Annotated in this window: 54 protein-coding genes (1 of these 54 running past the window's edge); 35 read left to right on the forward strand and 19 right to left on the reverse strand. The window is 68.6% G+C overall.

The window, feature by feature from the left end:
• Both KF907_RS03655 and KF907_RS03660 read left to right on the forward strand, forming a co-directional pair.
• Positions 1-480: the final stretch of a 3-oxoacid CoA-transferase gene (locus KF907_RS03655; protein WP_291218297.1), read on the forward strand. It extends 879 nt beyond the left edge of the window; the window shows 480 of its 1,359 coding nt (coding positions 880-1,359); its start codon lies beyond the left edge, outside the window; it ends in the stop codon at positions 478-480.
• 194 nt (positions 481-674) lie between these two features.
• Positions 675-1,196 (forward strand): GNAT family N-acetyltransferase, encoded by a 522-nt coding sequence (locus KF907_RS03660; RefSeq protein ID WP_291218300.1) that lies wholly within the window; start codon positions 675-677, stop codon positions 1,194-1,196.
• Positions 1,197-1,206: 10 nt separating this feature from the next.
• On the opposite strand, the gene KF907_RS03665 is transcribed toward KF907_RS03660, so the two are convergent.
• The 3 genes from KF907_RS03665 to KF907_RS03675 form a co-directional block, all read right to left on the reverse strand.
• Positions 1,207-1,974: a DUF2884 family protein gene (locus tag KF907_RS03665; RefSeq protein ID WP_291218301.1), complete on the reverse strand. Its 768-nt coding sequence runs from the start codon at positions 1,972-1,974 to the stop codon at positions 1,207-1,209.
• Positions 1,975-2,259: 285 nt separating this feature from the next.
• Positions 2,260-3,732 (reverse strand): anthranilate synthase component I, encoded by a 1,473-nt coding sequence (trpE, locus tag KF907_RS03670; RefSeq protein ID WP_291218303.1) that lies wholly within the window; start codon positions 3,730-3,732, stop codon positions 2,260-2,262.
• Between the two features lie 135 nt (positions 3,733-3,867).
• On the reverse strand, positions 3,868-6,345 hold the full coding sequence (locus tag KF907_RS03675) for an EAL domain-containing protein (protein ID WP_291218305.1): 2,478 nt from the start codon (positions 6,343-6,345) through the stop codon (positions 3,868-3,870).
• A 271-nt stretch (positions 6,346-6,616) separates the two neighbouring features.
• On the opposite strand from KF907_RS03675, the gene dinB reads away from it, so the two are divergent.
• A complete protein-coding gene (gene dinB, locus KF907_RS03680) occupies positions 6,617-7,702 on the forward strand; it encodes a DNA polymerase IV (protein ID WP_291218307.1) in 1,086 nt (361 codons plus the stop codon).
• 8 nt (positions 7,703-7,710) lie between these two features.
• On the opposite strand, the gene KF907_RS03685 is transcribed toward dinB, so the two are convergent.
• Complete coding sequence (locus tag KF907_RS03685; protein ID WP_291218309.1) at positions 7,711-8,040, reverse strand: PGPGW domain-containing protein; 330 nt, start codon at positions 8,038-8,040, stop codon at positions 7,711-7,713.
• Positions 8,041-8,252: 212 nt separating this feature from the next.
• On the opposite strand from KF907_RS03685, the gene ggt reads away from it, so the two are divergent.
• A complete protein-coding gene (gene ggt / locus KF907_RS03690; protein ID WP_472843852.1) occupies positions 8,253-9,983 on the forward strand; it encodes a gamma-glutamyltransferase in 1,731 nt (576 codons plus the stop codon).
• Between the two features lie 130 nt (positions 9,984-10,113).
• On the opposite strand, the gene KF907_RS03695 is transcribed toward ggt, so the two are convergent.
• Positions 10,114-10,494, reverse strand: a complete 381-nt coding sequence (locus tag KF907_RS03695) for a VOC family protein (RefSeq protein WP_291218313.1) — start codon at positions 10,492-10,494, stop codon at positions 10,114-10,116.
• Positions 10,491-11,849: an NAD(P)/FAD-dependent oxidoreductase gene (locus KF907_RS03700; protein WP_291218315.1), complete on the reverse strand. Its 1,359-nt coding sequence runs from the start codon at positions 11,847-11,849 to the stop codon at positions 10,491-10,493. The genes KF907_RS03695 and KF907_RS03700 overlap by 4 nt, the downstream gene beginning before the upstream one ends.
• 170 nt (positions 11,850-12,019) lie before the next feature.
• On the opposite strand from KF907_RS03700, the gene KF907_RS03705 reads away from it, so the two are divergent.
• From KF907_RS03705 to fabG, 7 genes are all read left to right on the forward strand, one after another.
• Complete coding sequence (locus tag KF907_RS03705) at positions 12,020-12,727, forward strand: COG4648 family protein (RefSeq protein WP_291218317.1); 708 nt, start codon at positions 12,020-12,022, stop codon at positions 12,725-12,727.
• 3 nt (positions 12,728-12,730) lie between these two features.
• Positions 12,731-13,030 carry an ApeI family dehydratase gene (locus KF907_RS03710; protein ID WP_291218319.1) on the forward strand — a complete coding sequence of 100 codons (300 nt, stop codon included), beginning with the start codon at positions 12,731-12,733 and terminating at the stop codon, positions 13,028-13,030.
• Positions 13,027-13,983, forward strand: coding sequence for an LpxL/LpxP family acyltransferase (locus KF907_RS03715; protein WP_291218321.1), 957 nt, complete (start codon positions 13,027-13,029; stop codon positions 13,981-13,983). Before KF907_RS03710 ends, KF907_RS03715 begins: the two co-directional genes overlap by 4 nt.
• Positions 13,922-14,557, forward strand: a complete 636-nt coding sequence (locus tag KF907_RS03720; protein ID WP_291218324.1) for a LolA-related protein — start codon at positions 13,922-13,924, stop codon at positions 14,555-14,557. The genes KF907_RS03715 and KF907_RS03720 overlap by 62 nt, the downstream gene beginning before the upstream one ends.
• On the forward strand, positions 14,554-16,887 hold the full coding sequence (locus KF907_RS03725; RefSeq protein WP_291218326.1) for an MMPL family transporter: 2,334 nt from the start codon (positions 14,554-14,556) through the stop codon (positions 16,885-16,887). Before KF907_RS03720 ends, KF907_RS03725 begins: the two co-directional genes overlap by 4 nt.
• Before the next feature lie 45 nt (positions 16,888-16,932).
• Positions 16,933-17,385, forward strand: coding sequence for a hotdog family protein (locus KF907_RS03730; RefSeq protein WP_291218328.1), 453 nt, complete (start codon positions 16,933-16,935; stop codon positions 17,383-17,385).
• Between the two features lie 133 nt (positions 17,386-17,518).
• Positions 17,519-18,250, forward strand: a complete 732-nt coding sequence (gene fabG / locus KF907_RS03735) for a 3-oxoacyl-ACP reductase FabG (protein ID WP_291218330.1) — start codon at positions 17,519-17,521, stop codon at positions 18,248-18,250.
• 110 nt (positions 18,251-18,360) lie between these two features.
• Here the strand turns inward: fabG and KF907_RS03740 are convergent, their stop codons facing one another.
• From KF907_RS03740 to glnK, 5 genes are all read right to left on the reverse strand, one after another.
• On the reverse strand, positions 18,361-19,947 hold the full coding sequence (locus KF907_RS03740; RefSeq protein ID WP_291218332.1) for an NAD(P)/FAD-dependent oxidoreductase: 1,587 nt from the start codon (positions 19,945-19,947) through the stop codon (positions 18,361-18,363).
• A gap of 31 nt (positions 19,948-19,978) precedes the next feature.
• Positions 19,979-20,740, reverse strand: a complete 762-nt coding sequence (locus KF907_RS03745) for a glycosyltransferase family 2 protein (RefSeq protein ID WP_291218334.1) — start codon at positions 20,738-20,740, stop codon at positions 19,979-19,981.
• A 58-nt stretch (positions 20,741-20,798) separates the two neighbouring features.
• Entirely contained in the window at positions 20,799-21,599 is an 801-nt protein-coding gene (locus tag KF907_RS03750) for a beta-ketoacyl synthase chain length factor (protein ID WP_291218335.1), read from the reverse strand.
• Positions 21,596-22,792, reverse strand: coding sequence for a beta-ketoacyl-ACP synthase (locus KF907_RS03755; protein WP_291218337.1), 1,197 nt, complete (start codon positions 22,790-22,792; stop codon positions 21,596-21,598). Before KF907_RS03755 ends, KF907_RS03750 begins: the two co-directional genes overlap by 4 nt.
• A 112-nt stretch (positions 22,793-22,904) precedes the next feature.
• Positions 22,905-23,243 carry a P-II family nitrogen regulator gene (gene glnK / locus KF907_RS03760; protein ID WP_291218338.1) on the reverse strand — a complete coding sequence of 113 codons (339 nt, stop codon included), beginning with the start codon at positions 23,241-23,243 and terminating at the stop codon, positions 22,905-22,907.
• A 312-nt stretch (positions 23,244-23,555) separates the two neighbouring features.
• Between glnK and ubiK the strand changes: the two genes are divergently transcribed.
• On the forward strand, positions 23,556-23,807 hold the full coding sequence (gene ubiK / locus KF907_RS03765; RefSeq protein ID WP_291218339.1) for a ubiquinone biosynthesis accessory factor UbiK: 252 nt from the start codon (positions 23,556-23,558) through the stop codon (positions 23,805-23,807).
• Positions 23,808-23,961: 154 nt separating this feature from the next.
• On the forward strand, positions 23,962-25,458 hold the full coding sequence (locus tag KF907_RS03770) for a YifB family Mg chelatase-like AAA ATPase (RefSeq protein ID WP_291218340.1): 1,497 nt from the start codon (positions 23,962-23,964) through the stop codon (positions 25,456-25,458).
• Positions 25,459-25,660: 202 nt separating this feature from the next.
• Here the strand turns inward: KF907_RS03770 and KF907_RS03775 are convergent, their stop codons facing one another.
• A complete protein-coding gene (locus KF907_RS03775) occupies positions 25,661-26,308 on the reverse strand; it encodes a DUF4097 family beta strand repeat-containing protein (RefSeq protein WP_291218341.1) in 648 nt (215 codons plus the stop codon).
• A 397-nt stretch (positions 26,309-26,705) separates the two neighbouring features.
• Here KF907_RS03775 and gpmI point away from each other — a divergent pair, with 397 nt between their 5' ends.
• From gpmI to KF907_RS03835, 12 genes are all read left to right on the forward strand, one after another.
• Positions 26,706-28,235 (forward strand): 2,3-bisphosphoglycerate-independent phosphoglycerate mutase, encoded by a 1,530-nt coding sequence (gpmI, locus tag KF907_RS03780; RefSeq protein ID WP_291218343.1) that lies wholly within the window; start codon positions 26,706-26,708, stop codon positions 28,233-28,235.
• The gene (locus tag KF907_RS03785; protein WP_291218345.1) at positions 28,232-29,392 is read left to right on the forward strand and encodes a murein hydrolase activator EnvC family protein; all 1,161 of its coding nucleotides are present in this window, start codon (positions 28,232-28,234) and stop codon (positions 29,390-29,392) included. The genes gpmI and KF907_RS03785 overlap by 4 nt, the downstream gene beginning before the upstream one ends.
• A gap of 62 nt (positions 29,393-29,454) precedes the next feature.
• Positions 29,455-30,852, forward strand: a complete 1,398-nt coding sequence (locus KF907_RS03790; RefSeq protein WP_291218347.1) for a S41 family peptidase — start codon at positions 29,455-29,457, stop codon at positions 30,850-30,852.
• Between the two features lie 94 nt (positions 30,853-30,946).
• Positions 30,947-31,297 (forward strand): YqfO family protein, encoded by a 351-nt coding sequence (locus KF907_RS03795; RefSeq protein WP_291218348.1) that lies wholly within the window; start codon positions 30,947-30,949, stop codon positions 31,295-31,297.
• Positions 31,294-31,821, forward strand: a complete 528-nt coding sequence (locus tag KF907_RS03800; RefSeq protein ID WP_291218349.1) for a GNAT family N-acetyltransferase — start codon at positions 31,294-31,296, stop codon at positions 31,819-31,821. Before KF907_RS03795 ends, KF907_RS03800 begins: the two co-directional genes overlap by 4 nt.
• A gap of 53 nt (positions 31,822-31,874) precedes the next feature.
• Positions 31,875-32,621, forward strand: coding sequence for a tetratricopeptide repeat protein (locus KF907_RS03805; RefSeq protein WP_291218350.1), 747 nt, complete (start codon positions 31,875-31,877; stop codon positions 32,619-32,621).
• A gap of 43 nt (positions 32,622-32,664) precedes the next feature.
• Entirely contained in the window at positions 32,665-34,269 is a 1,605-nt protein-coding gene (locus KF907_RS03810) for an ExeA family protein (protein WP_291218351.1), read from the forward strand.
• Positions 34,270-34,272: 3 nt separating this feature from the next.
• Positions 34,273-35,160, forward strand: a complete 888-nt coding sequence (locus KF907_RS03815) for a general secretion pathway protein GspB (RefSeq protein ID WP_291218355.1) — start codon at positions 34,273-34,275, stop codon at positions 35,158-35,160.
• A gap of 22 nt (positions 35,161-35,182) precedes the next feature.
• Positions 35,183-35,866, forward strand: coding sequence for a rhomboid family intramembrane serine protease (locus KF907_RS03820; RefSeq protein ID WP_291218356.1), 684 nt, complete (start codon positions 35,183-35,185; stop codon positions 35,864-35,866).
• Positions 35,867-36,091: 225 nt separating this feature from the next.
• The gene (locus tag KF907_RS03825; RefSeq protein ID WP_291220241.1) at positions 36,092-36,979 is read left to right on the forward strand and encodes a ribose-phosphate pyrophosphokinase; all 888 of its coding nucleotides are present in this window, start codon (positions 36,092-36,094) and stop codon (positions 36,977-36,979) included.
• Positions 36,980-37,010: 31 nt separating this feature from the next.
• The gene (locus KF907_RS03830) at positions 37,011-38,369 is read left to right on the forward strand and encodes an MBL fold metallo-hydrolase RNA specificity domain-containing protein (RefSeq protein WP_291218357.1); all 1,359 of its coding nucleotides are present in this window, start codon (positions 37,011-37,013) and stop codon (positions 38,367-38,369) included.
• Positions 38,370-38,371: 2 nt separating this feature from the next.
• The gene (locus KF907_RS03835) at positions 38,372-39,892 is read left to right on the forward strand and encodes a thymidine phosphorylase family protein (RefSeq protein ID WP_291218359.1); all 1,521 of its coding nucleotides are present in this window, start codon (positions 38,372-38,374) and stop codon (positions 39,890-39,892) included.
• Here KF907_RS03835 and KF907_RS03840 read toward each other — a convergent pair.
• Together KF907_RS03840 and KF907_RS03845 are read right to left on the reverse strand one after the other, a co-directional pair.
• Entirely contained in the window at positions 39,841-40,611 is a 771-nt protein-coding gene (locus KF907_RS03840; protein ID WP_291218360.1) for a hypothetical protein, read from the reverse strand. The two genes, KF907_RS03835 and KF907_RS03840, sit on opposite strands and share 52 nt — an antisense overlap.
• 27 nt (positions 40,612-40,638) lie before the next feature.
• Entirely contained in the window at positions 40,639-41,007 is a 369-nt protein-coding gene (locus KF907_RS03845; RefSeq protein ID WP_291218362.1) for a hypothetical protein, read from the reverse strand.
• On the opposite strand from KF907_RS03845, the gene ubiA reads away from it, so the two are divergent.
• The 4 genes from ubiA to KF907_RS03865 all read left to right on the forward strand — a co-directional run bounded on the left by ubiA (position 40,985) and on the right by KF907_RS03865 (position 43,631).
• The gene (ubiA, locus tag KF907_RS03850; protein WP_347252701.1) at positions 40,985-41,887 is read left to right on the forward strand and encodes a 4-hydroxybenzoate octaprenyltransferase; all 903 of its coding nucleotides are present in this window, start codon (positions 40,985-40,987) and stop codon (positions 41,885-41,887) included. The genes KF907_RS03845 and ubiA overlap by 23 nt on opposite strands.
• A gap of 83 nt (positions 41,888-41,970) precedes the next feature.
• Entirely contained in the window at positions 41,971-42,357 is a 387-nt protein-coding gene (locus tag KF907_RS03855; protein ID WP_291218366.1) for a hypothetical protein, read from the forward strand.
• Positions 42,358-42,531: 174 nt separating this feature from the next.
• Positions 42,532-42,936, forward strand: coding sequence for an MbcA/ParS/Xre antitoxin family protein (locus KF907_RS03860; RefSeq protein ID WP_291218367.1), 405 nt, complete (start codon positions 42,532-42,534; stop codon positions 42,934-42,936).
• 8 nt (positions 42,937-42,944) lie between these two features.
• Positions 42,945-43,631, forward strand: a complete 687-nt coding sequence (locus KF907_RS03865) for an RES family NAD+ phosphorylase (RefSeq protein ID WP_291218369.1) — start codon at positions 42,945-42,947, stop codon at positions 43,629-43,631.
• A 150-nt stretch (positions 43,632-43,781) separates the two neighbouring features.
• Here the strand turns inward: KF907_RS03865 and phhA are convergent, their stop codons facing one another.
• A complete protein-coding gene (gene phhA / locus KF907_RS03870; RefSeq protein WP_291218371.1) occupies positions 43,782-44,672 on the reverse strand; it encodes a phenylalanine 4-monooxygenase in 891 nt (296 codons plus the stop codon).
• 243 nt (positions 44,673-44,915) lie between these two features.
• A complete protein-coding gene (locus tag KF907_RS03875; RefSeq protein WP_291218373.1) occupies positions 44,916-45,767 on the reverse strand; it encodes a rhomboid family intramembrane serine protease in 852 nt (283 codons plus the stop codon).
• Positions 45,768-46,165: 398 nt separating this feature from the next.
• Here KF907_RS03875 and KF907_RS03880 point away from each other — a divergent pair, with 398 nt between their 5' ends.
• The gene (locus KF907_RS03880) at positions 46,166-47,335 is read left to right on the forward strand and encodes a GGDEF domain-containing protein (protein WP_291218375.1); all 1,170 of its coding nucleotides are present in this window, start codon (positions 46,166-46,168) and stop codon (positions 47,333-47,335) included.
• Between the two features lie 85 nt (positions 47,336-47,420).
• Here the strand turns inward: KF907_RS03880 and KF907_RS03885 are convergent, their stop codons facing one another.
• On the reverse strand, positions 47,421-48,368 hold the full coding sequence (locus KF907_RS03885; RefSeq protein WP_291218377.1) for a TerC family protein: 948 nt from the start codon (positions 48,366-48,368) through the stop codon (positions 47,421-47,423).
• Positions 48,369-48,743: 375 nt separating this feature from the next.
• Between KF907_RS03885 and KF907_RS03890 the strand changes: the two genes are divergently transcribed.
• A complete protein-coding gene (locus tag KF907_RS03890; protein WP_291218379.1) occupies positions 48,744-49,916 on the forward strand; it encodes a class I SAM-dependent rRNA methyltransferase in 1,173 nt (390 codons plus the stop codon).
• A 36-nt stretch (positions 49,917-49,952) separates the two neighbouring features.
• On the opposite strand, the gene KF907_RS03895 is transcribed toward KF907_RS03890, so the two are convergent.
• Positions 49,953-51,830, reverse strand: coding sequence for an aspartyl protease family protein (locus tag KF907_RS03895; protein WP_291218380.1), 1,878 nt, complete (start codon positions 51,828-51,830; stop codon positions 49,953-49,955).
• Between the two features lie 101 nt (positions 51,831-51,931).
• Between KF907_RS03895 and KF907_RS03900 the strand changes: the two genes are divergently transcribed.
• From KF907_RS03900 to KF907_RS03915, 4 genes are all read left to right on the forward strand, one after another.
• Positions 51,932-52,480 carry a winged helix-turn-helix domain-containing protein gene (locus KF907_RS03900; RefSeq protein WP_291218383.1) on the forward strand — a complete coding sequence of 183 codons (549 nt, stop codon included), beginning with the start codon at positions 51,932-51,934 and terminating at the stop codon, positions 52,478-52,480.
• 96 nt (positions 52,481-52,576) lie between these two features.
• On the forward strand, positions 52,577-53,173 hold the full coding sequence (folE, locus tag KF907_RS03905) for a GTP cyclohydrolase I FolE (RefSeq protein WP_291218385.1): 597 nt from the start codon (positions 52,577-52,579) through the stop codon (positions 53,171-53,173).
• Positions 53,174-53,303: 130 nt separating this feature from the next.
• Positions 53,304-54,593 carry a TCR/Tet family MFS transporter gene (locus KF907_RS03910; RefSeq protein WP_291218386.1) on the forward strand — a complete coding sequence of 430 codons (1,290 nt, stop codon included), beginning with the start codon at positions 53,304-53,306 and terminating at the stop codon, positions 54,591-54,593.
• Complete coding sequence (locus tag KF907_RS03915) at positions 54,590-55,186, forward strand: DUF938 domain-containing protein (protein WP_291218394.1); 597 nt, start codon at positions 54,590-54,592, stop codon at positions 55,184-55,186. Before KF907_RS03910 ends, KF907_RS03915 begins: the two co-directional genes overlap by 4 nt.
• 12 nt (positions 55,187-55,198) lie before the next feature.
• Here KF907_RS03915 and KF907_RS03920 read toward each other — a convergent pair whose 3' ends face one another.
• A complete protein-coding gene (locus KF907_RS03920; RefSeq protein WP_291218398.1) occupies positions 55,199-56,608 on the reverse strand; it encodes a coniferyl aldehyde dehydrogenase in 1,410 nt (469 codons plus the stop codon).

Genomic DNA, 56,608 nt, shown 5'->3' on the forward strand with positions numbered 1-56,608 from the left:
CCGACCGAAGCCACGGTCGATCCCGACCTCATCAACGCCGGCAAGCAGACCATCACCACGATTCCCGGTTCGAGCTTCTTCTCGAGTGCCGATTCGTTCGCGATGATCCGCGGCGGCCACATCGACCTGTCCATCCTCGGTGGCCTGGAAGTTTCCCGGAACGGCGATCTGGCCAACTGGATGGTGCCCGGCAAGATGGTCAAAGGCCCCGGCGGCGCCATGGATCTCGTCGCCGGCGTGAAGCGCGTGGTCGTATTGATGGAGCACACCGCGAAGGACGGTTCGCCGAAGATCCTCGACGAATGCGCCCTGCCGATCACCGGCAAGGCCTGCGTCGACATGATCATCACCGACCTGTGCGTGTTCGACGTCAAGCCAGGCGGCGGGCTCGTCCTCAAGGAACTCAACCCAGGCGTCAGCGTCGATGACGTGCGCGCGAAGACCGGGTGTGCGTTCGAGGTGACGGAAAGCCTGCGCTGACCCCTTCGCCACGCGGAAACCCGTGCACGCGCGACACACGACATGCCGGTCAACGCCCATGCCAGCGTCCGTGGATTCCGGCAGCCGATGGCGCGTACGGGTGCCGCTTCGCTGCTGCACGGTCCGGCGCAGGGGCTCGTGCCGGCCCCGGCGAAAGACGCAGGCCGGCTCGGGCGCATCCGATGACGACGGCCATGAGCCTGGTGATTCGCCGTGGCCTGCCCGCCGATGCCGCGGCGCTGGCGGCATTCGCCGAACGCACCTTCGTCGAAACCTTCGCCGCGTACAACACCGCCGAGAACATGCGCGTTTATTTGGCGCAGGCGTTCGGTGAGGATCACCAGGCACGCGATCTCGCCGATGCGGACACGACGATCCTGCTGGCCACGCGGGGCGAAACCCTCGTCGCCTATGCGCAGATGCAGCGCAGTGCGGTTCCGGATGGTGTCGATACGCGCTCGGCCATCGAGCTGAAACGCTTCTACGTCGACCGCAGCGCACACGGCCGTGGCGTGGCCGCGGAGCTGATGGCCGCCGTGTTTGCCACGGCGCGTTCGCATGACGCCGAACATGTCTGGCTCGGCGTCTGGGAGCACAACCCGCGCGCGATCGCGTTCTACCGCAGGACCGGGTTCATCGACGTCGGCACCAAATGTTTCCCGCTCGGTGACGACCTGCAGATCGACCGCATCATGTGCATGGCCGTGCCGCGATAGCCCGATGGAATCAGCGGGCTGGGCGCACGAGATCGAGGGGCGAGCCGTCCGGCAAGCGCGCGGTGATGGCCGATTCGACGCCATCGAGAGCGTCCAGTCGTGAGCATAGCTCTGCGGCACGGCGTTCGATCTCGGCACTGCGTTGCTCGACGGCGGCCTCGACTGTCTTCTCGATCGCATCGGCGCGCGCCTCGAGTTCGGCAATCGCTGCTTCGTCGCCACTGAAGGCAAGCTTGAGCGCCATCGTCGTGACGTTGCCGACCATTTCGCCGACGAGGCTACCGACCGCCTGCTCGACCGCACGTTCCAGTTCGGCGTCGGTGGTGGCATCCCAACTCTGCTTCGTCTCGATGCTGTGCTGCAACTCCGCGGCGACACGCGCAACGCGATCGGCGCTCCTGCGCGCCTCGGCCGGGCTCGACGCGAATGCGCTCGCGGCATGACCGACCGCCTCGAAGGCAATGCCGATGGCGTCGATCGCAACGCCCTTCACTTCCGGCACGAGTTCGCGCAAGCCACGTTCGAGCGCGTCGGCGCGTGCACGATCGGCCGGATCGAGCGCGAGGTTCCGGCCATCCACCTGGATGTCGCCACCGGGCAGCAGCACGATCTCACGCTGGCTGCCGGCCTCGATGAAGACGAGGCGTGCCGGATCGATGCGGAACGAATGGCGGCTGCCCAGATCGCAATCGGAGCCGAGGCGGGCTTTCGCGTGTGCAGGAATCGCGGTGCAGGTCAGCGCCGCAAGCGCGAGGCAAAGCACGGTACGGTGGTTCATGGATGTCTCCCAGTGGGTTCGCCTCGCTTCGATGCACGAACCCGCCCCCGCGTTTAAGGATGCTCTGATCAATCCCGCAATGGCGTCATGACATGCGCAAGGTTCGCGCCGGAGTGGGCGCGACGAAGTGCAGGCTGGCGGCCTGGATGGGCCGCGCAGGCCGCGCCGCGGGCTTTGGCGGTGTCATCAAGCCTGGTGTTTGCCGCGGCTGCATCCATCAGCCCGGCGACACGGTTGAGTACTCGCCGAGCGATGCCGGCCCAGTCCCTTCCCGCCCGGAGGTGCTCACAAGCCGGCGGCTGCGCGCGCCACCGCGCGGAACAGCGCGCGACCCTTGTTCATCGTTTCCTCCCACTCTTTAGCCGGGTCGGAATCGAAGACGATGCCGGCGCCGGCCTGGACATGCAGGCGGCCGTCCTGGATGACCGCGGTGCGGATCGCGATGGCGGTGTCGGCGTCACCGTTCCAGCCGATGTAGCCGATCGCGCCGGCGTAGATGTTGCGCTTGACCGGCTCGAGCTCGCGGATGATTTCGAGCGCGCGGATCTTCGGCGCGCCACTGACCGTGCCGGCCGGGAATGCCGCGCGCAACACGTCGGTGTAGGCGAGGCCGGGTTTCAGTTCGCCTTCGACCTGGCTGACGATGTGCATGACATGCGAATAGCGCTCGACGACGAAGCGCTCGCTGAGCTTCACGCTGCCGGTGGTGGCAACACGACCGACGTCGTTGCGGCCGAGATCGATCAACATGAGGTGCTCGGCGCGTTCCTTCGGGTCGGCGAGCAGCTCGGCTTCAAGCGCGGCATCCTCTTCCGGCGTGGCGCCACGCGGACGCGTGCCGGCGATCGGGCGCAGGACGACGCGGCCCTGCTGCTGGCGTACCAGGATCTCCGGCGAGGAGCCGACGATCTGCGTGCGGCCGAGGTCGAGAAAATACATGTAGGGCGACGGATTCAGTGCCCGCAGGGCACGGTAGACATCGACCGGTCGGGCGCGGAACGGCACGCTCAGGCGTTGCGAAAGCACGACCTGGAAAATGTCGCCGGCACGGATGTATTCCTGCGCACGGCGCACCGCATCCTCGAAACCTTCGCGGGTGAAGCCGGAAACGAAGTCGGCCTCGTCGAGTGGCTTCGGATCGAGCGTCTCCGGATAGCTCGAGCCGGCGTGGCGCAGGCGGAAGGCGAGTTCGTCGAGGCGCCGCTGCGCGCGCGCGTACGCCTGCGGCTGCGCCGGATCGGCATGCACGATCAGATACAGGCGGCCCTTGAGGTTGTCGAACACGGCGACTTCCTCGCTCAGCATCAGCACCGCGTCGGGCGTGCCGAGCTGGTCGGGCTTGTCGTCCATGGCGAAGCGCGGTTCGATCCAGCCGATCGTCTCGAAACCGAAGTAGCCGACCAGTCCACCCGAGAACGCCGGCATGCCCGGCAGCAACGGCACGCGGTATTGCGCGCGCAGCGTCTCGATGGCGGCCAGCGGATCGTCGAGTTCGCGTGTCTCGACGACTTCCCCGTGCTCCTCGACGCTCAGGGTATGTCCGCGCAGCGTGTACACGCGCCGACACGGCAGGCCGATGATCGAGTGCCGTCCCCAGCGCTCGCCGCCCTCGACCGATTCGAACAGGTAGGCATACGGTCCGTCGGCGAGCTTGAGATACACCGACAGCGGCGTATCGAGATCGGACAGCACTTCGCGCACTACCGGGATGCGGTTGCAGCCTTGGGCGGCGAGGGCGTGGAATTGTTCGGGTGTCATGGGTGACAAAGGGGCTGGTTGCTTGCGGTAATGGGAGCCCGTTCACGGGCGATCGATGTTGGAATGGAGGGTGAAAGCAGAAAGTATCGCCCCCGAAGGGGCTCCTGCAGGAATGTCTTCCCGCGGCGCGTCGAATCAGGCGTCGACGACCAGCGCTGCAAAATCCACGCGCTTCAACAACCGCGCTTCGCCGAGATAGTCGCCCTGGACGAAATCGACGCCGGCCTCGGTGAGGGCTTCGAGGGTGGCCGCGTCGTCGACGGCGCCGGCGATCACGCGCATGTCGAGCGATTGCGCCAGATCGGTGATCGAGGCGACGCGACGGCGTTCGCGCGGATCGCTCGTGATGCGCTGCACGAGGCTGCGTTCGAGGCGCACGAAGTCGCCAGGCAGACGTTGCGCGCTGAGGAAGGGCAGCGAACCGTGGCCGGAACTCGAACCACGCAGCACGAAGCGGCAACCGATCGCCTGCAGGCGCGCGATGAAGCGGCGTGCGGCGGGCAGGTTGGCGAGTTCGCCGCTGTCGACCATTTCGAACACGAGCTGGCTGGCTGGCACCGCCGCCTCGACGATGGCCTGCTCGATCGCGGCCAGCGTGTCGGGGTCGGCGACGGTGCCCGGCGACAGCCGCGTCATCAGGCCGACCGGCGTGACCCGACCCCGTTCGCTGGCCAGGGCGGCGAGCAGGCCACGCACGACCCACAGATCGATGCGCTGGATCATGCCGACGCGTTCGGCCAGCGGCACGAAGGCGCGCGGCAGGATCAGCTGGCCGTCCTTGCCGACCATGCGCAGGCGCACCGAATACAGCCGCGGCTCGGACGAGGCGAGTGGATGCCAGCCCGCCTGCGCTCCGGGCTCGCCGGCCAGCGGCACGACCGGCTGGGCGAGGATGACGAAGCGTGCCTGCTCGAGGGCGATGCGCAAGCGCTCGCTGGACGGCGAGGCCGATGCCGGCTCGGGCGCCGCCGCGGTTTCGCTGGGCCGTGCCAGTGCGGCCTGGGCCTGCTCGAGCGCCTCGTCGGCACTGACCGTGCGCGGGCTGAGCAATACCGCACCGACCTGCGCGTGGATCGGGTGCTCGGTTTCACCGACCGTATAGGTGCGGCCTCCGAGCAGGTCGCGGAAGCTGCGCGCGAGCACATCGATGTTGTCGACCTGCACGCCACTCAGCACCAGCCGGAACACGTCGCCATCGCCACGTGCCAGCACATCGCCCTCACGCAGACGCCGTGACAGCGTCTGCGCGACCGCGCGCAAGCGTTCGTCGCCGCGCGGCGACCCGGCGTCCCCGTCCGCTGCCACCTCGATATGCAGCAGGGCCGAGTAACCGCCGCGCTCACGCAAACGCGTGACTTCCTGGATCAGGCGCTGGCGCAGGTGGCGCGCGTTCGGCAAGCCGGTCAGTGGATCGTTGTTGAGCTCCCAGCGCAGCCGTTCGGCCGAACGGCGCTCGGCGATGTCGCGGAAGACGATGATCGCGCCATGCCGCCGGCGCTGTGCGGCCAACGGCAGCACCGTACATTCGACCGGCACGCCACTGCCATCGCGACGGCGGAACATCGTCTCGAAGTGGCGTGGGCCTTCGCCTTCGATGTGAGCGCGGGCCAGGCGCGACGCGCGCGTCGACTCGTTCGGGTAGATCGCGGCATGCGCGAGCAGGCCCACCAGGTCGTTCTCGTCGGTATGGCCGAGCAGGCGCAGGCCGGTCGGATTGACGAAGCTCACGCGACCGTCCACATCAATGCCGAACACGCCGTCGCCAACCGAACCGAGAAGGCCGTCGAGCTGCTGGCGTTCGGCCTCGACCGAGCGGCGCATCTCGATCGTGCGGGCGAGCGTGGCGACGCGGGCGAGGAACAGTTCGCGCGCCTCGTTCTTGAACATGCACTCGCTGGCGCCCGCCTGTAGACAACGCTTGATGATGTCCTCGCGGTAGCTGCCGGTGATGACGGCGAGCACCGGCGGTTCGTCGAGCGCGGCCAGGCGGCGACACAGCTCGTCGCCGCTGCCGTCAGGCAGGAAATAGTCGACGACGACGAGGTCGGGGTGGTTCTCGGCCGCGCGCGCCTCACCCTCGGCGATCGTGCCGGCAACGTCGACCTGGTAACCGGCACGCTCCAGCGATTGCGCATAGGCCAGGCGCACACTTTGCGAATCGTCGACGAACAGCACGCGCAAGCGGTCGCTGCGCTCGCTCGCCCCGGTCGCGCCGGGGCGGTCGATTTCGTCCGGAGCCAGTTCGTAGACGCAGGCCGGCAGGCGGCTGAATTGCGACCACAGCAGGAACCGCGCGCGCAGCGAATCGGCGCTCCAGGCGCGGATCTCGGGCGTTTCCTCGTGGGCGACGACCACGGTCGGTGGTGCCTCCGGTGCGTCGCGCAGGTATTCGAGCAAAGCGATGAACTCGCGCGTGGCACGCGCCGGCGCGCCGACGACTGCGGCTGCATACGGGGGTTGCCTTGAGTGTGGCTCGGCGAACTGGCGCAGGTGGCCGAGCGCCTCGAGATAGCCGCCCAACTCGTTGCGCACAGGCATGGCCGCGGCGGCGAGCGTGCGCTGCAACAGATGGTTGAGCGTGGTCGAACGCTCGACGAGCAGGATTCCGCCCAAGAAAAACCCCGACACCGGCAACGGAAACGATCGCGCGACGTGCGCGCCCCAACACCCTGTACATGCCTCACGTCCGTGCGCGTGGGTTGCGGTGCGAGCGCCGCCCCGGCCGACGTCACGTGATGAAACCAGTCTGGACGGGGCTTTGCAAGGCTGGCATGGCGGCTGGGGCCGCTTGCCGGGAATGGGGTACAGGGAATGGTCAAGAGCAAAAGCCTGGCTTCTCGCTATTCTCCATTCCCTATTCCCTAATTCCCATTCGCGGCTTCACGTGCGCAAGATCATCCACGTCGACATGGATGCGTTCTATGCGGCGGTCGAACAGCGCGACGACCCGGCCCTGCGCGGCAAACCGGTCGTGGTCGCCTGGCGCGGCCCGCGCTCGGTGGTCTGCGCGGCCTCGTACGAGGCGCGAAGCCACGGCGTGCGTTCGGCCATGCCGGCACTGCGCGCGGAGCGCCTGTGCCCCGAAGCGATCTTCGTGCCACCCGATTTCGCACGCTATCGCGCAGTCTCGCAGCAGGTGCGCGCGATCCTGCTCGCGCACACCGATCTGGTCGAACCGCTCTCGCTGGACGAGGCCTATCTCGACGTCAGCGAACCAAAATGCGGACCGGCCTCGGCCACGGCGATTGCCCGCGCTATCCGCGAACGCATCCGCGAAGCAACCGAACTGACCGCCTCGGCCGGTGTGGCGCCCAACAAGTTCCTCGCCAAGATCGCATCGGACTGGCGCAAGCCCGACGGCCTGTTCGTGATCCGCCCGGAACACGTGCTCGACTTCCTCGTACCGTTGCCGGTCGGGCGCATTCCCGGCGTCGGCCGGGTCATGGAAGCCCGGCTCGCCGCACTCGGCGTGCGCACGGTCGGCGACTTGCGCACGTGGTCGCAGGAGGCCCTCGAACATCGTTTCGGCCGCTACGGCCAACGCCTGTATGGCCTCGCCCGCGGGATCGACGACCAGCCGGTCGTGCCGGACCGGCCCACCCAGTCGGTCTCGGCCGAAGACACGTTCGATCAGGACCAGCCGCTCGACGCGCTCGGCGAGACCATCGATCGCCTCGCCGCCAAGGTGTGGGCGCAGACACGCAAGCTCGAACATGCCGGCCATACCGTCGTGCTCAAGCTCAAGACGGCCGGCTTCCGTATCCTCACGCGCAGCCAGACCCTCGGCATGCCGCCCCAGTCCGCCGCCGAACTCGCCGCCATCGCGCGCAGCCTGCGCCAGCGCGTGGAGCTGCCGCTGACGACGCGCTACCGCCTGGTCGGCGTCGGCCTGGCCAATTTCCGCAGCGCCGCCACCCCCGATGCGCAGAGCGACCTGTTCGATGCGGCGGGTCCTGGTGATGACCGCTAGGAGCCCGTTTACGGGCGAGGGTTGTGCGCCGCGCGCCGCGCGCGCCAGCGTTGCAACGCGCGCGCGATCCACACGTCGGCGCGATCGAGCCCGCGCGCGACGAACAGCGATTCCTCGCCGATCAGGGCAGCGCCGATGATCATGACGAGGACGCCCGGGCCCGGCAGTACGAGCATGGCCGTGCCGGCGAGGAGCAGGGCAACGCCGAGGCCGATCAGGACCAGTTTGCGCAACAGGCCGCGCGGCCTCTCACGCTGCGCGCGCCAGCGCATCTGGAAACGTCGTCCGGCGGGCCGCGAAGTGAAGCCGTGCCACTGCTGTTTGAGGCTGGGAAACATCGCCAAGGGGTCGGAGGGAACACCCGCATCGTGCGGGCCGGCGGCAAGCCTCGCAAGGGTTGAATGAACGCGCAGCGAACAACGGCGGAAACCACTCGCGAAACCATGACCCATTTCGCCAGCAAGGCCGCGCCCGCCCCGCTGCGAACCTTGCGGATGTCATGACGTCATTGCGGGATCGAAGAACATCCCTGAGCACCGACGTCATGCGTATGATCGCCTGCCATGCCTGCCGGAGACCGCGGATGCCCCGCCTCCTGTTCGTCGCGCTCGCCGCCCTGCTGCCGGACGTCGCCGCAGCCGCCGACCGCGTCACCGGCGCCGATTTCGCCACGCGCTCGGAAGTTTTCGCGCGCAACGGAATGGTCGCGACCTCGCAACCGCTGGCCACCCAGGTCGGCCTCGATGTGCTCCGTCACGGCGGCAGTGCCGTCGACGCGGCAATCGCCGCGAATGCCGCGCTCGGTCTGATGGAGCCGACCGGCAGCGGCATCGGCGGCGACCTGTTCGCCATCGTCTGGGACGCGAAGACGAAGCGCCTGTACGGCTACAACGGTTCGGGCCGCTCGCCGAAGGCGCTCAGCCTGCAATGGTTCAAGGACAACGGCTACACGACGATCCCACCGTACGGGCCGCTGCCGGTCAGCACGCCGGGCGCGGTCGACGGCTGGTTCGCCCTGCACGGGCGCTTCGGCAAGCTGCCAATGAAGGACCTGCTCACGCCGACCATCACCTACGCGCGCGAAGGTTTCCCGGTCGGCGAACTGATCGCGTACTACTGGGACCGCTCGCTGCCGCGCCTGCGCGAGCAGCCGGGCTTCCTCGACCAGTTCACCATCGACGGCCGCGCGCCACGCAAAGGTGAGATCTGGAAGAACGCGAATCTCGCGCGCACGCTCGAGGCGATCGTCAAAGGTGGGCGCGACGCGTTCTACAAGGGTGACATCGCGCGCACGATCGGCGCCAGCGTGCAGTCCGCCGGTGGCTTCCTCGCCTACGAAGATCTCGCTGCGCACCGTGGCGAATGGGTCGAGCCGGTGTCGACGAACTACCGCGGCTACGATGTCTGGGAGTTGCCGCCGAACGGCCAGGGCATCGCCGCGCTGCAGATGCTCAACATCCTCGAAGGGTACGACCTCAAGTCCTGGGGTTTTGGCAGTCCCGAACACATCCATGTGTTCGTCGAAGCGAAGAAACTCGCTTTCGAGGACCGCGCGAAGTACTACGCCGACGCGGATTTTGCAAAAGCCCCGGTGGAACGCCTGATCTCGAAGGAGTACGCGGCCGAGCGGCGCAAGCTGATCTCGATGGACAAGGCCGCGACGAGCGTCGTGCCGGGCGAATTCACGACCCAGGGCGACACGATCTACCTCACCACCGCCGACCGCTTCGGCAACATGGTCTCGCTGATCCAGTCGAATTACCGCGGCATGGGCTCGGGGGTGGCGCCGAAGGGACTCGGCTTCATCCTGCAGGACCGTGGCGAGATGTTCGTGTTGAAGGAAGGCCATGCCAACACCTACGCACCCGGCAAGCGTCCGTTCCACACGATCATCCCGGCCTTCATCACCAAGGGCGGCGAACCCTGGCTCAGCTTCGGTGTGATGGGCGGAGACACCCAGCCGCAGGGTCATGCGGCGATCGTCGTCAACCTTATCGACTTCGGCATGAACCTGCAGGAAGCGGGCGATGCCCCGCGCATCCAGCACGATGGCTCGACCTCGCCCGAAGGCCAGGCCGCGCCGATGAGCGACGGCGGCACGATCGAGCTCGAAACCGGCTTCGACCATGCAGTCGTACGCGCACTCATGCGCAAGGGTCATCGCGTGCGCCATGCCGACGGCAGCTTCGGCGGCTACCAGGCGATCGGCGTCGACGTGAAAACCGGCGTCTACGTCGGTGCCTCGGAAGGCCGCAAGGATGGGCAGGCGGCGGGGTATTGATCCGCGGTTTCTGCGCTGTCGCGCGGAACGGGCTCACCCTCGAACCCGCTGATGCCCGCATTGTTGACGACCACGTCGAGCCGGCCGTGCCTGCGCTGGATCGAGTCCATGTCCTTGGGCCGCTCGGACGTCAGGCAACCACCCGCCATGGCGGGTGCCTGCGGTTGGCGCCGGCCAGGTACAGGCAGAGGACATTGCCCGACGGATCGACGAGGCGTGCCTCGCGCCACAGCCAGCGCTGGTCGGTTGGAAGCTGGGTGAATCCGATGCCGGTCGCCTGCAGGCGCCGAACGCGGTCGTCGAGGTCGGTGCATTCGAAGTACACGACCACGCCGGTGGCCGCCACCGGCGTGTCGACCGTATGCAGCGAAAACGTCGCATCGCCTTGCGGGCACTCGAAGCGCGCATACCGCGGCGGCGAATACACGATCAGCGTGAAGCCCATGTCGCGGTAGAACGCCACGGCACGATCGAGATCGGTGACGGGCAGGGTGATCTGGTTGAGGTTCATGCTCGCCGCGCCTTCTCGACGGGCTCCGGCTGCGCGCCGTCCGCCGAGGTGTTGCCGCCGCTGAACGCTGCGCGCGCCTGGCGGCGGCGGTCGCGCCAGTCGGCGACCCAGCGGCGGATCATCGAGCTGCCCTTGGCGAAGTAGATGAACTTGAAGGCGTGGACGCGCTTCATCACTTCACGGTTGTCGAACACGTCGCCGGCAAGCATCGAGACGATGCCGTCCTCGATGCGCCAGACGTTGCGCGGTTGGGCGAACAGACCGGCCATGACCGGCGAGTTGAAGCGCTGGATGAACCACGAGAACACGCGCACGCCACGACGCAGGCGTCGCTCGAAGGCGCGCTGCAGGGCGGCTTCACGCGCGGGCTCGCGCAAGACCACGTCGACGAGATCTGCAGCGCGCTGTGCGCCGTGCATGGCCAGGTAGACACCGGAGGAAAAGACCGGGTCGACGAAGGCCCAGGCATCGCCGGCCATGATCCAGCCGGGACCGGCCATGCGCGTGCAGGCGTAGGAGTAGTTGCCGGTGACGTGCACGCCGCCCTCGATGGTCGCGCCGCGCATGCGCCGCATAGCCGCCGGCATGCGTTCAAGCGTTTGCATGAGAAAGGTCTCAGGGCTGCCGCGGCGCTGCTTGAGGTACTCCGGCCAGCACACGCAACCGATGCTCATGAGGCCATCGGGAAGCGGAATGAACCAGGCCCAGCCATGCTCGAAGCGGTAGATGCTGACGTTGCCCTGGTCATCGCCTTCGCGGCGTTCGACGCCGCGGAAGTGGGCGAAGATCGCCGCGCTCTGATGCTTGGGATTCCTGCGCTTGAGCTTGAACTGGTTGCCGAGCAGGGTGTCGCGGCCGCTGGCGTCGACGAGGTAGCGCGCGGCGACGGCGAAGGCGCGGCCGTCGGCATCGCGCGCTTCGGCTTCGATCACGCCGATGCCACCGAGCCGGACCTTGCCGACCTTGCAGCCCTCGCGCGCATCGACGCCGTTTGCACGCGCGTGTTCGAACAGAGCCTGGTCGAACTGGTCGCGGCGCACCTGGAAGGCATAGCCGGGCGTGTCGCCGAGCGCGCGATCGAAACGGAAGGTGACGTGGCCGTCGTCCTTCTGGAAGTCCGCACCGAGCTTGAGCACGCCGAGCGCGCGCACGCGATCGAGCACGCCGAGATCCTCGAGGATCGGCACATTGGCCGGCAGCAGCGATTCGCCGATGTGGAAGCGCGGGTGTGCATCCTTCTCGAGCATCAGCACGCGATGTCCCTTGCGCGCGAGCAGGGTGGCGGCCGTCGAGCCGGCCGGCCCGCCACCGACGACGAGCACGTCGCATTCGATCCGTTCGATCACCTGGTCCAATCTTCCACCTCTTCAGGGATGCTCCGATCAAACCCCGGCGCGGCTGAAGCCGCTCCACAAGGCTTTGATTCTGTGGGGGCGGCTTCAGTCGCGATCTGATCCGGCCACAAGGGTCGCCATGGTACATTCGCGGCCTTTCCAGGGGGCGTCCGTCGCCCATGCAAAGGCGCATGCATCGCCCGGTCGCAACGCTCGCCATGTCCGACGAACCGGTTACGCCATCCCCGGTACGCGTGTCCTTCGTGCTCGCCGTGCTCGGCTGGTTCGCACTGGCTGCATTCGCGCTGACGCGGGGCCATGGCGTGCTCGCGGCGGTCTGCGCCTTCCTGCTCGTCGTGCTGGTGCTGGCACCGCGGCTCGCCGCATGGCGCGGGTTTGCCTGGTCCACGCTGGCGATCGTCGGATCCGGTCTCGCCGCATTGGCCTGGCATGGCCATGGTCTGCTTGCGCTGGAAGCATTGCCGGTCGCGGTCAGTCTCGGCCTGGCCTGGTTGTTCGGGCACACCCTCGTCGGCGCGCGCAGGCCACTGATCGTGCGCCTGATCCACGTGATCGAAGGCGAAGAACGCCTCGCCCTGCCCGGCGTCGCTGCCTATGCGCGCCGACTGACCCTGGCCTGGGCCGCGCTGATGCTCGTGCAGACACTGCTGTTCATCGGTCTGCTCGGTGTGCGCCACGGCCTCGTCGGCTGGCCGCCGCGCGCCTTCGCCGATACCTGGCTGATGGTCGGCGGCTGGCTGGTGCCGCTCGCATTCATGGCCGGCGAACTCGCATTCCGGCGCTGGCGATTGCCGCATGTGCCGCACGATTCGCCGCGTGTATTCCTGCGCCGGCTCGTTCGCAACTGGCCAGGCCTGCTGCGCGACACGGTACGCTGAGTGATGTCCACCGACTTCACCACGCTCGATGGCACGCTGCGCATCGACCCCGCGCATCCCGCCCTGCCCGGTCATTTCCCTGGTGATCCGATCGTGCCGGGCGTGGTCCTGCTCGACCATGTCGCCGCCCGCCTCGAGGGGGTCGGGTTTTCCGTGGCGAAGCTGTCGATGGTGAAGTTCCTCGCCCCGCTGCGCCCAGGCGAGGCCGCGGTGCTGAGCTTCCACGGTGATGCTGCGCGCCTGCGCTTCCGCGTCGAGCGCGACGGCACGCCGATCCTCCACGGCGAAGCGGTGCTCGCATGAGCGCGCACTGGAACGAACGCCGCGAAGGCGGTGGCCGGGCCGGCCTGTGGACGATCCTCAAGATCGGCCTGGTTTGCGGACGCCGCCTGTCGCGCCTGCTGCTGTATCCGATCACGCTGTACTTCTTCCTGCGCCGCAACGGCGAGCGCCGCGCCGCACGCGACTACCTGGAGCGCATGTTCGGCCGCCCGGCGAGCGCCTGGGGGGTAATGCGCCTCATGCATGCCTATGCGGCGACCACGCTCGACCGCATCTACCTGCTGACGCAGCGCGCCGGGGATTTCGACATCCACGTGTTCGGCCTCGACGAACTGCATGCGCAGATGGAGCATGGCCGCGGCGTGCTGCTGGTTGGCGCGCACGTCGGCAGCTTCGAGGCGTTGCGCGTGCTGTCGCTGAATCGCGAGGATGTCGACGTGCGCGTGGTGCTCGACACCCAGGCTACGCCGGTGATGACCGAGCTGCTGCATGCGCTGAACCCGAAGATCGCCGCCGGCGTGATCGATGCCTCGCGCCCCGGTCACGAGGTCGTGCTGGCCTTGCGCGAGGCGATGGAACACCGCGCGTTGGCGACCTTGCTCGGCGACCGCGCACGTCCCGGCGAGGCGACCGTGGTCGTCGATTTTCTCGGCGCGCCGGCGCGCTTCCCGATCGCGCCGTTCCTGATCGCCAGCCTGCTCAAGGTGCCGCTGGTGTTCTGCGTCGGCCTGTATCGCGGCGGCGCGCGCTACGACCTGCACTTCGAGACGCTGGCCGAACGGCTCGAGCTGCCGCGGCGCGCACGCGAGGCCGAACTCAAGGCCATCGTTCAGCATTACGCACAACGCCTTGAGCATCATGTGCGCGCCCACCCCTGGAACTGGTTCAACTTCCATGACTTCTGGAACCTCGATGCTCCGTCTGCCGACCCTGCTGGCCTGCCTGCTGACGCCCTGCCTGAGCGCGGCCGCTGAAGCCGGCCCGGCGGCGTTGGTCGCCGGCCTGAAGCGCGAACTGCCGGCACGCACGCCGTACACCGAGGTGCGCTTCGCGCAGATGTTCGACCGTCCGCTGGTTGCGCGCGGCGAACTCGAATACCTCGGTGCCGGCCGGCTCGGCAAGCGTGTCGACGTGCCCTACGCGGAAACCACCACGATCGCCGACGGCCAGGTGAAGGTGCAGCGCGGGACGCGCGCGCCACGCGAGATCGCGCTCGGCCAGATCCCCGAGCTCGAAGGGTTCCTGCGCGGCTTCAGCGCCCTGCTCGGCGGCGACGCCGACACGCTCGCGCGCGATTTCGAACTGACCACGCGCGGCGATGGCGCGCACTGGCAACTGAGCCTTGCACCGAAGGACACACGCCTGCGGCGCCGCGTGAAGTCGATCGTGGTCGATGGCGCGCAGGCCGCCGCACGCTGCTTCACGATCAACGACGCCGACGGTGATTCGAGCGTGATGCTGGTGGAATCGCTGGCGGCGACCGAGCTGCCGAAGCCGTTGACGCCGCACAACCTCGATTTGATCTGTCGCGGCGTACTGGCGAAATGACTGTACGTGCACGTCGTTGGCTGCTGCTCGCCGGTTGGGTACTCGTGCTCGGCGCACTCGCGCTGTTCGTGCAGCGCACGCTGAACATCTCGACCGACCTGCGCAGCTTCATGCCGCCGGCGCAGACCGCCGACCAGAAGCTCATCATGGAGCAGATCGGTGAAGGGCCGGGTTCACGCCTGTTGCTGCTCGCCATCGGCGGCATCGACGAGACACAGGCGGCCGAACTGAGCCGCGGCCTGGTCGCCGCGCTGCGCGCCGATGCGCGTTTCGACGAAGTGGTCAACGGCGCCTTCGACGAGGACGTGCTGGCTGACGATTTCCTGCCGTACCGCTATCTGCTGACCCCCTCGTTCGACGCGGCACCGCTCGATGCGGACCTGCTCGCCGAGGAACTCGCCATGCGCGTGGAGGATCTCGGTTCCCCGGCGGCGACCCTGCTCAAGCCACTGCTGCCGCGCGACCCGACGCTCGAAGTGATGAAGCTCGCCGAGCGCTGGTCACCGCCGAAGCCGCCGCGGATGCGCGAGGGGGTGTGGTTCTCCAACGAAGGCGAGGCCTTGTTGCTCGTGCAAACCAGGGCGCCCGGATTCGATCCGGCCGCCCAGGGCGAGGCGATCGGCGCGATCGAGGCGGCCTTTGCCGCATTGCCGGATCGCGGTGCGGCCAGCCTCGTGATCAGCGGTCCGGGCTACTTCACCACCCTGGTCAACGCGAACACGCGCGACGAGGCGCAATGGCTCGGCCACCTCAGCACGATCGGTTTCGTGATCCTGCTGCTGATTGCCTACCGCAGCCTCGCCGTGCTCGGCCTGGCCGCCCTGCCGATCGCCTCGGGTGCACTGGCCGGCGTCGGCGCGATCGCCGCGTGGTTCGGCGAGATGCATGGCATCACGCTGGCTTTCGGCTTCACCCTGCTCGGCGTCGCCCAGGAATACCCGATCCGCGTGCTCAGTCATCGTCGCGCCGGCGCAAGCGCGCTCGAAAGCGTGCGCGCGCTGTGGCCGCTGCTGCTGACCGCGATCGCATCCGCTTGCATTGCCTACCTGGCCTTCTTCGCCTCCGGCGTGACCGGCCTCGAACAGCTCGCCGTGTTCACCATCAGCGGCCTGATCGTTGCCGGCCTGAGCACGCGCCACCTGCTGCCGCGCGTGTTGCCCGAGCGCTTCCGCGATGCCGCCGACGCCCCGGGCATCGCGAGCGCCTGGGCCTTCGTCGAGCGCATGCCGCGCCCGCGCTGGCTGCCGCCGCTGCTGCTCATCGTCGCCGCGACGATGCTGTGGTTCGCGCCGACCCCGTTCTGGGAGAACAACCTCGCCGCATTGACGCCGGTGCCGAAAGACCTGCTCGAACGCGAAGGCCGCCTGCGCGGCGCGCTCGGCGCGCCGGACGTACGCTATCTGGTCGTGCTCGATGCGGACAGCGCCGATGGCGTGCTTGCGCTGTCGGAACGCATCACGCCCGCGGTCGAGGCCCTGGTCGCGCGCGACGCGGTCGAGGCTGTCGAGTTGCCGAGCCGCTACCTGCCGAGCCTGGCCACGCAGGAACGCCGCCGCCAGCAGTTGCCGGATCGCGTCACGCTAGCCGCTGCGCTGGCCGAAGCACAACGAGACCTGCCGTTCCGCGCCGACCTGTTCGCGCCGTTCCTCGATGACGTCGAACGTGCACGCACGCTCGAACCACTGACCCCGCAAGCCTTCGCCAACTCGCCGCTCGGCACGCGCCTCGCCGCGATGCTGGTCGAGCGCGCCGGCCGCTGGCTTGGTCTCGGCACCGTGGTCGGCCTGCGCGACACGGCGGCCTTCGATGCGCTCGGCGCGAGCACCGACGGCCGGGTGCGCCTGCTCGATCTCAAGGCGGCGTCGGAATCGCTGGTGGTGGCTTACCGCGAACGCATCCTGCACGCCTTCGCGATCGCGATCGTGTTGCTCGCGGCGACCGTGTTCATCGCCTTTCGCGACATCAAGCGTGCCTGGCACGTGCTGGCGCCGATGACCCTGGCGACGATCCTCGTACTCGCCGTGCTGCGCATCGGCGGCGTGTCGCTGTCGCTGTTCCATCTGGTCGCCCTGACCCTCGCCGCTGGCCTCGGCCTGCACTACGCGCTGTTCTTCGAGCGCCAGGTGCCGGATGTCGCCGAGGCGCGGCGGACCCTGCACGCGACCCTCGTCTGCATCATCTCGGCCCTGCTCGTATTCGCCCTGCTGGCCTGGTCATCGCTGCCCGTGCTGCGCGCGATCGGCCTCACGGTGAGTCTGGGCGTAGGGTTTCATTTCTGCCTTTCGATCCTGATGGCGCGACACGCGCAAGAGCGCGGGAACGGGGATTAGGGGATGGGCAATGGAGACAGGCAAGGCGCGCATGGGCGTGATGTCGTGATCGACAAGTCCGAATGGGCGAGGCTGATTCCGCACCAGGGCCTGATGTGCCTGCTCGATAGGGTCATCGGCTGGGACGAGGCGTGCATCCATGCGCGCAGCGCCTCGCATCGGCGCGCGGACAATCCGCTGCGCGGCGACGGCGTGCTGCGCGCCGTGCACCTGTGCGAGTACGGTGCGCAGGCGATGACCGTGCATGGCGCCCTGCTCGCGCGCGCGGCCGGCGGCGCGGCGGCACCGGGTTACCTGGTTTCGCTGCGCGGCGTCGAACTCGCGCGCCCACGCATCGACGACCTCGGCGGCGAACTCGACGTGCATGCCGAACGCCTGCTCGGCGGCGATGGCAGCTGGCAGTACGCGTTCCGCATCGAGCACGCCGGCGACGTGATCGGCCGTGGCCGCGCGGCGGTGATGCTGCACCCAAGCCCGGAGCAGCAAGCCCGCGCGTAGGGGCCCCCTCTGGGCGCGATCGTTCTTCGCCGTGGTTCCAGTCGCGCACAGGGTGCGCTCCTGCGCGGTTGTCCTTCGTGCTTCAATCCATGCCCATGTCTTCCAGGCTTCCGCTCCCGGCAGGAGGGACCCCATGACCACAACACCCCGCCGCGCTCTCGTCACCGGCGGCAGCGGCGACATCGGCAGCGCGATCGCGCACGCACTCGCAGCGCAGGGCCATCATGTGATCGTGCATGCGAACGCGCGACTGCAACGCGCCGAGGCGGTGGCGGCGGCAATCCGCGCCGGGGGTGGCTCGGCCGAGGCGGTGGCCTTCGACGTCGCCGCTGGCGCGAGCGTGGATGCCGCGCTGGAACGCCTGCTCGAAGCCGGGCCGATCGGCATCGTCGTCAACAACGCCGGCATCCACGACGATGCGCCGATGGCGGGCATGAACGATGCCCAGTGGCATCGCGTCATCGATGTCTCGCTGCATGGCTTCTTCCACGTTACCCGCCCGCTGCTGCTGCCGATGTCGCGACAGCGCTGGGGCCGCATCGTCAGCGTCTCGTCGGTGGCGGCCGTGCTCGGCAACCGCGGCCAGGTCAACTACGCGGCGGCCAAGGCGGCGTTGCACGGCGCCACGAAGTCGCTGGCCCGCGAGATGGCCTCGCGCGGCATCAGCGCAAACGTCGTTGCGCCGGGCTTGGTCGAAGGCACGATGCTCGGCGACCAGTTCGATGCCGCGCAGGTCAAGGCGCTCGTCCCCGCCGGTCGCGCCGGCACTCCGGCCGAGGTCGCCGCTGTCGTCGCCTTCCTGTGTTCGGATGCCGCCGGTTACGTCAACGGCCAGGTCATCGGCGTCAATGGTGGGATGGGATAGCAACGCCCTGCGCGACCGCTCTTCGCCGGAGCCCGTTCACGGGCGATGCTCTTCGACGACATCACAACCCAAGGCATCGCCCATGAACGGGCTCCTGCAGGGATGTCGGTTCAGGCCACGCGCGCGAACAGCGGCGTCGAGCCTTGGCTGTCGGGCGCGGGCAGGCCGGTGTCGATGCCGGCGCGGACGGCGCGGGTGGTGATGGTGGCGGCAAGATCACGCAGCCTAGCCAGCCCATCACGCACGCGAACACGCGTGCCGTCGGCATCAAGGCGGTCGCGCAGGGCGCGGTTCATCTGCAGAAACCAGTCGAGCTTGCCCTGGTCCCACATCACCGGCCGGCTCTCGCGCGTGCCATGCGCGTACCAGCGGCGGAACAGCGCCTGCAGGTCACGGTTCAGCGTGGCGGCGGCGAGCATGTCCTCGCGCAGGTCGCCGAGCACGGCGAGATCGGCGAGGCGCTCCTGGAAGAACAGCGGGCAGAGGATGCCCCAGTAGTAGGCATAGTCCCAGATGATCTTGATCGCCATGATCTCGGCGTCGCCGAAGATCGCGTACTGATCGCGGTACAGGCTCAGGGTGTTCTCGTAGAACGAGAAATAGAGTTGTTCGTAGAGGCGTGCGTACGGGGCGATGCTGCGGCCTTCGCGATCGTGGGCGACCAGCTCGCAGATGTAGGTGTTGGCGATCGCGATGAAATCGCTGCCGGGCGAATAGAACGGGTCGAGGAACACACCGGCCTCGCCGGTCAGCGCCCAGCGGTCGCCCGAAAACACCTGTTTGCAGCCGTAGGAGAAGCCGCGCAGGAACAGGAAATCCATGAGCCGCCCGCGCTGCGCCTCGCAATGGCGCGCGACCAGCGGCTGGTGTTCACGCAGCCAGTCGAGCGCCTTGTCGAACGTGTTCATGCGTTCGAGCGGATGCCGTCGCGCGTCGCAGACGATGCCGACCGAATGCGCGCCCGAGCCGAGCGGGATCAACCAGACCCAGTAGCCCTCGCCACAGAGATGGTTGGTCGAACGCCAGCGTTCGGGCGGTGAGCAGCGCGTGCCCCAGGTCGGGTCGTCGCACCAGGCGTCGATCGAGAGCCGCGCGTCGATGCGAAACCACACCGAATTGACGTCGTGGCCGTTCGCCTCGGCAAGGCCGAGCTTGCGCTTGACCAGGCCGGCTCGGCCGGAAGCGTCGACCAGCCAGCGTGCGCTGAACGCCTGGTCCGCGTCAGCGATCGTCGCGCGCACGTGGTGGAGCTGGTCACCCTGGCCGACGTCGATCGCGCGTACGGTCGCTGCGTCGATGAAGCGCGCACCGAGCGCGTGCACGCGTTCGCGGAGATGGTTCTCGAACACGCCACGGTCGATCTGCCAGGTCGGCGTCGGCATGACCCGGCTGACCCCGAGTTCGGTGATGCCTTCGAGATCCTCTCTGCCTTCCGACCAGAAGAAGCGGAAGCCGAACTTGCGGATGTGCTCGGCATCGAGGTGCTCGCGCAGGCCGAGGGTCTCGGCGAAGTACTGCGCACCGATCTCGACGGTCGATTCGCCGACCTTGTGCGCGGCAACCGGCACCGGATGCCGCTTGCGCTCGAGCACGACCACGTCGATGTCGGGAAAGCGCCGACGCAGCTGCACGGCGAGGCACAAGCCGGCGAGGCCACCGCCAAGGATCAGCACGTCGCATCGGGTCGGCTCGGTCATGCTGGAACCCTCGTCGCCGGCCCTTGCCCGTTCAGGCGTGCGCGCCAGCCAGTGGTGGATCGATCACGCGCGGTGGCGTGTCATGCGAACGCCGGTAGCTTGCCACGACATGGCCATAGTGGATCACGCGCAGGATGGTGTACCAGGTGATGCGGGTGACGTCGATCACCGGACGGAAGTGGCTGCGTCGCGCGCCGGGCTGGTAGCGGATGTCGATCGGCACCGAGACGACGCCGAGGCCGAGTTCGCGCACCGCGGCGATCAGGATGGCGGCTTCGAACACGAAACCCTGCGCGGGCAGGTCGACCAGTTCGAGCGCGCGGCGCGGGTAGTAGCGCTGGCCGCTCTGCGTGTCGGCGACCGGGATGCCACAGCCCCAGGAGATGCCCCAGTCGGCCACCGCGTTGGCACGGCGGCGCGCAGCCGGCTGGTTCTCGCGGCCGCGGATGCGCGCACCGATGACGAGATGATCGGGGTACTGGCGGGCGGCGGCGATCAGGCGCGGCACGTCGGCTGCGCTGTGCTGGCCGTCGCCGTCCATGGTCACCACGGCATCGAAGCCGCGGCGCAACGCCTCGCGAAACCCTTCGCGCAGGCTCTCGCCCTTGCCCTGCGGCGTGGCATGGCGGAGCACCTGCACCGGCAGATCGGCAATGCGTTCGAGCGTGGCATCGGTGGAGCCGTCGTCGACCACGATGACATCGGCACAGACCGCCAGCGCCGAGGTCACCACCTCGCGGATCGCGAGCTCCTCGTTGAGGGCCGGTATCAGGATGGCTATGCGCGGACTCATCGGCCCGTTCGTCCATCGTGCGCACGCGCGGTTGCGTGCCGAGTGCCATCCGCGACGGTCACGAGAACGTCACCTTGAGGCCTTCACGTGCACCGAGCGGCAGCACCAGACTCGACGCCACGTCGCTGACCAGGGCGGTGGCGAAGGGCAGGGCCGAGGCCGCCATCGGATTGCCGTTGGCGATCGTGGCGAATGCCGACGGCAGGGCGATGCGGGTCGGCGTGGCCTCGGCCTCGAGCGCGAGCTGCAGGCGCGGCAGCCCGGCGTCCCCGTGCCACGGCGCCAGCACGAGGGCGATGCCGAACGCCGGCGCACTTGGCACGACCTCGGCCAGCGCGCCCTGCGAGACGATGTCGTAGGCAACCAGCAGCACCGGCTCGTCCGCGCTGAGCGCCTGTGCGGCTGCTTCGAGCAGGCCGCCGGCGAAGCTCGCCGTGTAGCCGCTGATCGATGTCGATGCGGCGTGGCAATGCGCGGCGATCGTCCAGTAGCCGGCCGGCGCGTTGTGCACCGAGTTGTGGAAGCGGATCGGCGACAGCTCGTGCGGCGCGCGCGCCAGCGTTTCGCACATGTAGTCGGTGATCGCGGTATCGCCATGGGTGGAGGTGAACACGCTGGCGAGCGCGGCTGGATCCCGACCGGCAGCATCGCATGCCTGCGCGGCGACTTCGCAGGCAATCAGTACCGGATCGGGCGCGCGACGGCGTTCGGCCGGCGGCAACAGGCCCGGAGCCGGGCGTGCCGGCGCATCGGCGCGCGGTGCCTCGCCGCGGCGCAGGCCGACGCAGGCACTGTCCCAGTCGGGCCAACCCGGCGCCCACAGGCCGATGCCTTCAATGTGCACGTCAAGCGCGCTCATGCGGCACCTCCGCGTGCGAAGGCCAGCGTGCAGTTGCTGCCGCCGAAGCCGAACGAGTTGCTGAGCACGAAGCGCAGGTCGGCCGCCGCGTTGGCCAGGGTGATCTGCGGGCCACAGATCGGGTCGAGCGAATCGCTGTTGAGCGTGCCGGGCACGAAGCCATGCTCGAGCGCGAGCAGGCAGACCACCGCTTCGAGGATGCCGGCGGCGCCGAGCGCATGACCGGTCCAGCCCTTGGTCGAACTCGCACGCGTGCGCGCAGGGAACACCGAGGCGATCACAGCCGCCTCGACCTCGTCGTTCTTCGGCGTGGCCGTGCCATGCAGGTTGATGTAGTCGATGTCGGCTGCAGCGAGGCCGGCGCGAGCCAGCGCATCCTCGAGCGCGCGGCGCGCGCCGAGACCTTCCGGATGCGGTGTCGACATGTGGTGGGCATCACTGGATTCGCCCCAGCCCACCAGGGTCGGCGCACGCACGTCACCGCTGCGTTCGAGCAGGGCAAACCCGGCCGCCTCACCGAGCGAGATGCCTCGGCGTGCGACATCGAACGGTCGGCATGCATCCGGCGCGACCAGTTCGAGTGAGTTGAAGCCGTACAGCACGCTGCCGCACAGCGTATCGACGCCGGCGAGGATCGCCGCATCGACGAGGCCGAGACGCAGCAGGCGTTCGCCCTGGGCGAAGATCTTCGCGCTCGACGAGCAGGCCGTGGCCGTGGTCAGGCAGGGCCCGCGCGCGCCGGTCAGTTCGGCGAGGAACAGGCCGAGTGAATGCGGTGTGTGTACTTCGGGTCGGCGCAGGTCGGCCGGGATGCGGCCGTGGTCGAGGCGTTCGTAGGCTTCCTCGCTCGCACCGATGCTCGAAGTCGAGGTCGCCACCAGCACGGCCACGCGTTCGGCGCCATGCCGTGCCACCGCCGCGCGCGCGGCGTCGATGAAGTCGTCGCCCTGCGCACCGAGCCAGGCCAGGCGGTTGTTGCGGCATTCGAAGCGCTCGAAACCGGCCGGCAGGGCCAGCGTCTCCAGCCCATCGACGCGACCGATCGCACAGGCCAGCGGCGCGCGCGTGAAATCATTCGCATGCAAACCGCTGCGCCGCGTTTCGAGCGCACGCCGATGCGCCTCGCGACCGTGGCCGAGCGCGGACGTCGCGGTATGGGCGGTGATGCGGACCGGCGCGATGGGATTCGACACGAGATGAGGGGCTGGACGAAAGCGGCCGAGTATATCGTTCGCTGGTCGGGGGAATGCCGGTCGGTTTCACCGAAGCCCATGCATTTCCGCACAGGAGCCCGTTCACGGGCTCCTACAAAGCATCGTTGTCGAGTTCGCCGGTGCGGATGCGCATGACCCGGTCGAGCTGCCAGACGAAGATCTTGCCGTCGCCGATCTTGCCAGTGTTGGCCGCCTGCGCGATCGCCTCGACCACACGCTCGAGCGAGTCCTCCGGCACGGCGACCTCGATCTTGATCTTCGGCAGGAAGTCGACGACGTATTCGGCACCACGATACAGCTCGGTGTGGCCCTTCTGCCGGCCGAAACCCTTGACCTCGCTGACGGTGATGCCCTGCACACCGATCTCCGCCAGCGCTTCGCGCACGTCATCGAGTTTGAACGGCTTGATGATCGCCATGACCATTTTCATCGGCGTGTCCGGGCGGTGGAGGGCGCGGCGACTATAACCGCGTGTCCGCCGCCCGTGTAGGAGATTTCCTACCGCAGTTTCCGACCGCGCCCACTGCTCGGCAGGCACGGCGGGTGCAGTCTTGCCGCGCAGGGATGGCTCGACGGCGATGACGTCGACGCAGGTGCCGGGACGCGAACAAGGATGCAGACATGGACGTACGCAGGACGCAAGCCTCGCCCGGTCCGGGACCACCATCCCGGTCCGGGCGAACCCTCTCGGAGTACGATGTCGCGTCCCGCTTTCCGTCCCGCCCCGCCAACGAGGTTCCCGATGATCGATGCCCGCACGCTCGACGAGCTTTCGCAGAAGCTCGCCGGCCTCGTACCGCCGGCGCTGTCCGAAGCGCGCGCCGATCTCGCCGCCAATTTCCGCGCCGTGCTGCAATCCGGGCTGCGCTCGCTCGACCTGGTCACCCGCGAGGAATTCGAAGTGCAGCGCGCCGTGCTGCTGCGCACGCGCGAGAAACTCGAGGCGCTCGAACAGCAGGTCGCCGCACTCGAAGCGCAGCCGTCGGCGCACTGATCGCTCGCCGGACACGGCTGATCGCGGGTGGTCTTCACCGGCAAAGCCGATCGAGCACCGCCGCAGGATCGAGGTTCGGCCACAGCCACCGCAGGCGCGCGGACCGGGTCTGGCGCAGGCGAGGCTGCGGATGGCGCAGCGGGCGGAGGTGGCGATGAGCCTCGCCGTCGTCTACAGCCGCGCGCAGGAAGGCGTGGTCGCGCCGCTGGTCACTTGTGAGGTGCATCTGTCCGGCGGCCTGCCGGCGATCTCGATCGTCGGCCTGCCCGAAACCGCAGTGCGCGAGTCGCGCGATCGTGTGCGTGCGGCGATCCACAACTCGCTGCTCGACTTTCCGCAACGCCACGTGACGATCGGCCTCGCTCCAGCCGACCTGCCCAAGGACGGCGGTCCTTTCGACCTGCCGATCGCGCTGGGCATCCTTGCCGCCAACGGCAGCGTGCCCAGCAAGGCGCTGGCCGATGTCGAATTCGTCGGCGAGCTGGCGCTGTCCGGTGAACTGCGCGCGGTCAGCGGCGTGCTGCCGGCGGTACTGCGCGCGACACGCGCCGGTCGGCGCGTGATCGTGCCGCGTGACAACGCCGCCGAGGCGGCGCTGGTCGGCGATGCCGACGTGCGCGGTGCCGGCAGCCTGCTCGAAGTCTGCGCGCACCTGTGCGGTCGCAGCGAATTGCCGCGTGCGCAACGGGCACCCATGCCGGCCGCTGCCGACAGCGGCCCTGATCTCGCCGATGTGCGTGGCCAGGCGCAGGCACGGCGCGCACTCGAGATCGCGGCTGCCGGTGCGCACAACCTGTTGTTCGTCGGCCCACCGGGTACCGGCAAGACGATGCTGGCCAGCCGCCTGCCCGGCATCCTGCCGCCATTGAGCGAACCCGAGGCGCTCGAACTGGCCTCGGTGCGTTCGGTCGCCGGGCTCGGCTGTGCACCGCAGGACTGGATGCGCCGCGCCTTCCGTGCGCCACACCACACCGCTTCAGCGGTCGCCCTGGTCGGTGGCGGCTCGGTACCGCGCCCCGGCGAGATCTCGCTCGCCCACCACGGCGTGCTGTTCCTCGACGAGCTGCCGGAGTTCGACCGTCGCGTGCTCGAGGTGCTGCGCGAACCGATCGAATCGGGTCGCATCACGATCTCGCGCGCCGCGCGCCAGGCCGAGTTTCCCGCACGCTTCCAGCTCGTCGCCGCGATGAACCCCTGTCCTTGCGGCCATGCCGGCGATCCGTCCGGACGTTGCCGCTGCACGCCCGACCAGGTCGCGCGCTACCGCTCGCGCATCTCCGGCCCCTTGCTCGACCGCATCGACCTCGTCCTCGAAGTACCCCGCCTCGACCCGGCCGAACTGCGCCAGTCCGGCGGCGAGTGCTCGGCCGCCGTGCGCGAGCGCGTGGCCGCCGCGCGCACCCGCCAGCTCATGCGCGCCGGCAAGCCGAATGCCTGGCTGGGCAACCGCGAAACCGAACGCGACGGCGCGCTCGGCGAACGCGAACAGCAGTTGCTAGAGCGTGCCGTCGAACGCCTGGGCCTGTCGGCACGCGCCTGGCACCGCTGTGTCCGCCTTGCCCGCACCATCGCCGACCTCGATGGTGCCGACCGGATCGCCGCCGCACATCTGTCGGAAGCGATCCAGTACCGGCGCTTCGCCCGCGACTAGGGATGTTCGGATCCATGCCACAACGGCGTCCGCGTCCTGTGCGGGTGCAGATCAGGACGTGACGGCGAAGGCAGTCTGGCCGTCTGGACGAGCCACGCACCCCGCTGCGAACCTTGCGGATGTCATGACGCCATTGCGGGATATAAGCGCATCCCTGGCCCCGTTCGCGGCTGGCGCGTCCCTGCTTGGCGTTCCCGCTCGTTCAGGGCTTGTCCCCGGAGAAGCGCTTCGGCGTCGCGCCGACGATCTCGCCGACGGTGGCGCTGTCGCTGACATGCAGTTCGACCTCGCGGCGGAACTCCAGCTTGCCCTGCACGACCGCGTCCGGGCCGATGATGATGCGCGGTGGCCTGCTGTTGTTGAACCAGCCGCTCGGCTTGTTCACGAGCAGGCCACCCTCGACGCGCGAACCAGCGCCGATGTCGATGTCACCGGAAACCGTTTCGATGCCGCCACCCACGTGCGCGGCATCGAGATGGATCGCACCGTTGACGTTCGACAGCCGGCCGACGATATCGCTGCCGTTGCCGATGCGGATGCTGCCGTTGACCGCTTCCACCTCGCCCTCGACACGCACGCGCTCGCCGAGGCTGATGCGTCCGTTGACCGCACCGACCGACTTCAGGCTTGCGCCATGTCCGATCTCGATCGAGCCATTGACCGTTTCCACGTCCTCGGCGTTCACGTTGTCGCCGACGCGGATCGAGCCGTTGACGGTGTCGAGGTCGCCGACCGTGCGGCCATCCTCGACGCGGATGCTGCCGTTGAGCTTGCTGATGTCTTCACCGGCGAGGCAGGCGGTGCTGGCGAGCAGCCCGCCGAGCAGGGTGGCGACGAGGGCGATACGCATGGCGGGCTCCTTGGCGAGTGGCGTGTGTCCGCTTCGATGCACCGTGGCGGAGAAGGGTTTATTGCTCTGATCGATTCCGCGATGGCGTCATGGCATCCGCAAGGCCCGCAGCCCGGCGTTGCGCCGGCTCGAGGGACGGCCAGTCGGCCTTGGCCGTCGTGCCTTGATCTGCGAGCGCACACGAGGTTGATCGCGTGGAGGCGGCTTCCGCGAGGGGGTCTGATCGGAGCGTCCTCGGCCGGTTGGGCAAGAATCCGGGATTCGGAGTCGGCCCCACATGCGAGTGGTCACGGCAGCCAGGGTATGCCCGCGCGCACGCTTCGCGCAGCCTGGTGGTCGCGCTGCGGCACCCGTCCCTGCTTACAATCGCCACTTCCATCACTCGATCCCGCCTGCGATGTCCCGCCCGAAACCCGTCCTGTTGCTGATCCTTGATGGCTGGGGCCATCGCGACGACTCCGCGCACAATGCGATCGCGCAGGCCAGCCTGCCGAACTGGACGGCGCTGCTGCGCGACTGCCCGCATACGCTGGTCGAGACGCATGGCCTGCATGTCGGCCTGCCGGACGGGCAGATGGGCAATTCCGAGGTCGGCCACATGAACATCGGTTCGGGCCGCATCGTCTACCAGGACCTGACGCGCATCGACGCGGCCATCGCCGACGGCAGCTTCGAGCGCAACGAGGCACTGCTCGCGGCCTGCGCGGCAGCACAGGCGCACCACGGTGCCCTGCACGTGTTCGGCCTGCTCTCGCCGGGTGGCGTGCACAGCCACGAGGACCACCTGCTCGCCATGATTCGGCTCGCTGCGCAGCGCGGCGTCGCGCGCATCGCTGTGCATGCCTTCCTCGATGGCCGCGATACGCCGCCGCGCAGCGCGCGCGCCTCGCTGGAAAAACTGGCGGCAACCTGTGCGGACACGCCGGGCGCGCTGATCGCGAGCGTCAGCGGACGCTACTACGCGATGGATCGCGACCAGCGCTGGGAGCGCGTCGAACGCGCCTGGAACGCGATCGTCGAAGCGCGCGGGGAGTTCCGCGCCGCCGATGCGCTGTCCGCACTCGATGCAGCTTATGCACGCGGCGAAAACGACGAGTTCGTGCAGCCCTGCGTGATCGGCGACGGCGCGCGCGTGGCTGACGGCGACGCGATCGTGTTCATGAACTTCCGCGCCGACCGTGCGCGTCAGCTCTCGCGTGCCTTCGTAGAGGCGGGTTTCAGCGGCTTCACGCGCACGCGCGTGCCGAAGCTCTCGGCCTTCGTGAGCCTGACCGAATACGCCAAGGACCTCGCCGTGAGCGCGGTCGCCTGGGGCGCGCAGTCGATGGACAACACGCTCGGCGAATACCTTGCCGCGCAGGGCCTGACCCAGTTGCGCATCGCCGAGACGGAAAAGTACGCGCACGTGACGTTCTTCTTCTCGGGCGGCCGCGAGGCGCCGTTCGCCGGCGAGGAGCGCATCCTCGTGCCGAGCCCCAAGGTCGCCACCTACGATCTGCAACCCGAGATGAGCCTGCCCGAGCTGACCGACCGCCTGGTCGAAGCGATCCGGTCGGGGCGCTTCGACTTCATCGCCTGCAACATCGCCAATGCCGACATGGTCGGTCACAGCGGCGTCGAAGCCGCCGCGGTGAAGGCCGCCGAGGCGATCGACGTGGCCTTGGGCCGCATCACCGCGGCGATCCGCGAAGCCGGCGGCGAGATGCTGATCAGTGCCGACCACGGCAACCTCGAACAGATGATCGACGCCGATGGCGTCGCGCATACCCAGCACACGGTCGGCCCGGTGCCGCTGGTCTATGTCGGTCGCAAGGCCGTGCTGCACCACGGCGCACTGCGCGACCTCGCACCGAGCGTGCTCGCCCTGATGGGCCTGCCGCAACCGGCCGAGATGAGTGGCCGCAGCCTGGTCGAGTTCAAGACTTGAGAATCGGCTTCCTTGCCGGCGTGCTGCTCACCGCACTCGGTGCGGCCGTGGCGCAGCCCGACGATCCGGCCGCGCGCGCGGCGCAGGAACACGAAACGAAACAGAAGCTCGACGCCGTGCGCGAGCAGATCCGCGCGCTTGCCGAGCAGCAGCGCGCGACCAGCGGCGAACATGCCGAGGCCGCGCGCGCACTGCGCGAACAGGAGCTCGCCATCGATGACGCGGCGAAATCGGTACGTGCACTCGATGAACGCCTGTCCGGCCAACAGGACGAACTGGCCGCATTGGAGGAACGCCGCGCCGGCCTCGCGCGCGCGCTCGAAACGCAGCGCGAGGCCCTCGCCGCGTTGTTGCGCTCGGCCTATGCGCTCGGTCGTGACGAGGAGATCAAGCTGTTGCTGCAGCAGGACGATGTCGGGGCGATCGCGCGCGTGCTCGCCTACCACCGCTATTTCCAGGGCGCGCGCGTCGAGCGCATCGATGCGCTGATGGGCGACCTCGAACAACTCGCCGAGGTGCAGCGCGCGATCGTCGGCAAGAACGCCGATGTCGTGGCCACGCGCAAGCAACAGCTCGCCGAGGTCGCGCGCCTGGAAGCCGGGCGTGCCGAACGTGCGGCGCTGCTGGCCACGCTCGATGCCGCGCTGAAGGACCAGCAGGCGCGCCTGGCCACACTCGGACGCGATGAACGTGGTCTCGTCGACCTGCTCGGCCGCCTGCGAGACGTGTTCGCCGACATCCCCAAGCAGTTGAGCGGCGCCGAACCGTTCGCCGACCAGCGCGGGCGCCTGCCATGGCCGCTCAAGGGCACGCTGCGCATCGGCTTCGGTGGACGCGATGCCGGCGGACGCCAGCTGTCCGGGCTGTTGATCGGCGCCGACGCCGGGGTGCCCGTGCACGCGGTCGCGCGTGGCCGGGTCGCCTATGCCGACTGGCTGAAGGGCTACGGCATGCTCCTGATCCTCGATCATGGCGACGGCTGGATGAGCCTGTATGGCGCCAACGAATCGCTGCTCAAGGACGTCGGCGACTGGGTCGCTGCCGGCGAGGTGATCGCGCAAAGCGGCGCCAGCGGCGGCCAATCGACGCCGGGGCTCTATTTCGAGTTGCGCCGGCAGGGCAAGGCGGTCGACCCGAAACCATGGTTGCGCAAGTGATATCGGCATCGGCGATCGCTGCAGCGGGGTATGATCGCGACCGGTTGTCCGAGGTTTGCGTGATGCCGCGTTCGCTGTCGATGCCGTCGTACCCGCGTTTCCGCCGCGCCATCCTGGCCGCCGCACTTGGCCTGTGTGCCACCGCCGCGTTGGCGGTCGATCCGCCCGAACCCGTTCCCGACGAAGAGCCCATCGAAGCGCCGGCGGCCGATGCCTCGGCCGCGTCCCGCCCGGGCGACGTGCCGGCGGCGCAGCAGATCAGCCTCGAGGACGTGCGCACGTTCACCGCGGTGCTGAGCCTGGTCAAGGAAGCCTACGTCGAGAAGGTCGACGACCGCCGGCTCATGCGCGCGGCAATCCACGGCCTGTTGAATGACCTCGATCCGCACAGCGAATACCTCGAACGCAAGGCGCTCGAGAGCCTCGGCGAGGACGCCAGCGGCAGCTATCCAGGCCTCGGCATCGAGGTCACCACGGTGGACGGCACGCTGCGCGTGATCTCGCCGATCGACGACACGCCGGCCGCGCGTGCCGGCATCCGGCCCGGCGACATCATCCTGCGCATCGACGACACCGCGATCGTCACCGACAACGTCGGCGAGGCCGTCGACATGCTGCGCGGCGCGCCCGGCACCGAAGTCACCCTGTCGATCCTGCGCGAAGGCGCCGCAGCGCCGCAGGAATTCCGGCTCAAGCGCGAAACGATCCGCGTCGCCAGCGTGCGCGGCCGCCTGCTCGAACCGGGCTACGCCTACCTGCGCGTCAGCCAGTTCCAGAGCGAGACCGGCAGCGAGTTGCGCAAGCGCATCGAGCGTCTGAAGAAGGACAACGGCAAGCCACTGGCCGGCGCCGTGCTCGATCTGCGCGCCAATCCTGGCGGCCTGCTGACCGCGGCCGTCGAAGTCAGCGATGCGTTGCTCGACAGCGGCACCATCGTGACCACCCGAGGGCGCATCCGCGAAGCCGAGATGGCGTTCCGTGCCACACCGGGCGATCTCCTCGACGGCGCGCCGGTCGTCGTCCTCATCGACAACGGCAGCGCCTCGGCCGCGGAGATCGTCGCCGGCGCGCTCCAGGACAACCGACGCGCCCTGTTGATGGGCCGGCGCAGCTTCGGCAAGGGCTCGGTGCAGACCGTGCTGCAACTCGATGAGGAACGTGCGATCAAGATCACCACGGCTCGCTACTACACGCCGAGCGGCGCCTCGATCCAGGCGGCCGGCATCGTTCCCGACATCGAGCTCGCCGACCTCGCGCTGACGGAAAATGAGCCCTCGTCGTATCCGGTCACCAGCGAACGTGACCTGCGCGGACACCTGCGCGGCGACAACGAAGCCACCGCCACCACGACCTCGCCCGCCGTCCACAGCGGCGCTCCACGCGACTACGCTCTGAACGAGGCGCTCAATGCCCTGAAGGCAATGGCCCTGCAGCGGCGCGCGGGCCCGGGAAAAGGCTAGGGATGCTCTTATCCTGGGGGCAACCATGGCGGTCAACCGTGCGCTGGGATCGCAGACCCCGGCCGCCATGCCCGGAGCGCGGACCATTCCATCGATGAATCTCCTTCCCATTTACCGCATCACCGTATTCGTGCCGCCGGAACATCTCGCGGCACTCAAGGCGGGCATTCTCGCCATCGACGACCTCGCCCTCGGTGATTACCGTGAGGTCATGTGGACGTCGGCACCCGGCTTCGAGCAGTACCGGCCCGGCACAGCGGCCGCGCCGAGGCTTGGCAAGGCCGGCGAGCTGGTCTCGACGCCGAGCGTGCGACTCGAGTTCTCGATCCCGCGCGATGCGCAACGCCTGCGCCGCGTGATCAGCGAGGGCGTGCACGCGCACCATCCGTGGGAAGTGCCGGCCGTGTTCGTCGACGAGGCGGTGTTTCCGCAACCGAGCCGATGAGCGAACCGCACGCCGATCCGCTCCTGGTCACCGCGCGCCTGGCCCTGCGTCCACTGGATGCCGGTGACGCCGGTTTCATGCTCGCCTTGCTGAATGACGAGGCCTTCATCCGCAACATCGCCGATCGCGGCGTGCGCACGCTCGACGAGGCGCGTGCCTATATCGCCGCCGGCCCGGTCGCAAGCTACGCCTGCAACGGCTTCGGGCTGTGGCTGGTCGAGGAACGCTCGACCGGCGCGGCAACCGGCATCTGTGGACTGGTGCGGCGACCGACGCTCGACGATGTCGACATCGGTTTCGCCTTCCTGCCGGCCTGGCGTGGCAACGGCTATGCGCGCGAGGCGGCGCAGGCCGTGCTCGACGACGCGCGCACACGGCTCGGACTGACCCGCGTGGTGGCCATCGTCGCCACCGCCAATCTCGCCTCGGCGCGCGTGCTCGAAGCGATCGGCCTGCGCTACGAACGCATGCTCGATCTCGGCGACCCACCCGAAACCTTGCGCTTGTTCGCCTGGGACGCCTGAACGTATCTTTCGCACCCTGCGCCGCCGGCGCCGGATCAATCCTGGAGCTTCCGATGCCCGTGATCGGTCTCGGCCTGCATTTCCTCTTCGCGATCCTGTTCGCGATCCATGCCGTGCGCAACGGCCATGACCGCTACTGGCTGTTCGTGCTGTTCATGTTTCCGGTGCTCGGCAGCCTGGCCTATGCCGGCGCGGTGTGGCTGCCCGGCCTGCGCCACGACCGCACCGCGCGCCGGCTCGCGCGCGGCTTGCGCGACCGCCTCGATCCGGGCCGCGAGCTGCGCGAGGCTGAGGAGGCGTTCATGCACTCGGCGACGGTCGACAACCGCCTGCGCCTGGCCGATGCGCTGGCCGCGGCGGGCCGCGCGGGCGATGCGGTCGGCGTCTACCACGATGCGCTCAAGGGTCTGCATGCCGACGACCCCGGCATCCAGGTGCGCCTCGCCACCGCGCAGTTCGACAGCGGCGATGCCGCCGGCGCGGCGCGCACGCTCGAGGCGCTGATCGCGGCTCACCCGGATTTCCGCTCGCCGGACGGACACCTGACCTATGCGCGCGCGCTGGCCGCGGCCGGCGAACGCGACAAGGCACGCGCCGAATTCGACGCGCTGGCGCGCTACTACGCCGGGCTCGAGGCGCGTGCGCGCTATGCCGAGATCCTGCAGGGCTGGGGCGAGGCCGACGCCGCGCGCGAGCTCGCCGCGAACGCGCTGCGCGACGAGCGGCGCATGCCGGCCTACGCGCGCCGCGCCAACCGCGAATGGACCGAGCGCCTCAAGCGCATCCACGCAAGCGCATGAAGGCCTTCACCGGGACCGAACGCCCCTCAGGTAGAGTAGACGGATGTATCTCGAGTATTACGGCCTGCGCGAGGCCCCGTTTTCGATCACGCCGGACCCGCGCTACGTGTTCCTGTCCGAACGGCATCGGGACGCCTTGGCACACCTGCTGTACGGCATCGGCAAGGGCGGCAGTGGCGGCTTCGTCCAGCTCACCGGCGAGGTCGGCACCGGCAAGACCACACTGTCGCGCCTGCTGCTCGAGCAGTTGCCGGAGAACACGCGCGTCGCCCTGCTGCTCAACCCGCGGCTGTCACCAATCGAGCTGATCGAGACGGCCTGCGAAGAGCTGAAGGTCGATATCGAGGGCAAGCGCGGCAGCCTCAAGGCGCTGACCGACGCGCTCAATACCTACCTGCTTGACGCCTATGCGCAAGGCCTGCGCGTGGTGCTGATCGTCGACGAGGCGCAAAACCTCTCGATGGACGCGCTCGAACAGATCCGCCTGCTGACCAACCTCGAGACGCCGACGCAGAAGCTGCTGCAGATCATCCTGCTCGGCCAGCCCGAGCTGCGCACGATGCTCGAACGTCCCGAACTGCGCCAGCTCGCCCAGCGCATCACCGCCCGCTACCACCTGACCCCGCTCGACGCCGCCGAGACCGAGGCCTACGTCAAGCACCGCATGGCCGTGGCCGGATGCACCCGACCGCCGTTCTCGCGGCTCGGCCTGCGTGCGCTGTACCAGCGTTCGGGCGGCATCCCGCGTCTGATCAACGTGGTCGCCGACCGCGCCCTGATGGCCGGCTATGCGCGCGAGCAACAGAGCATCGGCGAGCGCCTGGTCGACCGCTCGGCCGACGAGACCCTGCCCGGCCACGCGCGCTACTGGCTGCGACGCTTTTCACGTGTCGCCCTTGCCACCGCCGCGGTCGTCACGATCGCCGCGCTGGCCTGGATGCTGGACCGGCGCGGTGATGACGAACCGGCTGCAGTGGTCCCGGCCGCAGCCGTGGCACCGACACCGACCACGCCCGATCCGGGCATTGCCGCGCTTGCCGCGCACATCGCCTCGCCCGCCGAGAGCGAACTGCATGCCACCACGCAACTGCTCGCACGCTGGCAGGTCGGTTCGAACGAGGCCTCGGTGCGCGACGCCACGCGCTGCCCGGCAACGATCGCACCAGGCCTCAACTGCCTGCGTGGGCGGGCCACGCTGGAACAGGTGCTGCGCTTCGACCGCCCACTGGTCCTCGTCCTCACCGACGGTGGTGCGCAGGCGCATGCGTTGCTGCAAGGCGCCGGCCGCACGCGCGTGCGCCTCGATCTGGCCGGCGAGAGCATCGAGCTGCCGCGCGCCGAACTCGGCCGCTACTGGCCCGGCGACTTCCTCGCGATCTGGCGCGTGCCGACCAACATGGGCGGCCGCCTGCGCCGCGGTGATGCCGGGCCGGCCGTGGCCTGGGTCAAGGACCGCCTGCACCGTCTCGACCGCGGCGCCGACGGCGAGGCCGGGCCGGCCTTCTTCGACGAGGCGCTCGAGGAACGCGTGCGCAAACTGCAGCTTGCCTACGGCATCCAGGCCGATGGCATCATCGGCCCGGAAACCCTGTTCGCCCTGTCCGCGCTCGATGAAGCCGGCCCGCACCTGATCCGGAACATCGAATAAGCCATGTCACTGATCCTCGAAGCCTTGAAGAAGTCCGAGCGCCAGCGCCGCCTCGGCGAAGCGCCATCGCTTGGCTCGCCGGTGATCGTCGTGCGTCGGCGGCGCAGCCTGCTGCCGCTGCTGGTCGGCCTGATCGTGGTCGCCCTCGCGGTCGGCTGGTGGTTGCGCCGCGACGACAGCACCGCGGCGGATGTGCAGGCCGTCGCCGAGGCGCCCCCCACCGCGACGCAGGCGACCGCACCAACCGCACCCGCAGCAGCGGTGGAGCCGGGCTTCGACATGTCCGAACGTGTCGCGGCGCGCGCTGACCAGCGCCCGCGCGAGCGCACCACAAGCCAGGCCGCCTCGCGCCCGCCGGTCAGCAAGGTGCCGCCGGACGCGAACACCGGCATGCCCGCCGATGTACGCAAGCGGGTCGACAGCGGCGAACTGGTGGTGGCCAATCCGAACCTGCTCAAGCCCGGCCAGCCGTCGACCATCGACTCCCCGGAAACAGCCGCCCCACCGAGTGCAGACCGGCCGGCACGTTCCGCCCGACGCGAGGCCGCTGAAGTGCCCGAGGCGCCTGAAGAGAAGTACTACGCACCCGGGACGAAGCCGGCACCGGCGGAATCGGCCACGCCAGCCGTCACCGCGCCGCCCGCTGCGACAGGCTCGCCGATTCCGTTGCTGTGGGAGCTGCCTTACGCACAACGCCGCGACATCCCCGAACTCAAAGTCAGCATGCACGTCTACGCGAGCGAACCGGCCAACCGTTTCGTGATCATCAACGGCGAACGGCGTACCGAGGGCGAGGATTTCGACGGTGTACGGCTGGTCGAGATCCGCAACGACGGCATCATCCTCGAGCGTCAGGGCGTGCGCTTCCTCTATCCGCGCGGCGGCCGCTGAGCCGCCGCCACGGTCGCCGCCGGTGTTCGTCCAACTGGAAAGCCGGCGTCGCACGCGCGCGCCGTGGGCGACCGTGCTGCTGGTCGCCACCTGCGTGGCGATGTTCCTGTGGATCGCCTCGGGCGATCCGGCGTCGCGCGCGCGCCTGCTCACCGTGTGGGGCACCGTGCCCTCGTCCATCATCGATGCATCGGTGCCATGGCTGACCCAGCTGGCCGAGTTGCGCTTTGCGCGTCTGGTCACCGCACTGTTCATCCACGCCGACTGGCTGCACCTGACCACGAACCTGCTGTTCCTCGTGATGTTCGGCGTCCCGGCCGAGCGCGCACTCGGCTTCGCGCGTTTCCTGTTGTTGTTCGTGCTCGGTGGCGCACTGGCCAATCTGGTCGGCGCACTCACCCTGGCCGGCACGCACGCGCCGATCGTCGGATCGAGCGGTGCGGTGTGGTGCGTGGTCGGCGCCTACCTGGCCTTGTTTCCGCGCGCGCGCCTCGGTCTCGTCCTGCCGCTCGGCGTGTTCCTCGAGTTCGTGCGCATTCCGGCGTCGGTGCTGATCGGTTTCTGGGTCGTGCTGCAGATCGTCTTCACCTGGGTCGGCCCGCAATTCGGCGCCGTCGCCTGGTGGACCCACATTGCCGGATTCTTCATCGGCATCGCCTTTGCGCTGGTATCGAAACCGGCGATTGCAAGAAGATTGCGCAATTGAGCGGTGCGTTCGCGGATGCGGGTAATCAGGCTTACACTGGCCCGCGACAGGAATTGGAGGTGTTTGTGTCCGCCCTGCTGAAGCAAAACGAGGATCAGATCCGTGCCCATGCGGCAGAGGACGTGTTCGCCGATGCCCGCCGAATGTCCCGATGAGGCGCGTCCGCTTCATCGCCCCGGCAAGGCGTGAGCTTCGTTGCGGCGGGCTGCGGAACACCGCGTGACCATGACACGACTGACGTTTCCCTTGCCCGGCAACGAGGCCTTCGCCTCCGCCCTCGCGGCGGCCTGCGGCGGCGAGTGCGGCCGCATCGAGACACGGCACTTCCCGGACGGCGAAAGCTACGTGCGCCTGCACGGCGACCCGGCCGGACGTGTGGTCGACCTGGTCTGCACGCTGGCACGACCCGATGCCGCGTTCCTGCCGCTGGTGTTCGCCGCGGATGCCGCGCGCGAACTGGGGGCGCGCGAGGTCAACCTGGTTGCGCCGTATCTCGCCTACATGCGTCAGGATGCCCGCTTCCAGCCGGGCGAGAGCATCACCTCGCTCTCGTTCGCACGCCTGTTGTCATCGACCTTCGATCGCGTGCTGACGGTCGATCCGCATCTGCACCGCCACCCGGCGCTGGCTGCCCTGTACACGACCACGACCACGACCCTGCACGCCGCGCCGCTGCTGGCCGACTGGATCGCGGCGAATGTCGAGGCGCCACTGGTGATCGGCCCGGATTCCGAGAGCGAACAGTGGGCCGGGGCGATCGCCGCGCGCATCGGCGCGCCGCATGTGGTGCTGGCGAAGACGCGCCACGGCGACCGCAGCGTCGAGATCGCGGTGCCGGACCTGTCGGCCTTCCGCTCGCATACGCCGGTGCTGGTCGACGACATCGCCTCGTCGGGACGCACCCTGATGGTGGCCGCGCGGCAACTGGTCGAACAGCGCCTGCGCCAGCCCGAATGCGTCGTCGTGCACGCGCTGTTCGCCGAGGATGCGTGGAGCGCGCTGCTGCCGTTGTTCGCGCGCATCACCTCGACCGACGCGGTGCCGCACCCGAGCAACCGCATCGCGCTGGCGCCGCTCGTCGCCGATGCCCTGCTGCGCGGACTGCACGACTGATGCGCCACACGCATCACGAACAAGGAATCCCATGCTGAGCCTCACCTGCCTCGGCGCCGCCGGCACCGTCACCGGTTCCAAGCACCTGCTCACCCACGGTGACACGCGCATCCTCGTCGACTGCGGCCTGTTCCAGGGTCTCAAGAACCTGCGCGAACTGAACTGGCAGCGCCTGCCGGTCGAGCCGCGCGACATCGACGCGGTCGTGCTCACGCATGCGCATCTCGATCATTGCGGCTACCTGCCGCGCCTGCTGCTCGATGGCTTCGCCGGACGCGTCCACGCCACCGCAGCCACGCGCGACGTCGCCGAGCTGATCCTGCTCGACAGTGCCTGGCTGCAGGAGAAGGATGCCGAGCTTGCCAACCGCACGGGTGCGACCAAGCACCATCCGGCGCTGCCGCTGTACCGCGTGACGGACGCCGAACGCGCGCTGACGCGTTTCGACCGCGTGCCATTGCATCAGGCGACCGCCTTGCCCGGCGCTGCCTCGCTGCTGTTTCGCCGCGCCGGCCACATCCTCGGCGCGGCTTCCGCGCAGATCGACATCGGCGACAAGCGCATCGTGTTCTCGGGTGATATCGGCCGTTACGGCGATCGCGTCATGCACGATCCCGAAGCGGTGCCCGAGGCCGACTACGTGGTCATCGAATCGACCTATGGCAACCGCCGCCACGCTGCCATCGATCCCGTCGACGCGCTCGGTCAGGTGATCGAGCGCACCGTGCAACGCGCGGGTACCGTGGTGATACCCGCCTTTGCCGTCGGCCGCGCGCAGACCCTGATCCACGATCTCTGGCTGCTGCGCAAGGCCGGACGCTTGCGCAACGTGCCGGTCTACCTCGACAGCCCGATGGCGACCAGCGCAACCGCCCTGCTGCACAAGTACGAGGACGAACACCGCCTCACTGCCAGCGACTGCGAGGAAGCCTGCGCCGCCGTCACCTATGTGCGTGATGTCGAGGAGTCGATGGCCTTGTCGGCCAGTCCATACCCCAAGGTCATTCTCTCCGCCAGCGGCATGGCCACCGGTGGCCGCGTGCTGCATCACATTGCTGCGTTCGCTCGCGACCACCGCAACACCTTGCTGTTCGCCGGCTTCCAGGCAGCCGGCACCCGCGGACGCAAGCTGCTCGAGGGCGCGCGCGAGACGCGCATCCACGGCCACTGGATTCCGGTGAACGCCGAAGTCGCCGAACTGCCCATGCTCTCGGCGCATGCCGACAGCGACGAACTGATGCGCTGGCTGTCTGGGTTTCGACGGGCGCCGCGGCGCGTGTTCATCGTGCATGGCGAGCCCGCCGCGTCCGAGGCGCTGCGTGAACGCATCGACCGCGAGCTCGGCTGGGACGCCACCGTGCCGCTGGCCAACCAGAGGCATGTGTTGTGAGCGTGCCGGCACATCTCCAGGCGCCGCGCCTGCGTGCCCTGCGCATGCACCTGCATGCACAGCACCAGCCCATCGCGGTGATGCGCACCGACTGCCACGTCTGCCATGCCGAAGGCCTCGGCGCGCGTTCGCAAGTGCTGCTGAGCGCGGGCGGGCGCGATGTGCAGGCGCTGCTCTATCAAACTGACGACCCGCATTTCGCACCCGGCCGGGTCGGCCTGTCGGAGGCAGCATGGAAGGCCCTCGGCGTGGGCGACGGCGACGAGGTGCAGGTGCGTCATCCGCCGCTGCTCACCTCGCTCGCTCGCGTGCGCCAGCGCATCCATGGCCTGCGTCTCGATGCTGGCGACTTCCAGGCGATCGTGCGCGACATCGTCGGGCGTCGCTACACCGACGTGCACCTGGCCGCCTTCCTCACCGCCACCGCCGCCCTGCCACTGGATGAGGCCGAGACGGTCGCGCTGACCCGGGCCATGGTCGATGCAGGCGAACGCCTGCACTGGAACGGCGCGGTCGTGGTCGACAAGCACTGTGTCGGCGGCCTGCCGGGCAACCGCACGACGCCGATCGTGGTCGCCATCGCTGCTGCCAACGGTCTGGTCATGCCGAAGACCTCGTCGCGCGCGATCACCTCGCCGGCCGGCACCGCCGACACGATGGCGACGCTGGCGCCGGTCGAGCTCGACCTCGCCACACTGCGCCGCGTGGTCGAACGCGAGGGCGGCTGCCTGGCCTGGGGCGGGGCGATGCACCTGTCTCCAGCCGATGACATCTTCGTGCGCATCGAGCGCGAGCTCGACATCGACACCGAAGGTCAGCTGATTGCCTCGGTGCTGTCGAAGAAGATTGCCGCTGGCGCGAATCGTGTGGTCATCGACATCCCGATCGGCCCGACCGCCAAGGTACGCAGCCAGGAAGCCGCACACCACCTGGCAGCACGCCTGACGGCCACCGCCGCGCACTTCGATCTCACCCTGCGCTGCCTGTTCACCGACGGCAGCCAGCCGGTCGGTCGCGGCATCGGCCCGGCGCTGGAGGCGCGCGACGTGCTGGCCGTGCTCGGCAACGCGATCGATGCGCCGGTCGACCTGCGCGACCGCGCCATCGCCGTCGCCGGTGCCGTGCTCGAACTCGGCGGTGCCGCCGCCGACGGTGATGGCCAGCGGCTCGCCGGCGACACGCTCGCCAGCGGCCGCGCCCTCGAGCGCTTCCGCCGCATCTGCGTCGCCCAAGGTGGCCTGCGCGAACCGCCACGCGCGGCGTACGTGCAGGCCCTGCCGGCTGCGCGTGACGGACACGTGGTCGGCATCGACAATCGACGCCTCTCGCGGCTGGCCAAGCTGGCCGGTGCCCCGGAAAGCCCGGCCGCCGGGGTCGAACTGGCCACGCGCCTCGGCGATCGCGTGGTTCGTGGCCAGGCGCTGCTGTACCTGCACGCGCAGTCGCCCGGCGAACTCGCCTATGCGCTCGACTACGCACGGCAGAGTGGCGACATCGTGCGCGTCGACGAGGCACCGGCCTGACGCGCCGGTCCGCACGCCGGCGACGGTGGCGTCACGCACAACCGCCAGATCAGGCTCGGGCGGTCGGCCCGACCGGCTACACTCCACGGCATGAGCGAGACCCCTGAATCGCCACCGCCGCGGCGGCGCACGCCGGCGGCGAAGCCGGCGACGACATCCGTGGCGAAGGACGGCGGCGACGAAGCCCCGGCGAAGCGCGCGCCGGTGCGACGGCGCAGCGTCGCCGCGGGTGAAACGACCGATGCGCCACCACCACCGCGTGCACGTGCGCCGCGCACGACCAGGACCACGCCAACGGCAGCACCTGGCGGGCAGGGCGGTACCGCGCCACCGCCGGCAAAGCGTGTCGCGACGACACGCGCGCGCGCGCCGACGCAGGCACCGACCGCAGCAACATCGGTACCTGCCGCGCCGGCAGTGAAAGCTGACAGCCCGCCGCCGCGGCCCGCGACAGCGCCACGCGCACCTGTCGCTGCGCCGCCCACGCCATCAGCACCCGTCGCGACGAAACCGGCCCCGGCCATGCCGCCGCGTCCCGCGCCTGCGGCGACTTCGCCGGTAAAACCTGCTGCGCCGACGACGCCGGCAACCTCGGCATCGGCGCGCGCCACGCCGAACGCGGCCACGCCCGCCCCGGCTCCGCGCCCGGCACCTGCGGCCACGCCTGCTGCGCCATCACGCGCGACGCCGGCATCCGCAGCGCCGCCGCGACCAGCCACGACTCCGGTGCGTCCCGCGACTGCGCCTCAACCCGCCGCGACGCCACCTCGCCCTGCGACAACGCCGCAATCGGCGCCGCCACCTCCACGTCCTGCGGCAGCACCGCGCGCACCCGTCGTCGCGCCACCCACGCCGCCCGCACCGAAACCCGCACCTGCCATCGACGTGCGCAGCACGCCGCCGCGCCCGGCGCCACCGGCGAAGCCCGTGTCGACGCGCAACGCCGCCGAGGCGATCCCGCCGTGGATGCGCGACGAAACCGAAGCACCGGCGCCGGTCATCGAGACGAAGCCGGCACCTGCAAAGCCCACGAAACCGGGCAAGGGCACGGCGAAGTCAAACGCGCGCCCGGCCGATGCCTCGACGCGTTCGATGCGCGTGATCGAGTTGCTCACCTCGCGCCTGCCGCCGAAGTGGCGCGAGCGCGTGCGTGAGTACCTCGTGCTGATGCGCATGGATCGTCCGGTCGGCGCACTGCTGCTGCTGTGGCCGACCTGGTGGGGCCTGTGGGCGGCGGCCAAGGATTTCCCGCCGATCGGCCTGCTGGTGATCTTCACCCTCGGCGTGTTCGTCATGCGCGCGGCCGGCTGCGTGATCAACGACTACGCCGACCACGGCTGGCTCGATGCGAACGTCGAACGCACCCGCGGGCGGCCGATGGCGGCCGGGCGCGTCAGCCGCAAGGAGGCCTTGCTGCTGTTCGCCGGCCTGCTTGCGCTGGCCTTCGTGCTGGTGCTGTTCACCAACACGCTGACGATCCAGCTTTCGTTCGCCGGCGCCGCGCTCGCCGCGATCTATCCGTTCACCAAGCGCTGGACGCATCTCGCCCAGGTCGTGCTCGGCGCGGCCTTCGGCTGGTCGATCCCGATGGCCTTCGCCGCGGTCACCGGCGAGGTGCCGGCGCTGGGCTGGCTGCTGTTCCTCGCCAACGTGCTGTTCTCGACGATCTACGACACCGAGTACGCGATGGTCGACCGCGCCGAGGACATCCGCGTCGGCGCGAAATCGACCGCGATCCTGTTCGGCGACGCCGACCGCCCGATCATCGGCGTGCTGATGGCGACCTTCCTGCTGGCGATGCTGTTCGTCGGCCAGCGCCTCGATCTGGCCTGGCCGTACTGGCTCGGCCTGGCGACCAGCGCCGGCCTGTTCGGCTGGCAGCAATGGCTGATCCGTGGCCGCGGCCGTGCCGAATGCTTCGCCGCGTTCCGCAACAACAACGCGGTCGGCTGCGTGCTGTGGCTGGGCTTGATGCTGGCGTTGGCGGTGGCCTGAAATGCGGGGATTGGGGATTCGGGAAAAGCACGGAGCTTTTGCTTCCGCTCCAATTAATCCCCAATCCCGTCCCGGAGCGTCCAATGAAAGCCCTCGTCGCCCTCGCCCTGCTCGTGACCGGCGTCATCCACCTGCTGCCGCTGGCCGGCGTCACCGGCGCGCCGCGGCTCGCGACGCTCTACGGTGTCGACATCGCCGACCCCAATCTGCTCCTGCTGATGCGCCACCGCGCCGTGCTGTTCGGCCTGCTCGGCGTCTATTTCATCGGCGCGGCGTTGCGGCCGGCGTGGCGCACCTCGGCGCTGGTCGCCGGCTTCGTCAGTGTGGTCTCGTTCCTCGTGCTGGCCTGGCTGGGCGACGCCACCAATGCGCAGATCGGCCGCGTCGTGGCCGCCGACCTTGTCGCACTCGCCTGCCTCGTCGTAGCCGCGGCGATCCATGCCTTCGGCGCGAGGCGACGCGAGCCTTGAGGAAGGTCCGACCAAGTCCCTGCGCGGCTGATACCACTCCCGCAAGGCCTTGATTTCGTGGGAGCGGCTGCAGCCGTGAACGGCAGAATCCAGAGCATCCTTGATGCGTGAGGCCTGTATGCGCAGGTTCACCAATGGAGTAAAGTGGCCGCTACCTTCATTTGGAAACCTTGCGTGAAGACCCGCGCCATACCCACCCAGCCCCCCCAGCCCGCCACCGAACTCGGTGGCCCGGCCCTGCGCGCCTTCTTCGCCATCGCCGAGCGCTGGGGCCTGCGCGTCGCCGACCAGCGTCGCCTGCTCGGCGAACCGCCGGAATCGACGTTCTACAAATGGAAGCGCGAGCGCGACGGCAGCCTCGGCCGTGACGTGCTCGAACGCATCAGCTACGTGCTCGGCATCTACAAAAGCCTCGCCATCCTCTTTCCGGATGCCGAACGTGCCGATGCCTGGGTGCGCCGCCCGAACAGCGCGCCGGCCTTCGGCGGGCGTTCCGCGTTGGAGCGCATGCTGTCGGGCAACGTCGCCGATCTCTACGTCGTGCGCGAATATCTCGACGCCCAACGCGGCTGGAACTGAGTGGCGCGATGAAGCACATCCCGCCACAGAAGCGCGTCCGTTGGAGCGCGGCATCGCGCATCGTGCCGAGCCGCTTCCCACCGGTCGGCGTCTTCGACCGCATCGCCGATCCGGCCGACCTCGACGCGCTGTACGCCATCGAAGCGCTGACCGACCCACGCCTGCGCGAGCAAGTCGGCGATATCGCCAGCGTCCCCAGGGAGCGCCGCATCAGCGGTCCGGGCACGACGCCGGTCATGGCTGCGTTCACCCACCGCAACCCGGATGGCAGCCGGTTCTCGGACGGTGAGTGGGGCGTGTTCTACGCCGCGCGGCGTGTCGCCACCGCAATCGAGGAAACGATCCACCACCGCGAATGCTTCCTTCGCGCCACCGCCGAACCACCGCTCGACCTCGAAATGCGCTGCTACCGCTGCACCATCGACGGTCGCCTGCACGACGTGCGCGGCGGCTGGCCGGAACTGCACCGTCCCGACGATTACGCGCCGAGCCAGGCGCTCGCCCGCCAGTTGCGCGAAGCGGGCTCGAACGGCTTTGCCTACGACAGCGTGCGCGACCCCGGCGGCGAATGCGTGGCCCTGTTCTACCCGGACCTGGTCACCCATTGCGTGCAGGCCGAACACTTCATCTACCGCTGGAACGGCGAACGCATCGCCGCCGTGCTCGAAGTCGGCAAGGTCGTGTTGCGCGGTTAACGTGCATCCACGCGAACGCGTCACGCCTGGACAGGCCGTAGGAAACGCCGTAGGAAACGGCTTCAGCCGTGATGCCTTGGCTGTACAAGGCCGCAAAGCAAAGAGCATCACGCCTGAAGGCGTTTCCTACGCAAATCCGAATGTGCGGAGTCAAACATCGCCTTCGCCACTCCACCCTTCCCCCGTACCACGATGGAACACACGGTCGCTGTCGAGCACATCGCCGGCCGGGATCGACGCCTGACCGGCGAGGCGTTCGTAGAGCGGGGTGAAGTCGGGCAAGGTGGCTTCGATGAGTTGCTCGTAGCTGTCGATGACGAAGTAGGTCTTCTGGAAGGTGTCGATGCGGTAGCGCGTGCGCATGATGCGTTCGAGGTCGAAGCCGATGCGGTTCGGCGCCGGCGATTCCAGGCAGTGGATCGATTCGCCCTTCGAGGAGACGATGCCGGAGCCGTAGATGCGCAGGCCGTCGGCTTCGCGGATCAGGCCGAACTCGACCGTGTACCAGTACAGCCGCGTGAGGTTGACCAGCGCCTCGGCGCTGATGCCATGCGCCTTCACGCCGCCCTGGCCGTAGGCCTGCATGTAGTCGGCGAACACCGGGTTGAGCAGCAGCGGCACGTGGCCGAACAGGTCGTGGAAGAGATCGGGTTCGGCGATGTAGTCGATCTGGTCGGGGCGACGGATCCACCAGGTCACCGGGAAGCGACGGTTGGCAAGGTGGTCGAAGAAGGTGAGTTCGGGTAGCAGGCCTTCGACGCCGACGAGTTGCCAGCCGGTTGCACTCGCGAGCACGGTGTTGAGTTCCTCGTAACGCGGGATCGCGTCGGCGGACATGCCGAGCCGCTCCTGGTTGTCGATGAACTCGCGGCTGGCGCGACCTTTCAGGATCTCGCGCTGACGATGGAACAGGGTGGCCCAGGTGGCGTGGTCGTCGGACGTGTAGCTCGACCATGGCTGCTCGACGACATCCGTGGTGTAGACCGGGACGTAGCCCTTGTCGGTCTGCTGGTGTTCGACGCGGCGCGGTTCGGCGGCCATGGCGGGAAATCCGATTGTGCAGATATCCATCCTAGAAGCCTGCGCGGCCGAAGCCAACCGGGCTGCGAAGTCCACCATGCTGTCCTTTTTGACCAGCTATCGCTGTTGTAAAGCGCTTCCGCCGCTTCTTGGCCGGTAGAACCAGTGCGGGCCGGCGACGCGTCGAAGAACTGTCCTCGCGCGGCGAACTTCTCGCCTCGATTGCTCCTGCCGCGCAGGCTTCTGCGCCGATCACCCATGGCGTCAGTCGGGCGGCTCATCGCGGCGGCGCGGAAAAACCAGCACGACGCCGCGATCCTCCGACGCGGACGGCCCTTTCCACAGCACCGGAACCTCGTGCGGACGCGGCAGCTCGAGCTCGGCGTCGCTCGCGGGCTCGCTCGCTTCATCCTCGTCGTCCCAGCTGTAGCGCCGACGTGGCGGCGACGGGTCGCGCCGGCGCAGCACGATCGCGGCAAGCGCGCCGACCACGGCACCGGCCAGGTGGTACTCGAACGAGATGTGTTCCTCGCGCGGCAGCACGGTCAACAGCATGCCGCCCCAGAGGAAGAACACGACCAGAGCGATGGCGACACCGATGCGGTCGCGGCGCAGCAGGCCAGTCAGGAACAGGAAGAACATCAGGCCGTGGTTGACACCGCTCATGCCGACATGCGCCGAGTCGCGCGCGAACAACCACACGCCGGCACCGGACAGCAGCCAGATCGCCGGCAAGGCGATGCGCGAGGCGAGCGGATAGGCGTACAGCATCAGCGTGGCGAGCACGGCCAGTGGCAGCGTGTTCGACATCAGATGGGCGAACGAGGCATGCGCAAGCGGGGCGAACAGGATTCCGGCCAGGCCACCGGGCGTACGCGGCTCGACGCCCAGATCGCCCATGCGCCAGCCGAGCAGCCAGCCACCGAGCCACACCGCCCAGATACCGGCAACGAGGACCGCGGCGCCATACAGCGCATGGCGGATGCGTTCGCGGTCATGGCGGGCCGCATTCGCGGTCGGTTCGGGGGTCTGCGGCGCGAGGTCCATCGTCGACAGGTGGGGTCGGGCCAGGGTGGCGCAAGGCGGCCGGATCGACTCGGCTACCGGTCCACGCATGCACGGCCCGTCAACAACTTCCGCTGCTTGGCCTGTTCCCCGGCGCTCGATGCGCCCGCCGACCTCGATCGTCGGATCTGCACAAGGCTTTCAACCTCCTGATTCTGCTGTGGTTTATCGTCTCGTGGCGTGCGCATCGCAGGTGGCCCGAGAGTTGCACGGTGTCATCCCCAGGGATGTTCCGATCAATCCCACAACGAGGTCATCGTCCTGGCCTGGGCATGCGGGCATCGCCCGCTTGTTCCCTGCGCACCGCGAACGCGGCGCCCACGCCGGAGTCGATGTCACGAATTTTTATTACTGGCTCCGGGACGCGCATGACACGATGATGCGCCGGCGCCAGCGGATCGGTCGGCCGCCTGGGGCGCCCCACACATGGCAGGACACGCCCGAGGACGATGAACTTCGACATTCCCACCGCCATGCAGCTCGCTGCGACGATGACCCTGGTCGTCGGAGCCGGGCTGGCGTTTGCCGCCAGCGGCTACCCGCCATCGCTGCAGCGCACGATCAATCTGTGGGTGCGCGGCCTGCTGCTGCAGCCGGCCGCGTTCGTCATGTACGCGCTGCGCGACCATATCCCCGACCTGCTGTCGATCGTCGCCGCCAACACCCTGCTGATGGCCGCTTTCGCCCACCAGATGCACGCCCTGCGCAAGTTCAATGCCTGCCCCGACCGCCGCGGCATGCTCGCCATGCTCGTCGTCACCACCCTGGTCGGCACCACGCTGATGACCTGGGTCTGGCCGACCCTGGGCGGTCGAACCGTGCTCGTCTCGCTGGCCATCTTCGCGCTCGGCCTGCTTGGCGTGATCGGCATCTACAGCTCCCGCGGCACGCGCAGCCGGCCGGAGCACCTGCTGGCCGTGCTGCTCGGCATCGGCATGGCCATCATGCTGGTGCGCATCGTGTCAGCGCCGACTTCGAGCGCGCTCAGCGTCGTCACTTACTCGCCATTGCAGGGCGTGGTCTTCACCTATGCTTCGTTGATGCCAGTGCTCGCCACCGTCGCCTTCTTCCTGATGTGCGGCGATCGCCTCAATGCCGACCTCGCGCGCCTGGCCATGCTCGATCCGCTGACCGGCGTGTACAACCGACGCACGCTCGACGACCTCGGCCGCCGCGCCGTGGCCGATGCCAGGCGCGCACAGCGTCCGCTCGCCCTGCTCGCCATCGACATCGATCACTTCAAGCAGATCAACGACGACTTCGGGCACGAGGCCGGTGACCTCGCGCTGAAGGCGCTGGTCGAGCGCCTGCAGCTCGAACTGCGCGCTGGCGATCTCATCAGCCGTGTCGGTGGCGAGGAATTCGTCGTTGTCCTGCCGGGCGTCGACGAAACCGGTGCGCGCAGCCTGGCCGAACGCATCCGTTCGCGCATCGGCGAATCGACATTCGCGATCGATGGTGCACACGTGCCGCTGCGCGTGTCGATCGGCGCCGGGGCAATCAGCCCCGCCGCCGATGACTTCGACAACCTGCGCCAAGCCACCGACCGCGCGCTCTACGCAGCCAAGCGCGGCGGGCGCAACCGCGTGGTCAGCGTGTCCGCGCTCGACGCGACTTGAGGCTCCGGTCCAGCGTCGCGCCACCGCAGCGGCTTTCGCGTGCGGACGCCCCGCCCATGACCCACTCGATCGCGGGCACCCGCACTCAATCCCTGGCCGGAAACAACCGGCTGGCGACCAGCGAGCTGCCAATCAGCAGGGCGACCATGCCGAGCGAGAGGCCGATCGGAATCTTCCACACCTCGACGATGAGCATCTTGATGCCGATGAATACCAGCACCGCGGCGAGGCCGTAGTTGAGCAGGTGGAAGCGGTCGGCCATGCCGGCCAACAGGAAGAACAGCGCGCGCAGGCCGAGCACGGCGAACACGTTCGAGGTCAGCACGACGAACGGGTCGTCGGTGATGGCGAAGATCGCCGGGATCGAATCGATCGCGAAGATCACGTCGGTCACCGCAATCAGGCCCATCACCACGAACATCAGGGTGAAGTAGCGCGTTCCGTCCCGGACGATGCTCAGCCGGCCGCCCTGGAATTCGTTGACCAGGCGCAGGTGGCCACGCATCCAGCGCAGCAGCGGATTTGCCTCGAAGTCGGCTTCGTCATTCGGTGCACGCACCATCTTGATGCCGGTATAGATCAGGAAAACTCCGAAGATGTAGAGGATCCAGTGGAACCGCTGGATCAGCGCCGCACCGATCAGGATCAGGATCGCGCGCAGCACGATCGCGCCGAGGATGCCGATCATCAGTGCACGTTGCTGCAATTCTGCGCTGACGTTGAAGCGGGTGAAGATCAGCAGGAAGACGAAGATGTTGTCGACCGCGAGGGCCTTCTCGACGACGTAGCCGGTGAGGAACTGCAACGCCACTTCGTCGGCCGTCGCTCGGCCGACACTTTCGGACAACCACCACCACAGACCGAGATTGAACAGCAGCGCGAGCGCGATCCAGCACACGCTCCAGATCGCCGCCTCGCGGAACGACACCTTGTGCGCGCCGCTCGAACGCAACACGAGGAAGTCGATGACGAGGGCGACCGCGACGACCAGGCCGAAGACCAGCCAGAGCGCGGGGGATCCGATCGTGTGCATTGCCGATGCTCCGGTAACAAAGAGGGCCCGCGCGCCGGTGGCGATGCGGGCCCTCGGAATTCCGGGCATGGCTTCGCCGTAAAACGGCGAAGGTCTTGCTCGTGGACGGCGGTCGTGGCGACCCGATTCCACCTGCCGGACCGGGACCGGCGCGGCGGTCCGTATTGACGATCTCGGCAGCGGGAGAGCTACTCCCCTTCGTACTGGGCGGCGACTCTACCAGCATTCCCTGCCGGAAGTCATGGTGCCGACCGCAGCCGCGGCCTGCGCGGCTGGGCGGATGGACAGCCTGCCGGCGCCATCGCGCCCTCGCAGCGCCCACGCGCGGCGGCGCTGCCGTTGCGGGATTCATCCTGGCGTCCTTACCATGCGCGCATGAATGAATCGCTGCCCACGGTCCGGCTGCGCATCGAGCGCCGTTCGAATCATCCCTGGATCTACCAGAAGATGGTCGAGAAACCCGAACCGAAACCCAAGCCGGGCAGCATCGTCGACATCATCGACCGGGATGGCGGCTTCGCTGGCCGTGGCTTCTACAACGGTCATTCGCGCATCACCCTGCGCGTACTGACCGCCGATCGCGACGAAGCGGTCGACGAAGCTTTCTTCGCACGCCGTATCGCGACAGCGGTTGCCTTGCGTCGCGAGGTGCTCGGCCTCGATGCGGTCACCGATGCATACCGTGTGATCCATTCCGAGGGCGACGGGCTGTCCGGCCTCGTCGTCGACCGTTTTGCCGACATCCTCGTCATCGAGTTCTTCGCGGCTGGCATGTACAAGCAGCGCGAGGTGATCCGTCGCTGCCTGCTCGAGCATTTCCCCGGCAGCACGATCTACGCGTTTGCCGAGGAGCACGTTCAGAAGCAGGAGAGCTTCGACTGCGCGGCTCCGCCGACACCAGCGCCGAGCGTGATCCACGAGCACGGCGTGCGCTTCCACGCCGCGCCGGGCAGCAAGCACAAGACCGGCTTCTTCGCCGACCAGCGTGACAACCGCCTCGCCCTGGCCGCGTTCTGCAAGGACAAGCGTGTGCTCGACCTGTGCTGCAACTCGGGCGGCTTCGCGATCTACGCCAAGGCGGTCGGCGGTGCCGGCGAGGTGGTCGGCGTCGACCTCGACGAGGAGATCCTCGAGATCGCCCGGCGCAACGCGCATCTCAACAAGGTCAAGACGCGCTTCGTGCAGGCCGACATCTTCCACTGGCTGCGCGACTACGCGAACAACCGCGCCGAGAAGTTCGACGTGGTGATCCTCGATCCGGCAAAAATGACGCGCGACCGCGAGCAGGTCATTCCCGCGCTGAAGAAATACCTCGACATGAACAAGCTGGCGATGGCGGCGCTGAAACCGGGCGGCATCCTGCTGACCTGTTCCTGCACCGGCCTGGTCAGCGAGGAGCAATTCCTCGACATGCTGCGCCGCGCGGCGTTTTACGCCGGGCGCACCGTGCAGGTACTCAAGGTGAGCGGAGCCGGTGCCGACCATCCCTGGCAGGCGCACGTGCCCGAGTCACGCTATCTCAAGGCGGTGTTCTGCCGGGTGGAGTGATCCGCGTTGTGATCCGGGTTGCACCGTGCCAGCGCGTCATGGCTTGCGCGGTGGGTGCGCGGGAATGCGATCGGCCAGCACCAGCGTGCTCTGGATCATCGCCTCGCCGCGGCGGATGCCCAGCGCGAGCCGCGTGCCGACCGGCCGTTCACGCAACTGCTCGCGCCAGCCAATCAGGCCGCGTTGCATAACCGGTTCGCCGTCGATCGTCACGATGCGATCGTCGACGCGCAGCTTCGCACGCTGTGCAGCGCTCTGCGGTGCCACATCGGCAATGCGCAGGACACTGCCGTCTTTCATCAGCCAGAGTCCGCTGCGATCGAATGCATCTGCCGTCGCTGACGCGTCATCGGCCGCGAGGTACATGCGCTTGGTCGCGTAATCGAAGGCAACGGTGAAGCGCCGGAGCACGCCACCACCGAGGTTGCCCGACAGATCCGGGCTGGCGAACGCGCCCTTGTCGCCGGTGAAGAGGTCTCCTGCAACGGCCGGAATGACGAGTCCGGAGAGTTCGAGTTCGCCGAAACGTACCGGCCGGCCGCGTGATGCGCCGCCGACCCCCCAGCCAACCACGGCCTCGGGCGCGGCCTGGTAGCGGGCGACGAGGTCGTGCTCGCGCACGAACGGCGAGTGCAGGCTCAGCGAGGCACGCGAGCCGGTGTCGACGCTGAGGCGGACCTGGCGACCATCCAGACGGCCATGCACGATCGGGATGCGCTCGGCCAATTCGAACGGCATGGCGCGCGCGCCGACCGGCGGCACGAAGCGGGCCGGTTCGGCGAGCACGAGCTCGCGTTTCGCATAGTCGATCGTCACGCCGAAGCGACGGAACATCTCGTAGCCGACCAAGCCGTCGAACTCGACACCTTCGACTGCCGGGATGTCGCCGAGGTCCATGATGTAGAACGTCGGTCGCTCGAGGACGGCGCCACCGAGGCGCACTTCGCGCGCATTGGCGAGGGCCAGGTCCACCGCTTCCTCGCCAACGCCGCGACCGGCCAGCTGGCCACTCGCCGCGAGCCCAAACTTGCGTGCGGTCGCGGGCGTCAGCAGGTTGGCGCCGCCGGTATCGACGAGGAAACGCGCCGGCATGCCGTCGATGGAACCCTCCGCATAGATATGGTTGTTGACCAGATCGAACGGAATGCGCGTGATCCCGCCGGCGTCGACGATGCGTGCGCGCGCATCCATCTCCGGTACGGCGAAATCGGCGTCGCTTACGCTGACGCCCACCGTGTAGCGCTCGAAGTGCGCCTCGGTGCGCATGCGTTGGTCGCGTCGACCAGCCCCGTCGATTAAATCGGTGACGGCGCGGAAGGGCAGGCGCAGACCTTCGACCTCGCGCCAGTCGGACATGTCACTGACCGCGGTGAAGGCCTCCTGCTTCTGTTCCGTGCGCACCAGCAGATTGCTGTCGGCGTCAAACCACAGCGTCACCGGATCGCCACCCTCGGGCGTGGCAATCATGCTCCAGTAGCGCTGATCACCTTCCTGCCTAGCCACCGGGGCGGTGTAGTTCGCGCGCCCACGATCCGGATACCAGTAGGCGCGCGCGTCGAGCCAGGCCTGGGTCCGCGCGCGCCGCAATGCTTCGGGTGCATCGAGCACGGCGATCTCGCCGCCGGGGTCCTGGCGCCAGACGCGAATGCCATCATGGCCCTCGGCACCCCCGACCGGACCGAGCACGTAGTGCGTCACCGCACGCCGACGCTCCAGGTCGGACCGACTGGTGAAACGGCCCTCGAGACCGCCGGCGATGATGCGGCCTTCAGCAGCCAACGTGGTCACCGCATCCCAGCGCTCGCCGCCGCTGGCCGCCTTCGAGCGCGCCAGCAAGGCGCCTGCATCGTCCGCCGCCATCGCCATGCCTGGCAACAACACGGCCAGCGCGAACATGATCAACCTCGATTTCATCGCTGCTGCTCCCCCGGATTGTGGCTCCGGGCCATGTATTGAATAATTACGCCGAATTTCAATATGGGCAAGCCCAACTTATGGCACGGAACGACCACCACGTGAGTGACACCGCAACGATCCGCCTGCTCGCCTCGCCGGCTCGCCAGGAGATCGTCGATACGCTGGAAGCGCTCGGTGGCGAGGCCTCAGTCGCCGAGCTGGCCGCCGAACTGGGCCGGCCCGCGGACAGCCTCTACTACCACCTGCGCCTGCTCGTGCGCGGGCGAGTTGTCGACGAAATCGCCGGAAACGGTGACGGTCGCCGCTATCGGTCCCGGGCACGGACGCGCACGCGGCTTGCCTACAAACCGGGAGCAACCGCGAACGCGGTTGCGGTGGAGCGTGTCGCGGGCTCGCTGTTGCGGATTGCCGGGCGCGATTTTGCCGCCGCGATCGCGCGGCGGGATGTCGTCGTCGATGGCGCCCTGCGCGAACTGTGGGCCTCGCGCCTGAAGGGTTGGGTAGGCGACGCCGAACTGGCCGAGATCAACCGCCTGCTCGAACGCCTGGCCGCACTCCTGCATGGCCGGCGCAGTGCGCGACGCCACCGTCTCGTCTCGCTGGCCTGGGTGCTCGCGCCGCTGCGCGAGCGCACGCGCAGCGGATGAGCACGGCCGCCCAGTCTTGCCACGCATGCGGTCGGCGGCGGACGCGCGGTAGACTCGCGGCCCGGCGCGCATCCATCGATGCGCGGGAGCCTGCCGATGAAGCCACGCCGCAAACGTCCCACGGTCACGCGCGAAGTCGCCGAGGAGGCCGTGCGCACACTCCTGCGCTGGGCCGGCGAGGATCCAGCACGCGAGGGCTTGCTCGACACGCCGAAACGTGTCGTCGAGGCCTATGGTGACTGGTTTTCCGGCTACCTCGTCGATCCGGCGGCCTACCTGCGCCGCACCTTCGAGGAGGTCGCCGGCTACGACGAGATGATCGTGCTGCGCGATATCGAGTTCGAATCGTACTGCGAACATCACATGGCGCCGATCATCGGCCGCGCGCACATCGGCTATCTGCCGACCGACAAGGTCGTCGGCATCAGCAAGCTGGCACGGGTCGTCGACGGCTTCGCCCGACGCTTCCAGGTGCAGGAGAAGCTCACCGCACAGATTGCCCACTGTATCGACGACGTACTGAAGCCGCGCGGTGTCGGCGTCGTCATCGACGCCGTGCACCAGTGCATGACCACGCGCGGCGTGCACAAGCGTGGCGTGTCGATGGTGACCAGCCAGATGCTCGGTGCCTTCCGCGAAGACGCGAGGACACGCGCGGAGTTCCTCCGCTTCGTCGATGCGCGGCGTGGTTGAAACAGCACATGGAACGGATGACGCTCGATCGCGACTCGGTTGACTCTCCGGGCTCCGATTCCCCATTCCCCATTGCCGGCGCGCCGATCGTGTATCGTCCGCGCGCTGCCGAAAGCTTCCGATATCGCCGATGACCGCCGAACATCCCGTCACCCCGGTGCGCCGCGCCGCGGTGATCTTCATCTTCGTCACGGTCATGCTCGACATGCTCGCGTTCGGGATCATCATTCCGGTGTTCCCGCACTTGGTGCAGGCGATGACCGGCGGCGACATCGCCAACGCGGCGCGCTGGACCGGCATCATGGGCGCGCTGTTCGGCCTCATGCAGTTCGTGTTCTCGCCGGTGCAGGGCGCACTGTCGGACCGCTTCGGCCGGCGCCCGGTGATCCTCGGCTCGAACTTCGCGCTCGGCATCGATTTCGTGTTGATGGCGCTCGCGCAGACGCTGCCGATCCTGTTCATCGGCCGCATCATCTCGGGCATCGCCAGCGCGAGCTTCTCGACCGCGAACGCCTACATCGCCGACGTCACGCCGAAGGAAAAGCGCGCGGCTGCGTTCGGCACCATGGGCGCTGCGTTCGGCATCGGCTTCATCGTCGGCCCGGCGCTCGGTGGCTTCCTTGGCGACATATCGGTGCGCCTGCCGTTCTGGGTCGCTGCCGGCCTTGCGCTCGCCAACTTCCTCTACGGATGGTTCATCCTGCCCGAGTCGCTGCCACCGGAGCGGCGCAGTGAGCGCTTCGAGCTGCGCCAGGCCAATCCACTCGGTTCACTGCGCATGCTCAGGCGCCATCCGCAGGTGTTCGGCCTGGCCATCGTGTTCTTTCTGGTCAGCCTGGCCCAGTTCTCGCTGAACTCGACCTTCGTGCTGTATGCCGACTACCGCTACGGCTGGGGCGCGCGTGAAGTTGGCTACACGCTCGGCCTGGTCGGCATATGCAGTGCGCTCGTGCAGGCGGGCCTCGTGCGTCGCGTCGTGCCCGCGTTCGGCGAGCGCCGCGTCATGCTCGCCGGCCTGGCCTGCGGCGCCACCGGTTTCTCGACGCTCGCCTTCGCGAGCTGGTGGCCGGTGTTCCTGCTCGGCATCCCGTTTCTGGCCCTGTCCGGGCTCGGCGGACCGACCGTGCAGGCCATCGTCACGCGCCAGATCGATCCGCGCGAACAGGGGCGTCTGCAGGGAGCGATGACCAGCCTCGCCAGTCTCGCCACGGTGTTCGGACCGTTCCTGTTCACCCAGGTGTTCGCGCATTTCATCAGTCCCGGCGCAGCGATCCACCTGCCCGGCGCAGCCTTCCTGCTCTCGGCCTTGCTCGTCGCCGGCGGCTTCGCCCTCGGCTGGGGCGCAACGGCACACCTGCGCGCCACACCGGCGGCCGACACCGTCGTTTCGCCCGACGCCGCCGAAGCGCCTCCCCCATGAGCGCGAAGCCGTTCGCCGCCGCCTGCGAACGCAACCGTGAACCGATCCTCGGCGTGCTGCGCGAGGCCTATGCCGGGCGTCGCCATGTGCTCGAGATCGGCAGCGGCACCGGCCAGCACGCCGTGCACTTCGCCGCGGCGATGCCCTGGCTGAGCTGGCAGACCTCGGAGCGTGCGGAAAACCTTGCCGGCATCCGCGCCTGGCTCGATGACGCCGCGCTGGCGAACACGCCGGCGCCGCTCGAACTCGATGTCGCCGCGGGCCCGTGGCCTTCGTCGCGCTTCGACGCCGTGTTCAGCGCGAACACCCTGCACATCATGGCCTGGCCCGAGGTCGAAGCGCTGTTCGCACACTTGCCGGACGTCACCGCAGCCGGCGCGGTGCTGGCCATCTACGGTCCGTTCAACCTCGACGGTCGCTACACCAGCGACAGCAATGCCGCCTTCGATGCGCATCTGAAACAACGCTCGCCACACATGGGCCTGCGCGACCTCGCCGATGTCGATGCGCTGGCCGAGCGCGCCGGCTTCGGGCGCGTCGCCGACCATGCCCTGCCGGCGAACAACCGCTGCGTGCTCTGGCGGCGACGCTGAAGCAAGCCGGTCTCAGCGAGTGAGGAACTTCGTTACGAAATCCGCCAGCTTGCGGTATGGCGGACGCAACAGACCCATCGACGACCAGCGCGCCTGATAGAGCACCGGCATCTGCTTGGAAAAGGCGAGAAAACCGGCGTGGCCGTGGTAGTGACCCATGCCGGACGGGCCGATGCCGCCGAACGGCAATTCGCTCTGGGCGAAATGCAGCACGGTGTCGTTGACGGTGACGCCGCCGGCGATGGTCGCCGCGAGCACGCGGCGCGTACGCGAACGGTCGTGGTCGAAGTGGTAGAGCGCGAGTGGTCGCGGGCGCGCATTGACGAAGGCAACCGCATCATCGATCGAGGCACAACCGAGCACCGGCAACACGGGTCCGAAGATCTCCTCCTGCATCACGCGCAGCGATGCGGGCGGATCGACGATCACGGTCGGCGCGAACACGCGCTTGCCCGCATTGTGCGCGTCGGCGCCGGGCAGGGTGACGACCTCGCAACCGGCCGCACGCGCCTCCTCGACCAAAGCAGTCAGGCGCGCGTAGTGGGTGTCGCTGACGATGCTGGAGTAATCCGGCGACTCGCGCAGCGCCGGATAGTGGCGTTCGACGCAGGCGCGCAGATTGGCGACGAATGCGGCCTGCGAGCCCTGCGGCACGAACACGTAATCCGGCGCGATGCAGGTTTGCCCGGCATTGAGGAACTTGCCGGCGGCGATGCGCTCGGCGGCCGTATCCAGTGGATAGTCGGGCGCGACGATCGCCGGCGACTTGCCGCCGAGTTCGAGCGTGACCGGCACGAGGTTGCGCGCCGCCGCTGCCATGACCTTGCGCCCGACCTCGGTCGAGCCGGTGAAGAACAGGTGGTCGAACGGCAGCGCGGCGAAGCGCGCGGCGACCTCGGCATCGCCGGTGACCGTGGCAACGCGCTCTTCGGCAAACACCTCGGCGAGCAGTTCGCGCAACAGCTCGGAGGTGCGCGGGGTGTGCTCGGACGGCTTGAGCATGACGTGGTTGCCGGCGGCCAGCGCGGCGGCCAGCGGCGCCAGCGCCAGGTTCACCGGGTAGTTCCACGGCGCGATGATGCCGACCACGCCAAGCGGCTTGATCTGCACCTCGGTGCGCGCCGGCAGGAACATCCAGTCGGCCAGGCGTCGGCGCGGTCGCATCCAGCGACACAGGTGGCGGCGCAGGTGGTCGATCTCACGCAACACGGTCATGCCGTCGGTAAGCCGGCTCTCGTGCACGGAGCGGCGCCCGAAGTCCTCGCCCATGGCGGCGACGAAATCCGGCAGACGACGCGCGAATGCCTCGCGCAGGCGGCCGAGATCGCGCAGGCGCTGCGCCGCATCCGGCTGCTTGGCCGCCCAGGCCGTGCGCTGGCGCGCGAGCAGGGCTTCGAGGTCGCTGGTGTTGGGCTGATCCAT

It is taken from the genome of Dokdonella sp. (assembly GCF_019634775.1).
Classification (GTDB): Bacteria; Pseudomonadota; Gammaproteobacteria; order Xanthomonadales; family Rhodanobacteraceae; genus Dokdonella.

Excerpts from the sequence above, each read along its gene's own strand:
- KF907_RS03660 (WP_291218300.1), top strand. The coding sequence starts at position 675 with ATGAGCCTGGTGATTCGCCGTGGCCTGCCCGCCGATGCCGCGGCGCTG.
- KF907_RS03665 (WP_291218301.1), bottom strand. The coding sequence starts at position 1,974 with ATGAACCACCGTACCGTGCTTTGCCTCGCGCTTGCGGCGCTGACCTGC.
- trpE (WP_291218303.1), bottom strand. The coding sequence starts at position 3,732 with ATGACACCCGAACAATTCCACGCCCTCGCCGCCCAAGGCTGCAACCGC.
- KF907_RS03685 (WP_291218309.1), bottom strand. The coding sequence starts at position 8,040 with ATGTTTCCCAGCCTCAAACAGCAGTGGCACGGCTTCACTTCGCGGCCC.
- ggt (WP_472843852.1), top strand. The coding sequence starts at position 8,253 with ATGATCGCCTGCCATGCCTGCCGGAGACCGCGGATGCCCCGCCTCCTG.
- KF907_RS03695 (WP_291218313.1), bottom strand. The coding sequence starts at position 10,494 with ATGAACCTCAACCAGATCACCCTGCCCGTCACCGATCTCGATCGTGCC.
- KF907_RS03705 (WP_291218317.1), top strand. The coding sequence starts at position 12,020 with ATGCATCGCCCGGTCGCAACGCTCGCCATGTCCGACGAACCGGTTACG.
- KF907_RS03710 (WP_291218319.1), top strand. The coding sequence starts at position 12,731 with ATGTCCACCGACTTCACCACGCTCGATGGCACGCTGCGCATCGACCCC.
- KF907_RS03715 (WP_291218321.1), top strand. The coding sequence starts at position 13,027 with ATGAGCGCGCACTGGAACGAACGCCGCGAAGGCGGTGGCCGGGCCGGC.
- KF907_RS03720 (WP_291218324.1), top strand. The coding sequence starts at position 13,922 with ATGCTCCGTCTGCCGACCCTGCTGGCCTGCCTGCTGACGCCCTGCCTG.
- KF907_RS03725 (WP_291218326.1), top strand. The coding sequence starts at position 14,554 with ATGACTGTACGTGCACGTCGTTGGCTGCTGCTCGCCGGTTGGGTACTC.
- fabG (WP_291218330.1), top strand. The coding sequence starts at position 17,519 with ATGACCACAACACCCCGCCGCGCTCTCGTCACCGGCGGCAGCGGCGAC.
- KF907_RS03740 (WP_291218332.1), bottom strand. The coding sequence starts at position 19,947 with ATGACCGAGCCGACCCGATGCGACGTGCTGATCCTTGGCGGTGGCCTC.
- KF907_RS03745 (WP_291218334.1), bottom strand. The coding sequence starts at position 20,740 with ATGAGTCCGCGCATAGCCATCCTGATACCGGCCCTCAACGAGGAGCTC.
- KF907_RS03750 (WP_291218335.1), bottom strand. The coding sequence starts at position 21,599 with ATGAGCGCGCTTGACGTGCACATTGAAGGCATCGGCCTGTGGGCGCCG.
- glnK (WP_291218338.1), bottom strand. The coding sequence starts at position 23,243 with ATGAAAATGGTCATGGCGATCATCAAGCCGTTCAAACTCGATGACGTG.
- ubiK (WP_291218339.1), top strand. The coding sequence starts at position 23,556 with ATGATCGATGCCCGCACGCTCGACGAGCTTTCGCAGAAGCTCGCCGGC.
- KF907_RS03770 (WP_291218340.1), top strand. The coding sequence starts at position 23,962 with ATGAGCCTCGCCGTCGTCTACAGCCGCGCGCAGGAAGGCGTGGTCGCG.
- KF907_RS03775 (WP_291218341.1), bottom strand. The coding sequence starts at position 26,308 with ATGCGTATCGCCCTCGTCGCCACCCTGCTCGGCGGGCTGCTCGCCAGC.
- gpmI (WP_291218343.1), top strand. The coding sequence starts at position 26,706 with ATGTCCCGCCCGAAACCCGTCCTGTTGCTGATCCTTGATGGCTGGGGC.
- KF907_RS03790 (WP_291218347.1), top strand. The coding sequence starts at position 29,455 with ATGCCGCGTTCGCTGTCGATGCCGTCGTACCCGCGTTTCCGCCGCGCC.
- KF907_RS03795 (WP_291218348.1), top strand. The coding sequence starts at position 30,947 with ATGAATCTCCTTCCCATTTACCGCATCACCGTATTCGTGCCGCCGGAA.
- KF907_RS03800 (WP_291218349.1), top strand. The coding sequence starts at position 31,294 with ATGAGCGAACCGCACGCCGATCCGCTCCTGGTCACCGCGCGCCTGGCC.
- KF907_RS03805 (WP_291218350.1), top strand. The coding sequence starts at position 31,875 with ATGCCCGTGATCGGTCTCGGCCTGCATTTCCTCTTCGCGATCCTGTTC.
- KF907_RS03810 (WP_291218351.1), top strand. The coding sequence starts at position 32,665 with ATGTATCTCGAGTATTACGGCCTGCGCGAGGCCCCGTTTTCGATCACG.
- KF907_RS03815 (WP_291218355.1), top strand. The coding sequence starts at position 34,273 with ATGTCACTGATCCTCGAAGCCTTGAAGAAGTCCGAGCGCCAGCGCCGC.
- KF907_RS03825 (WP_291220241.1), top strand. The coding sequence starts at position 36,092 with ATGACACGACTGACGTTTCCCTTGCCCGGCAACGAGGCCTTCGCCTCC.
- KF907_RS03830 (WP_291218357.1), top strand. The coding sequence starts at position 37,011 with ATGCTGAGCCTCACCTGCCTCGGCGCCGCCGGCACCGTCACCGGTTCC.
- ubiA (WP_347252701.1), top strand. The coding sequence starts at position 40,985 with ATGCGCGTGATCGAGTTGCTCACCTCGCGCCTGCCGCCGAAGTGGCGC.
- KF907_RS03855 (WP_291218366.1), top strand. The coding sequence starts at position 41,971 with ATGAAAGCCCTCGTCGCCCTCGCCCTGCTCGTGACCGGCGTCATCCAC.
- KF907_RS03865 (WP_291218369.1), top strand. The coding sequence starts at position 42,945 with ATGAAGCACATCCCGCCACAGAAGCGCGTCCGTTGGAGCGCGGCATCG.
- phhA (WP_291218371.1), bottom strand. The coding sequence starts at position 44,672 with ATGGCCGCCGAACCGCGCCGCGTCGAACACCAGCAGACCGACAAGGGC.
- KF907_RS03875 (WP_291218373.1), bottom strand. The coding sequence starts at position 45,767 with ATGCGTGGACCGGTAGCCGAGTCGATCCGGCCGCCTTGCGCCACCCTG.
- KF907_RS03880 (WP_291218375.1), top strand. The coding sequence starts at position 46,166 with ATGAACTTCGACATTCCCACCGCCATGCAGCTCGCTGCGACGATGACC.
- KF907_RS03885 (WP_291218377.1), bottom strand. The coding sequence starts at position 48,368 with ATGCACACGATCGGATCCCCCGCGCTCTGGCTGGTCTTCGGCCTGGTC.
- KF907_RS03890 (WP_291218379.1), top strand. The coding sequence starts at position 48,744 with ATGAATGAATCGCTGCCCACGGTCCGGCTGCGCATCGAGCGCCGTTCG.
- KF907_RS03895 (WP_291218380.1), bottom strand. The coding sequence starts at position 51,830 with ATGAAATCGAGGTTGATCATGTTCGCGCTGGCCGTGTTGTTGCCAGGC.
- folE (WP_291218385.1), top strand. The coding sequence starts at position 52,577 with ATGAAGCCACGCCGCAAACGTCCCACGGTCACGCGCGAAGTCGCCGAG.
- KF907_RS03910 (WP_291218386.1), top strand. The coding sequence starts at position 53,304 with ATGACCGCCGAACATCCCGTCACCCCGGTGCGCCGCGCCGCGGTGATC.
- KF907_RS03915 (WP_291218394.1), top strand. The coding sequence starts at position 54,590 with ATGAGCGCGAAGCCGTTCGCCGCCGCCTGCGAACGCAACCGTGAACCG.
- KF907_RS03920 (WP_291218398.1), bottom strand. The coding sequence starts at position 56,608 with ATGGATCAGCCCAACACCAGCGACCTCGAAGCCCTGCTCGCGCGCCAG.